We start from the raw sequence: 57,671 nt of genomic DNA, 5'->3' as shown, positions 1-57,671 counted from the left end.
AGGCTTTCAGAGAATCTGAAAGCCTTTTTTGTTTTGCTGTTTATCAGTTAATTGCTCCCAAAACACTAACAAAAGTTGTAGATTAACTTCCTAATAGGAAATAAAGAACCTCTTTTGTAACTTAAACAATCTCTTCAACATAGTAATACCTAATGTTTTCAATGCAACAGATCATACTATTTCTAGTATGGATAGTTCCTTTCCTTACCGAAGCGTTAAGACAACCACCGAATAATACCAGTTGTCTACTAAACATTCAGGTAGCAAATGCTAGTTTAGCAGATAGGGCTATAGAGAAGGTGTACATGCTTCCGGAGGTGAAGGCCAAGGAGAAGTACATTCAAAAAATAACACATGGAAAACAGGGTGTGACACTTTTAATCCAGAGCCAACCTACTGCAACGAAACCTTTTTATATTATCCAGGTAGAATATAATGGATCAGATAGGCTACTGGTATACTATAATTTTTATGTGCACTCAGAAACTATGGATATTAAAGTATTAGATGTTGTTAGTGGGAAGATTATTACGCTCTCAGAATGGAGAGCAAGAGGTGCATCATAAATTGTTAAGCCTGGATTGCTCTAATTTATCAGCAAAGCTGTATCTAAGAGTTGTAAAGTAATCCCTTCTTTTGTAGAAATAGATAGAACAGGTTCTGATCAGCTTTTATATATTTTTTTTATAAAATGAGTGGAAGGGTATTGCGTTGTAAAATTATTTATCTACTTTTGCACCACGTTAAGCGAAACGCAAGACGAAAAAAGAAAAACGGTGCGGTAGTTCAGTTGGTTAGAATACCGCCCTGTCACGGCGGGGGTCGCGGGTTCGAGTCCCGTCCGCACCGCAAGAAGGCTTTCAGAATTCTCTGAAAGCCTTTTTTGTTTATGGCCTATTTGTTTTGTCAGTTGTAATTACAATAGAAGCTGTTAATCCAATCAGAGGATGATGGGTTTACTCACTTTATTGAAGGAATGGTTTCTGTGAAGAAGACGAGGATGAATAAATCGTGAGAAAGCCATAAAAGACCTCTTTTATAGCTTTCTTATCCTAATGTATTTTGATGGGATTAAATCCTGTATTTCAAAAAAGCATTAAGAGACTACATTTTTATATGTCTCAATGCATAATCAATAGTATCTGCAGACAGGAATTGTGCTGTAATTTCTTCTTCTTTTTCTGCAAAATCAGAATCACCTACTAGTTTTTCTGTCTCCATAATCTCATAGATCAGATATTGAGTAAAGTCCTGAAATATTTTTCCTTTCTGCAACGGGTCATGTGAAAATAAGTATATCTCACCACTTACTTTATCAAAACATACTGGATCGTTGCCCGGACTTTCTGAAAAAACGATCATTGAGCTGATTTCTGGTAATGTGAAATATAATTTTACAAAGCTCCAGTTTGTATCAGTAAGAAACATCCACTCATCGGGCTTCTTTAGGTTATACATAAAATCAGAACTTTGGATTCCTCCAAAATAGAGATAGTACTCCCACATAGCTTCAGGCATCTTTATTTCAAGTCTGGCTTCCGTTTCCTGAAGCACACCCGAGTCAAGACCTTCACACTCAATATCATAGTTCTCAAGATATGTGGTAAGTTTTTGTATCCAGTCCGGCTCTCCGATTTTTTGAACAGGTAGGTAAAAGTTTGTTGGCATAAAGTAGCTTTTAGAAAAAATGATAGATTCTATTTTGCTTCCTATCAATGGGAGTTATTGTACTGAGATAGTTCTTGAATGATTGGTATTTGCTTATCAAAAAAGTCTGTAGATAACAGAGCTGCTTTTGATTGTTCATTTTCTTGAAAATCTTGATAATTTTTTAATGTGTTTTCACCTTTTGAGTCTTTAATAAATTTAGCCAAGGCCTGTGCTTGCTGTTTTTCGATTTTTGTTTGCTCATTCACGAATGCCTTCCATGAATCCATATGCTGAGTAATGTGGTTTGATTGATTTTGCCTATCTATGAACACATTGCCTCGATGACTACTTTCTGATCAAAATATAAAGAAGGTTTTGTCAGATAGTAGTCAAGGTATTGATGCAAGTATTGTATACACTGATTGGTATTAAAGAAAGCAGAGTTAACGTATATATATGTCCCACACAACACACTTCACTTTTTATGAGATGAGTCCCGATGCATTCAATAAGGTATGTGTATCCTTTTACAGCTGCGAAGTAAGATCCTACCAGTCTAGTTCTCCAGTTAAAATCACCCAATAATAAAAGGCAGAGATCTGGTGTTATTTCATGTTTTATTGCCTTAACGGATTCGATCCAATCTACAGAGTAATAAGACACTATATCCATATAGTAAGGGTTTACCCACTTTTTATAGAAAGCAGCAGATAACTCCTGATTATTTCTATGAACTGGTAAATCCTTAAAAGGAGATATGTGTCTGACAGTAGCACCTGCCAAATGTAAGTTCGCCATCTCGTTCATATTCTCCATGGTAACTTTATTTTAACGTTCAAACTGATCAAATAGTAATTGATTTATTCTCTACTAAGCTATAAGTCTATTTATTTTCTGTCATTTTACCAAAATGCAATAATTCGAAAATCTGATAGATCTGGTATGTATATACTAGTTCTCATATAAAAATAAATCAATGTAACTGCTTGTTTTCCAGGTATTATTTTTGTTGTTTGTTTGTCAATTGCCTGAAAGTAATTCCATTAGTGGCATTGCCGTAAGGGCAATTATTTTTTACGTTATAGTACACTTTTGCTTGCTTCATTTGGGTACTATGGTACATTTTAATCAAACAGGCATATAATGCATTTGTCCAATGATATTATATGCCTGTTTTCTTTTACACTTCTGAAACAGAATATTACTCAGTACGGTTTGTACTGTGTTTTATATAGAGCTTGTGTGATATCTTAGTAGGAAATAGGTAAGGAGAAGAGAATAAGAAGATTGCCAGGATTAGCAACATTGCCTTTTCACGCGAAGATAGTACCCAGGTTGTAAAATTTCGCTACTATTTTCCTGTTAGCTTATTTTTTATTTTGGGAAGAATAGTTGTATGTGTTTTTTAGAAATGAGGTTATCAACTATAGTATTTATATAATTTGAAAAGAGAACCTTGCCTTGTAAGAAATGAGCTGTAAATCTTGTGGTTAGTTTCCGGCTGACTTGTAATTTTGAATCACTGATTAAATCACTTTATGTAAGTCAAAAGACTTGTTGAAAAGCCATAAGCATTGCTTATGGCTTTTTTCTTTTTAAGGTATATTGTGTTGAAAATTAGATTGTTAAGAGTTGGGTGTTCGCTGATATTTCAGTGCTACAATACCACATGGAAAAGCAGTGGACTGAATGAGACGGAAGTTGCTTTTATCCTTAAATATAGGTAACCCAGCCCCCAATGCTGACGGGTTGACAAGAAGGTGATATTCATCAATTAAATCATTTTCTATAAGGGATGATACAAAAGTAGCCCCTCCATAAGCAATGATATCTTTGCCTTCCTGACTTTTCAGCTTAGTGATTTCAGTTACCAGATCTTCTTGTGCCAGCCTGGTGTGGGGCCATTGGACTTCTTTGAGTGTATTAGAAAAGACTACTTTAGGTGTATCATTCATCTTATGGGCACCTGCATCTGCAGTGTCAGGATTTGAGGCCATTGACGCCCAGGCGTCAATAAATCCTTCTGCCAGTTTTCTTCCCAATAAAATCAGATCAACTGGTTCTGTTAGTTGAGTCACATATTGATTTAACTCATCATCCCAATTCCAGATCATCCAGTCCATTTCCCCATTTGGACCAGCAATATATCCATCTATAGATAGTTGTACCTGTAATTTTAGCTTTCTCATGTTAGCAAAGTGTTAATGATATAGATATGATGTATTATTCTGATTTACTTTCATGAAGGTAAAGATATAGAACTGTCTTTTGTAAATAGGAGGGAGAAAACGACATAATAAAGGCATGATTATGACAATTTTAAAAACATAATCACCTTAATTTTCCTTATAAACCTTCACTGTTTGCTGTTGTTTCGTAAACGGAGTTAAATACACAGGTTTTATGCGATGGAAAAAAGAGATTTCAGCTGGTTTGTAACATGTGAAAAAAGTAGTTTATATTTCGTGTATTATGTCGGTACAGAAACAAACCTATACAAATCAATGAAAAGTCTGATTAGAGTACTGTTATTACTTTGGAGTTTTTATACACATAGTCAATCTGCTCAGCTTACCTTTGAACAAGGGCAATGGCAACAAGTACTGGCAAAAGCACAACAAGCAGGCAAACCTATCTTTTTATATGCTTATACACCAGGTTGCCATTTTTGTAAACAGATGGAAAAAACTGTTTTTCCTGATACAATGGTAAGCAACTATTATCACCAGACATTTATTAATTATAAGGTCAATATTGAAGAGGGAGAAGGATTGACACTCGCTAAACAATATGATATATTATCCTTTCCACGTTATCTGTACTTTGATCAGCAGGGCAAACTTTTACATATTAGTGGGGGGGCTAAGCCAGCCAATGCTTTTGTGGAAGATGGAAAAAATGCTTTTAACCCTCACAAAGCTTATTTTCAACTTAAAGATCGATATGACCAAGGAGATCGTTCGTCTGAACTATTATATCTCTTCAGTTTGGCCTTATCGGAGTCAGGTCAACCCACAGATCTCTATAATAAAGTGTTATTGCAGTATTTCGAAACTCAATCAGTCGAATCTTTAACCTCTCAGAAGAACCTGAATTGGTTATTTCAGCAGTATGCGGACTTTGACTCTCCTGTCACCCAATTTTACTTAAAGCATCAAAATGAGTTTGTTACTTTGTTTGGACAGCTTGAAGTAGACCAGAAGACTCGTGGAATTGTTCGCGTAAAGGCTTATGATGTGGCAAGGAAGAAAGATACTTTATTGCTGAAACATATTCAGCAAACTCTCCTGTCCAGCTTAGGATCTGCTGCATCTCAATGGAATTTGCTGGCTGATGTCTATTATATGGGCGGAATACAAAACTGGCAGGCCTATGCTGATGCTACTTTGCAATACGGTCAGTTGTATGCTCATAAGGATGTTAAAACATTGTATGAAACAGTTACTTATCTGAAATATTTCACTACAGAAAAAAGGATTCTACAAAAAGGTATAAAAATAGTTGAGCAGGCATTAGCTGTTGATAAGAGTTATGCTAATCTTTTGCTGCAGGCTCAGTTATGGCAAAAACTGGAAGAATATACAAAAGCTAGAAAGACCGCAGAAGCTTCTGTTCAGCAAGCTAAAAAGGCAGGTGTAGACAGCAAAGAAGCTTCTGACATGATCAAAGAACTTGAAGAAAAGGGTAGCAAAGGACAGTAGCCTGATATTAATTAATCGATGCGACTAATTTTTGGATTTTCTTTTGCCGATCCGTCTGACTCAGATATTTTACCCTGTCAATTCGTGTATGTTTAACTGGCGAGATGCCACAAACTGTAGAATGGCGTTTCGTACAGTTCGTATATCACTGTTGTGGTATTCCCACCATATCCATAGCCAGGGAGCATCGCAGGTGGTAATGACATGGGCAGACCGTCCTCTCAGAAGCTTATCCCAAAAAGGGCCTTTGTCATGATATTTGAAAGCAAATCCGGGATATAATGTTCGATCTATGAATCCTTTGAAAAGGGCAGGTACAGATCCCCACCAAACTGGATAAAAGATTATCCAGTTGTCACACCATATAATATTTCTCTGCGCCTCTTGTAAGTCAGGTTCCAGTTTCTGTATTTCCTTATAGCCTTTCCATAGAATTGGATCAAAGGTTAGCTCTCCCAGATTTTGCCTGCGTACTTCATGCCCTTTACCTATTGCTGCCTGTTCGTAAGCATCTGCCAGCTGTCCATTAAAACTATCTGTATCTGGATGAGCAAGCAGGATATATAGTTTCATTTGACATGTCTGTTAATTGATTGCAAGGTATAAGTAAGCTGCTAACAGATATTGATGCAGATCATTCTGAGAACTGATTGTTTTCTGTTTGAGTATTTTTTACCAAGTCACAAATTTGGAAATTATTTTATCAACAGATAAACGAAGGAGAAATCCATTTGGTAAGAGACTAATAGGATTGAAAAAACAATTCTATACAATCTTAGATCACAAAACTGGATAACTAAGATTGTATAGGGGTTACATTTCTGATGGTTTGACAGATAGGCGTAATTATTTAGGCAGGATTTGGAACAAAGTTAATCTCCGAACCTTCTTTAAAAACAACATACAATCGTTTCCACGGTGCCTCATCAAGGATTTGCCATTTGTGGCCTGAACCAGTTGTATCCATAGCAATCAACACATCGCCTGGTTTCAGAATGAATGATTTGCCACTGTTCATAACAAATTCCAATGTACCACTTAATGTAACTACATACTGAGTAGTGGGGGCCGTGTGCCAGTCATAGGTAGAGTGACCTGGCGTTTCTTTAAACTGAAGTGCAACGGCTGTGGTAAGCACATTAGGAGAAACAGTACCTTCTGTAAAATGAGAGTGCCCATCCGGGCCGGTAAATAGTTTATATGCTTTTAACATGCACTTATTGTCTATAAAGTTTGCAGCTCTAAAGATAGTTGTATCTATGATTCCTGTTAGTATTCAAAGCTTCAATTTTTTAATAATTTGTAGTAGAATTGAAGACGCCTATTGTATTCCTGACAACCGATATCTCAGGTTGGTTTGATGGCTCACAGCTTTACTGGTTAATGTATAACTCAGACCTTAAATGTCTAACCAGCATTTCAATATGTCCACTTGACCTGGATTTTGCTCAGATACTTGTTGAGTATCTGCCATTTTTGGGTCAGTAACTAACATTAACCAACAAGATCATGAACACAAAAACAATTTATTGGATCGGCACTATACTTATATCCTTATGGTTTGGAGCAAGTGGTTTTTTTGAACTCACCAAAAATCCTATTGTCTGGGATATCACTGTGCAACTAGGCTATCCGGCACATTTCATTTACATTCTTGGAGTTGCCAAACTTTTGGGAATAGCAGTTCTCCTGATTCCTGGCAAGCTACTTAGACTAAAAGAATGGGTATTTGCCGGCATCTTTTTCGATATCATTTTTGCTTTCTTCTCCAAAATAAGTGTACTGGGTCTACCTGCTACAGTGGATGCTATGATTGCGTTTACGATTATAACTGTTACCTATGTCATGTTTAGGAGTCTGTATCCTGTAACCTATAGTAGTAACTCTGATTTGAGAAAGGATCCGATTTCTGCGTCAGTGTAAAGGTTTATCTTTCTATATATTTTCTTAAAAGCAAAGTACCTGTTAATCATTTACAGGTACTTTGCTTTTTGCTTTATGGAAGGAGAGAGGAGGTAAATAAGAGTTTATTATATGAGATAGAAGATCAAGAAAAAAGAACAGATGTGAGAATAAAAGTCTCTGGGCTCCGCGGGTTCGATCGTTTATTCGTGGTCAAATTGAAAACAGTATCCGCTCTGTGTAGTCAAGGTAAGAAAACCACTAACTACCTCACCTGTCCTTCTGGAAGAATCTCGTGGCAAGACCGGCGGCCGCTGGATTCTGAATGTATTTGTTTCTCTCAGAACCCAATCAAAGCTCTATTTGTCACAAGATTCTTTCAGAAGGACAATAAAGAAATATGAAAAAAAGAAATAAACTTCCTTAAGTGGACAGCATTGGGTGTCCGTTTAGTGCTGTCATGGTAAGTATTCCAGAAGATGAAATCTCTTTTTGTACCAGCGACTTCTCGTCCCCAGGTTGTATTTTATCACCAACCTGAACAGTGACAAACAACTTAAGAAAGTTTTTCTCTTTTATGCTTATTGATTTTTTGTCCTCCTGAAAATATCCTGTAACAGATAGAGTAATCTTTGTTTCATGTGCAGTTACCTCCAGATACAAAGGTTATTACAATCTCATTAATGTAACCAGGGAGAGATATGGGTGAGATGTTCCCTCTGACAAATAAGAGCTTGAAAATTCTAAATTCAATGAAATGAGTTAGATGGAGGTGTATTGGGAGGAATAAATCTCTACTATATAGTACCAGACTGTTTGGTGTTAAAAAATATACTCTACCTCATGAAAGGTAGAGTATGTACACAATGATTTAAATGATGGAGCAGTTGGTTAATTTCCAGCTGCGGCCATAATTACATTAGCTACTGCCTGGGCTTGAGATACAAATACAACGTGACTTCCTTTGAGTTCTGTAATTTTTGCATGAGCACGTTTGTACATGGTACGTTGTGTATTAGGATTAAGAGCTTTATCTTCTGTTGAGACAATTCCATAGCTGGGTTTGGTCTTCCAGGCTGCCTGTTCAACTACTTCTCCAAAACATTTGCCAATAATAGGTACCTGTGATGCACACATAAAATCACTTTGAGCTTTAGGTAGATCTCCTGCAAAACCACCATGAAATTTAGCGGGGTCAAAGTATACAAATCCAAACTGGTCAGGTTTGGTAAAGCCCGCTTCTGGAGAAGGCGGAGCTGCTGATACCCATTGAGCAGTTGATTCACCACTATCAGGTATGAATGCAGATACATACACTAAGCCTACTACTTTGGGGTTGATACCTGCCTGAGTAATCACTGTACCTCCCCAGGAATGACCAACCAGAATAACCGGACCCTCCTGTGCATTGATTACACTATTGGTAGCATTGACATCATCTGTCAGGGAGGTCAACGGATTTTGTACAATGCTGACATTGTATCCCTTTTTTGTGAGAATATCATACACTGCTTTCCAGCCAGAGCCATCGGCAAATGCTCCATGCACCAATATAATATTCTTTACTTGGGTAGTTTGTGCATTGACATTCCCTGAAGCTATATACAATAGATTTACTACTAATGTGATAATGAGAAATAGTTGGCGGCTAGTTACAAAACAGAATTTGGTTTTCATGGATTTATAAAATTGAATGTGAAAGAATACAGATGATACACGGTTGTAATTGCTTATAGAGGTGACAGTCTGCTCATTAGGTGCCTTTCATAGGCGGAGTCAGTATGGCACGAGTAGCTGCATGGATTACACCCGTTTTGGGATTTTGCAGCATCGCAATAATTTCCCAATCCTTTGTGTAAAAAGGAGCTGGAAGGTTGAGGGTGATAATACCTTCTTTCTCTGTTTTACGATCAAAATTGTAGAGGGCTCGCACAATCTGGACATGAGACAAGGTGCGCCCTTTATTTTCTCCCCTTTCTACTTTGCTCATACCCTGCTTCTGTACAAGTGCAACCACCAACTGACTGGTATTATCTTCTCCTGTGACCTGATAATTGAAGCGGGTATTGCCTGCATACTGTGTTTGAAAGGTCTGCGCCTGAAAGACTAAAGAGGTGGATGTTTGTATTTTAAGTGCACTCATTAACGCATCATTGATAGCAGATTCATCAGAGCCTACAAATTCTTTATTTCCATTAATAATCAGTTGAGGTGTATATACCTGACCTGCAAACTGGCGACTGTAAGTATACTGTCGTTTGGAATACTCAGGCTTACTGAATGAATCTTTCCAGCCAAGGCGATCCCAGTAATCAACATGATAGGCAAGTAAATAAATGGGTTTGTTACCTGCCTGTTTTTGAATGCGAGCCAGGAGTTCATCTGCAGGTGGACAACTGGAACATCCTTCTGAAGTAAAAAGCTCAAGTACTGCGAATCCATTGCCTGCAGCTTTAGAAGATAATAAAGTATGTTGATTGATCAGGGTTGTTGCAGATAGCAGAAGGACAAGTACAACACATACAGCAGATAATTTTACTAGTTTCATGGCGGATAATTTTAATTGATTTCGAGTCAAAATTATCCGCCATGGGCATCGTAGCTGAGTGGAAAAAAGCTCAGTTAGACACATTGGGCTGCCAGTCAGGAATTATGAGGTGTGAAGAAGACTTTCATTCTTATCAGATAAAATAATTTCACGTCTCCCATAACCTGCTTTCAGCAAGTAAGTCTTCTGTCGTTGATCAGAGATAGGAATCAATCTAGAGGCTCATCCCTCCATCTATAAGAAATTCGGAACCTGTAATAAATGATGCCTCTGTTTGGCTTAAGTGAGCAACTAGTTTGGCTACATCGTCGGCTTTACCCATGTGTCGTAAGGGTATCTGGTCAATGATCCAGGATTTTACACCGGCTAATTCCTCATCGCTATAGCCTGCTTTGCTAAGTATCTCGGTTTCAATAGGACCTGGACTGACTGCGTTTACCCGAATTTTGCGAGGGGCAAGTTCAACAGCTGCAATTTTCATAATAGCATTAAGTGCAGCTTTGCTGGATGAATAAATAGATGAATTCACGCCGTTCATACTAGCTGTATTGGACGAAAGAAATACTACAGAAGCGCCTTCCTGTAAAATAGGAATGAAGCGGCTTAGTGTAAAATATGCTCCTTTGAAATTGACATCCATCACATAATCAAATACCTCTTCAGTCGCGTTTTCAATTTCTGCTCCACCTAATACTCCTGCATTAATAAACAGAATATCAATCTTCCCAAATTTGTCTTTGACAGTTGTTGCCAGCTTCTCAATAGCAGACAGATTCCCTTGGTCTGCTACTAAACCTGTTACTCCCAGTTCCTGTGCTGCAACTTCTACGGCCTGCTGACGACGTCCGGTTATGATTACGTCTGCACCTTGTGCTTTGAATTCTTTAGCTGTTGCATAGCCAATGCCACTATTACCACCAGTAATCACTGCTATTTTTCCTTTTAGATTTTCCATTGTATTTGTATTTAAATTTCTTGCAAATCTATTTTAAATTGGTATAACTTTGTAACCAGTATAACAGAGTATACCAATATGGAAAATAAAAAGCGGTTTAAACGGGCAAAAGAAGTACTTTCTGATCCACGTAATCCCAAGGAGGAAGTACAGGCACTTCAGGATACTATATATGTCATTGGAGGCAAATGGAAATTGCCTATTATCAATTCTATATGTAATGGAAACAAACGCTTCCGCGAGATTGAACGCAGTATTCCAGGCATTACTACCCGTATGCTTTCCAGAGAACTGAGAGAGATGGAGGCCAATCTGATAATTAAAAGGACTGTAACAGATACCATTCCGGTTGTAGTTGAGTATTCACCTACAGAATACTGCTATACTTTTGGAGATATTATACTGGAGATGATTAAATGGGGCAAAGAACATCGGGAGCGGATCAAGGAAGATTTATCTTCTGAACTTTGATGGGATAGGATTTGAATATGTTTTGTCTGTTTCAGATAAGAAATGTCTAACTCAGCATTCATAGTGTCTAACTCGCAGTAATAATGGTATTTATAGTAAATAATCAGCTATACTTTTGATCTACCTGACTGACAAGTGTCAGTTGGAAAAATCAAACGTTTAACTGAAAAGAATATGAACACCCCTAAAAACATAAATCGTCGTCACTTTCTGAGTATGGCTTCCTTTGCTGTGACAATAGCAGAACTGAGCAGTATAAATCTGCTAAATGCAGAAAGTCACACACAGGCAGATAGATATAATCCTATTAGTACAAAACAGACATCTTTTGAACAGATCAAACAGATTAAAGCTGGTGTACTTGATGTTGGGTATACAGAGGCGGGACCATCACATGGGCAACCTGTAATTCTTCTGCATGGCTGGCCTTATGATATTCATAGTTATACAGAGGTTGCCTCATTACTTGCAGCAAAGGGATATAGGGTTATTGTACCCTACCTGCGTGGATATGGAACTACACATTTTCTATCTGCTCAAACACCTCGCAATGGACAGCAATCTGCTTTAGCAACAGATGTGATTGCACTAATGGATGCATTAAAGATCGAAAAAGCTATTATTGGTGGTTTTGACTGGGGGGCACGTACTGCAAATATTGTGGCAGCCTTATGTCCGGAAAGGTGCAAAGCTCTGGTAGCTGTAAGTGGTTATCTGATTGGTAGCCAGCAAGCAAATCAGACACCGCTGTCGCCTAAAGCAGAATTGTCCTGGTGGTACCAATTTTATTTTGCTACGGAACGTGGTCATATAGGTTACCAGGCCAACCGACGCGATTTTGCAAAGCTTATCTGGCAAACTGCTTCACCTAAATGGCAGTTTGATGAGCCTACCTTTGCACAGTCAGCAACGGCATTTGATAATCCTGACCATGTAGACATTGTAATTCATAATTATCGCTGGCGTTTGGGACTGGTGGCTGGTGAGAAACAATATGATGAGTTGGAGAAAAAGCTGGCTACAGGTCCTGTGATTACAGTACCTGCGGTTACACTGGAAGGTGATGCCAATGGTGCTCCGCATCCAGACCCTTCAGTGTATGCTGCTAAATTTAAAGGCAAATATGCTCACCATACACTTTTGGGAGGTATAGGACATAACCTTCCCCAAGAGGCTCCCCTTGCTTTTGTGGATGCAATCCTGGAAGCAGACAGCTTTACAAAATGATAGTCTGGAAAATAACATATATTTATCTGAGGTAGGAACTATACCTTCGCTATGGTGTCCAAAGCGATTACGTTTGTTTATGGCAAAACTCCAATTTAAAATATCTCAGGTAACCATCTGGATCAGTTCCATTTTTCTGGGACTGCTATCCTCTGTACCACAGATGGCCTCACATACCTTCAATCTGGCGGAGGCTGCTGTCAATGCGGCATTAACAGCTACTTTTGCTTTGCTGATGTGGTATTTTAATATTTTTATGTTGTCCCGTCAGCCTGAGAAATCTCGTCAGCAAAGTATATCCTATTCCAAACTAGTGAGTTCATTGCTAGTTGGGCTTGTATTGATGCTGGGACTTGCCTGGATACAGCAACTGATTCTGTCACATATTAATTTTGGCCCTACTATGCTGATGGTAGAAGTGCGGGGTATTCTGATCAACCTGGTATTTTATATGTTTCTGAACCTGCTTCAGCAAAACTATGAAAACCAGTATGTCAACATGGAGCTGGAGCGTATCAAGAATGATAATCTGGGAGCGCAGTATGAGTTATTGAAGCAACAGGTTAATCCACATTTTCTGTTCAACAGCCTGAATACCTTAAAAGCTATGGTGGAGAGTGGAGATGAAGAAGCGATTGACTTTATTATCAAGCTCTCTAACTTTTATCGCTATACATTGGAAAGTCGTAAGCTGGATCTGATTCATGTACATGAAGAAATGGAGATACTCAATGCTTATCTGTTTCTTCAGAAAGCGCGGTTTGATAACGGATTTACTTTTACCAATACTCTGGACAGTAATGTACTAACCACCCTTATTCCACCTTTTACCCTACAACTGCTTGTTGAGAATTGCCTCAAACACAACATCGTTTCACTACAGAAACCCTTGCATATCAAAGTATATCGGGATACAGATTATCTCGTTGTGGAAAATCAGATTCAATTGAAAAAAGGTGAGAATAATTCGCTTGGAGTTGGACTGAAAAACATTGATTTACGTTATAACCATCTGCTTGATAAACATGTAGAAATTAGTAATGACCAAAAAGTATTTAGAATAAAACTACCGCTTATCTATGAACATACTCATCATTGAAGATGAACTCCGGACCGCCAAGTCACTGGAGAATCTTATCTTGAAAAGTAAACCGGGTGCAAAAATAATTGGTCAGTATCAAAGTGTAGAAAGTTCGGTAGAAGCGTTGTCAGATGGTGTCCAGCCTGATCTTATTTTTATGGATGTTCAACTGGCTGATGGGCTTTGTTTTGAAATATTTAAATCTGTGCAGGTAACCTGTCCGGTAGTGTTTTGTACAGCGTATGATGAATATTCACTGGAAGCGTTTAAAAATAATGGCGTAGATTATGTGCTTAAGCCTTTTTCGAAAGACGATATTGCTGAAGCATTGAAGAAAGTTGACCAACTCAAAAATTTCTTTCAGCAGAAAACTGTACCCAATCTGGAAGAACTTCTAACAAAATTGAATCCTTCGAGTGGTAAAACAAGCTTTCTGGTATTCAAAAATCAGAAGTATACTACTGTACAAACAGATACAATTGCCTTCTTTTGTATCCGAAATGATTCTACTTATATAATATGCTTTGACAAACAGGAATTTGTGCTTACTCAATCACTTGACCAGATTACCAGTGCTGTATCTTCAAAACAATTTTTCCGTGTCAATAGACAGTATCTGGTTAACTTCAAAGCTATCAAGGAAGTAGAGCATTATTTTTTGCGAAAGCTGTATGTCAAACTGGTACTTGAAACTCCTGATAAGTTATTGATAAATAAGGAAAAATCGCATGCTTTTCTGACCTGGATGGAAGACCGATAATAAGTAGTTGTTGATTGAATATTCATTTGGTCTTGAGGTCTATTGCTGTTATGAATAGCCAGAGAGACATATTTGTGATAAAAGTAACCAAAATGTTTCTGCTAAAAAGACACATCTCACCCTATACGGGAACCGACTTGCTGCTCGGTATATTTCAGGAAATAGAAAAGGCCATCCAGGCAAGGATAGCCTATATAAATAAATGCAAGTCGGCGGATAAATGGGCAGAACAAGCCTACCATGAAGTAAATCTGGAAGAAGATGTGACCATTGAGGATATTTCAGTACTTGTCAAAACTGATATTCAGTCCTTTCTGAAAACAGTGTATGTAGTAAGCCTGGTGGAAGAAGGCTTTGGGCAAATTATAAAGAATATTGACAGCATATTTGATTCTGTAGAGGAAGCTGAACAGTATGTAGAAGAAAAAACGAATGCTGATCCTGAGTATGAACCAGGATGGTTTGAGTATGAAGTGATGGAGGTTGACAGGGTGTATTTTGAAAAGTAAGACCTGATTGAATTTATCTGCAGACTTAACATACTAAAATGAATACAATTTTAACCTCGTATGAAAATCATCTATCAAAACGAGTTTTGCTCTATCATCAATTATATATGTACTTGTACTGATTGTATTCTTTCTCAGTTTGAATATCAGGATACACTTTCTATATGCTTTCTACGAAAAGGAAATTTTGTGTTCCATATATTCCGGGATGAGCTTGATACCTATACCGGGAAGATACTGATTAATAAACCGGAGTATGAATATCGGGTTGCGCATGAACATACTGTTCCTGATGAGTGTACTATTGTTAGGTTTCAGGAAAGTGCCTATTCGTATCTGACCTCCTTTTATAAAAATAGTCTGAATGGCTTTCTTCACAAACCGGATCTTCAATCAATACTTATTCCATCTACAGTAGAAATAGATTATCTGCACAACCGCATTTTTACATTGACTACTTCCGGGAATAACACAAATATGGAAATAGATTGTCTGTTGGTTGAATTTATAGATCGGATATTTCATCTAAGCCTTACCGACGAAACTGGTAAAAGACTTTCTATACGACATAAAGAAAACTATTTGTCGAAAGTAGAACGGGCGAAAGATTATATACTTGCTCATTTTGCAGAGAAAATAACCTTATCAGATATCGCTTCCGTGTCTTGCATGAGTACTTTTCATTTTGTGCGTATTTTTCATTACATCACCCAACTGACGCCTTATCAGTACTTGCTGGATGCCAGACTTAAACATGCCGAACAACTCCTGAAAAAAACAGATACTGCTATAACTGATATTGGATATTTGTCAGGGTTTAATACACCGGATCATTTTTCAACTGCATTCAGAGCAAAATATAGTATGGCTCCGCTTTTTTTTCGACAAAGGAAAAGAGAGCAATAATTCCAAAGTGGGTAGAAGACATGAGTGTTAATTTTGAAATACATTCAAACTAACACTATATGAATAAACAGATAATTCTAAGCTTACTACAGCTCTTAATCCTGTTAAATCTATGTCTTACAATTAACACCCAAACCATGAACAATCAAGTCGTATCCGCACAACAACCAAAGGTTAATTCCAATGCTTTTATAGAAGCACTTATATTCAATCAACCTTCCGCTGAGTTAGGTGACGCTGCTTCTGTATCTGGATGGTTAGTTGGTAGCTGGCAGGTAGATGCTACTGACTATCTGCCCGATCATAGCCGAAAAACAATCAGAGGCGAATGGCATTTCGCCTGGGTATTAGAAGGACGGGCTATTCAGGATCTCTGGATCGCACCCAGGCGGTCAGAGAGGAGTTCTTCTCTCTCTCATGATCAGAATAGATATGGATCTACCATCCGGTTTTATGATCAGGCTGACAAAAGCTGGAAAATAAACTGGTTCAATCCTGTAAGTGGAAACCATACTCAACTGGTTGGTACTAAGCAGGGAAACGATATTGTGCAGAATGGTAAAAATGCAGAAGGTAATCTGATTCGCTGGGTGTTTACTGATATTAAACCAGATACATTCCGCTGGTATGGTGAAGTCTCTTATGATAAAGGAAAAACCTGGCAACTGGAAGTTGAGTTTTTGGCACAAAGACAAAAGACAGAAATACTTTCTAAATAGAAAAAGTACCTGTGAAGGGCAGTGATCTGAGTTCTGTCCTTCACTTTACCCCTAAAATTCAACTATATCAGAAATTTAAATTAATTATTCACTCATCTATTGCGTGACTATAATTTTTAATTTAACTTTGAAATGCAAAGTACTTTTGATGGTTTGGTTTAACTAAGCTGAAGTATGCTTCTGGAGGATATTTTACTTTTTCATTTCTGTTGATTGTAGTTTGGACAATAGTAAGGGAGAAGTGATTGTAAAACCAGTTTATTACAGCAACTGAGTAGGTGACAGGTACTTATCTGTTATAAGAAAGTGATAAGGATTATATATTCACAAAACAACTATTACTCCATTTCAATTTACTACACTGTGTTATGAAAAATGAAATTCTATCAAATCTGGACAATCCTGGAAAGCTTGAAAGGCTATACAGGGAAGACAAACTAACATTTAAGCGTGAATTTAGCGCTTTGTATCCTGAGCTTAAAGACAATCTCCTGATTACCTTCTGGAAGGAGCGACTAGCACCTGCCAGCGAAGAAATTTCCTGGGGAAGTTCCAAAGACTTGCTATTTGTCATTATAGTTTCTCTGGTGGCTGGTATAATTGCAAAAGTTCCTGCAATGTTTCAGATTGATGAGGAATGGTTTTATCCCCGAAATATTAGTTTTATTATTTTTCCAGCATTGTCAGCTTACTTTGCATGGAAAAATAACTTATCTGCTGGCAAAATTCTAGGTATAGTGGGGACAATGCTAGCTGGTTTGATCTTCATCAACTCTCTTCCGGGTATTGTGGATGAAAGCGATACCTTACTTTTATCCTGTATTCATTTAGGCTTATTTTTATGGTCGATTTTAGGCTTTGCCTTTGTTGGTCAAATACAAAATGATGATGAGAAGCGACTTCGTTATCTAAAGTACAATGGTGATCTGGTCGTTATTACAACGCTTATTGTGATTGCTGGTATTATTATGACTGGAGTCACTATCGGTCTTTTCTCACTGATTGGTCTAAAGATCGAAAAGTTTTATTTTGAGTATGTGGTAGTTTTTGGACTTCCGGCTGCACCTATTGTAGGTACCTACCTTATTCAGGCTAATCCGCAACTGGTAGGTAAAGTTTCTCCTGTAATCGCTAAGATATTCAGTCCTCTGGTATTGGTAATGCTGGTAATTTACCTGATTGCTATGATCTACTCGGGGAAAGATCCATACAATGATCGGGAGTTTTTGCTGGTTTTTAATGCGTTGTTAATTGGTGTTATGGCAATTATTTTCTTTTCTGTTGCAGAAACATCCAGAACTAAAAATCAGGTAGAAATATGGATTCTCCTATTATTATCTGTGGTGACTATAGTGGTTAATGGCATTGCATTGTCCGCCATTCTGTTTCGAATTTCAGAATGGGGAATTACTCCCAACAGAGCAGCAGTTCTGGGTGGTAATGTGCTGATCTTAGTAAATCTTCTGTTGGTAGCTGTGAATCTTTTTAAAGCTATGTCTAAGAAAGGGGATATAAACGTAAACGGAGTTGGAAAAGCCATTGCCTTCTACTTACCTGTTTACTGTATATGGACAGTCATTGTAACATTCATTTTCCCATTGGTATTTGGTTTTAAATAGAGGGGAGACCAAAAGAAATGGTCATTGAGATACTACTCTATGGCGATATAAATATCTTCTGGTTTTATTTAAGTATCTACTACAACTATAGCTCTCTGGTCTGGGTTTCGCTCAGACCTTTTTTGTTTTATTCTGGAACTAGTTTTTCGGTAAACCATAGCTTATTCTATGTTTCAACAGATACTTCTTCCATGATCATAACCAGAATCTGGAAGTTTTCATACTAGCCAAGCAACCCTAACCTTACTAACTGCATTTAGTAGGTGTTAGTTGCCAGCTTATTTTCATCTGTTATTTATCCCTTCCCGATTAATTTTCAGAAACATGATCAAATATGTTTTACCACTACTAGTTCTTCTGTTTATTATACCTCCAGTTACATCACAGGTTGTAGCCCCCCATTTTGTTCAGCAGAAGTTTGCCTCAGATACTGTAAAAAAAGCTATTACAGAACTAACTACCGAACTGGCATTAAAACATCCTGGTTTTTATCGGTACACATCCAAAGAATTGTTTGATGCCTATATTGACTCCACAAAATCGACTCTAACCGATTCTGTTTCTTTATTAGAGGCTTTTCTGAAAATGAAACAGATTGTCGCAAAAGTTAACTGTCTGCATACAGGAATTACATTATCTCACTACTATGTTGACTATCTAAACCAGCAACCCAACTTATTACCATTACAGGTATATTTTAGTGAAGGTAAGGCTTATGTAGTGAAAAATTATTCAGATCAATCTTCCATTGAAGTCGGTGATGAGATTGTTAGTATTAATGGAAGGGATATTCCATCCATAACCAGACAGCTGTTTGACTTGATCCCATCCGATGGATATAACCTGACTTTAAAATACAGATCTCTCTATTTTCAGTTTCCACTCTGGTATCGGTTACTGGAGGCTACTAACCAGTTTTCAGTTGTTGTCAGACAAAAGGGTATAATGAAAAGTTATCAGGTGTTTGGGAAGAAACGTGATGAGATAGCAGAAGATGGTTTTTTAAAGGAACCAGCCTACTCAAAGCCATTGGATTTTAAGGTTGTCAATGATATTGGTGTTTTGACCATACACACTTTTGCCAAAACAGATATCAAAAAAGCCGGTCAATCGTTTAAGCCATATATTGATAAAGTATTCAAGGAGATACAGGCTAAGGATATCCGGAATCTGGTAGTGGATCTGAGAGATAATACAGGAGGATCAGATCCGTATGCAGTTTACTTTACCCGCCATTTTTTTACAGAGCCTTTTCGGTATTGGGATCGAATAGAAGTGACTGAGTCCATTGCAAAGCAGATTAAAGGTGTTGGCCTAACCCTGTTTTATAGAAAGCCAGTACAGAACAATAAAGTTTGGCTCTGGAAAAAAGCCAGACATGTATCAGATTTTGATTTCTATGAAGAGCAAAAACCTGTTAAGGATAACTACACAGGAAACACGTATATTCTGGTGAATGGCTTTTCTATGTCCTCCTGTGCAGATGTAGCTGCTATCCTGTCATTTAACAAAAAAGCAATCGTAGTGGGGCAGGAAACAGGTGGAGGCTATCACGGAAATACAAGTGGCATGATGCCTGTCTCCATATTAGACCGATTTGGTTTCAGATTGAGTGTGCCTCTCCAGAAGTATGTAAACCATGTAGATTCATCAAGTCCTGTTGGTCGGGGCGTATTACCTGAGTATCCGATTGCAACTTCCATAGAAGAACTTTTGAAGAAAGAGGACACTGAATTAGCATTTGTGCTAAACCTGATAAAACAGCAGTCTGTAAGTCATTAAGTTTATGTATAATTCTCTATGAAACTGGTATAAAACAGGAGGGCTCATTGGTTAATAGGAAGAATTGTCAAACGTTCTGTGTTTATAATATGCATTTTATGAACACAAACTATAGCATACCTGTTACTATATCAGCTACCCTGATCCCGATTCCATTCTGTTTCATGTCCTCTTCGATGCTGGCAAAGTCACCTTTGGTTGCACTCTGTTGGATGGTACCACCTTTTAAGTAATGCAGGTAGTCGCAGGCGTCATTTAGAGTGGAAAAGATGTGTGAAGACATCAATACAATTTTATTCAGTTCTTTCAGCTTTAAGAGAATTTCCTGAATAATACTATTACTATGAATATCTACTCCATTAAAGGGTTCATCAAGAATAAATACCTCATTTTTTTGTAGTAACAGACCCGTTATCGCCAGTTTCTTTTTCATACCTGTTGAATACGTTTCTGCATAGTGATGAAGTGGGAGATCGAACAGATTGCCTTCTTTAATCCGATTGTTTTTTATTCCTCTGGCATTACATACTAGTTGCAGATATTCCATGCCTGTCATCTTGGAGAAAAAGAACAAGTCTGTAGGTAAATAACCTAGTTCATTTTTTAAGGTTCCCCTGTCATAGTGTATCTCTCCAGAGTAGAAAGTAAGCCCTGCTACACATTGAAAGAGTGTTGTTTTACCAGCACCATTTTCTCCTACAATCCCATGAATTTCACCCCGGTTAAAGATTAGAGAAATTTCGTGTAAAACCCGGTGGGTTCCATAGAACTTACTTAAAGATTGAATTGTGATCATTTTAAATAGGTGGTAAGGCGTGCCAGTGATTTAAAATAGAAATGAGGAATTAAGATAAGGATTAGGGGAGGCATAAAAATTCCAAGTGCCATCTTAATGATCTGTGGAAGATCTGCTTCTTTAGGATAAATGGCATATTTTCCCAGCACCCAGGTGACAGTATATAGTAGGCCTGTTACCAGAATAATAGCTACAATATATGCATTGACTGGATTAAGTATCATCAGGAGCAATGCAAGAGGTGATACAAGGATAAGACTATGTAAAATAGATTGTTTGATCTTCATCTGCAAAAACTGATGGGCATTGACCGAATGTATCCATACATAGAAAGGTGGTTCTGGAGTCGAATAATAATTCATAGTGAGCAAAAACAAACAGAATAAAGAAAACAATCCTAAATTATAATTCCCGACAACCATACCAATAACGCCAAGTGTATACAGCACAACTAGCAGCAGATAGGTTTTCCGAAATCCTATCGCAAACTCAAAAGGGTGTTTAGAAAAGGGTGTGGGTATAGAATAGGTTGGCAGAGAAACGGATTGGATAAAGATTCCTGATAAACTTCCTGCCACTGCCACCAGAACGGGTAAAAATTGTTGCATACAAACCAGAAAGACACAGAAAGGCAGGGCAATCAAACTATTTTCCAGCAGTCTGAGCTGCAGATATCTTTTGGGGGTAAATATATTCTTGAGAAAATTATTTCTGCTTTTATTTCCTAGGGCATATACGGCTGCCAGTGGCAATAGGGCATACAGATAAGGGGCATAGGAAGGCCATAGCTGCAGAAGTTTTGTATAGGATAATTTAGAAAATACAATAAAAAACGCTATAAGTAGTAGCAGACCGAGATATGGATTCAAGCCAAAGGCACTCAGGCTTCTGTTTAATCGCTTATACTGAAGTTCGAAATAGGTTATCATGGGTTGTCTTCTGCTAAGAATATATTCTAACCAGCAGAGGTATGCTAGAGTGTTTAGTTGGATCAGAGCAAGTAACGAAAATTTAGTGAAATTTCTGAATAGTAAACGAACGGGTGGTGAAAGAGTTACTTTTATGCCCTTTTTTGCATAAATGATAAAGTCATAATAGTATGAAAGAATACAAAATTGCTCTTGGCTGGAGAATTTTTACTTACATTTTTGCCCCGATTTTTTTTCTAATAGGTTGTTATATCTTGAGCATGCCTTTTCTTCCACATACTGAGGATATCCCTTTTTTCGGCTATTGGATTATAGGAATCTTTGCGTTGGTATTAATGGTTTCTTCTGTGATAGGCATACTTCAAGTTACAAATACTAAGCTGATTATTGACAATGAAAAAATTAGTAAACGAAGCATTCGCAGTACCAAGGAATTGTATTTTAATGAAATAAAAGGTTTCAGAAAGGAAGAAAAATTTATCCGGATCAAGTCAAATACACGGGAAAAGAAAGATCTGGAAGTTACTTATACGTTTGAGAAGAATAAAGAGATAGTAAATTGGTTGAGTAGCCGATTGCCAGATTTGCCAGGGACAAATGCGAAGGATGAAGAAGCCGCTATTCTGGAAGATACTACCTATGGACAAACTACACACGAAAGGGAAAGGACACTGAAAAATGCAAAGCGCATTTCTCTTATTGTAAATCTCCTAAGCCTTTTAGTTGCTATGTGGGTAATTATTATGCCTGAGCCTTATGTCATGCTGATTACATTGAGTATGCCTATTGTGGTTATAGGTGTAATTTTGTATTATAAAGGTATCATTCGTGTAACCTCCACAAAAGATTCTGGCTATCCGTTTATAGGATTAGGAGTGTTGTTCCCTGGTTTGGGATTAATAGTAAGATGCATGATGGATTTTACCATATTTTCTTATTCAAATGTATGGTTGTTGTCTTTCATCATAACAATACTGCTATTTGTGGTGGTATTAGTTGGGAGTATACTACGATATAGGCCAATTAATTATACAGATATAATTGCCTCATTCTTGTTTCTTTGTATCTATGGTTTTGGCGCAACACTCACATTAAACTGTTTGTATGATATTTCAACACCTGAAACCTATAAGGTACAAGTGTTAGATAAGAGTGTAACTGAGGGCAAAAATACTAGCTATTATCTGACTCTGGCTCCCTGGGAAAAACAACCAGAGATTGATTTTATAAGTGTTGATATAGCTATGTATAAACGGGTAAAAAAAGAAGATAAAGTGACTATTTACTATAAACAAGGTCTTTTAGGTATTCCCTGGCTGATTGTAACAGACACTCCTCAAGTGGAACATACAAAAGAATGATAGGATACCTGTTTTATGACTTCCTATTGTTGTCTGATACATTCTTTGATTGGTAATGAAGCAGATTCCGCAGTTTATTTCTCTGACGGAGTATGGTAAATTTTGCATAGTCAAAAGTCAGAATAATGATCAGAAACAATGCTGGAATCAGTAAGGCATGGATTCCTTTCAGGCTATAAACCAATCCACCCAACAGACCTCCTGTCAGGAAGAATGCAACAATCTGAACACGTAACTGCATACGGCCTCTAAGCTTTTTTCGTTGAGATAAATCTTTGGAAAAGAATGTTTGGGCCAATTCAATGCCTAGGTCTGTAAATAACCCGGTTAGGTGTGTTGTGCGCACCAATGCATTGGTTAACTGAGTCACTGTCGCATTCTGAAGACCCATAGCAAACAGTAGTACAAAGGTAATTAGTGTAGGAGAAAATATTTTTGGCAATAGAGGAGATAACCCGATTAGTCCCAGTAAGCATGATTCAAGAATTACAGGAACCAGGTAGATAGATCTTTCATTTTTATTACTGACAGTTTCGATCAATACTCCAGAGATAAATGCACCCAACCAGAAGAAGAAAATATAAAGGAATAGAATAAGTGCTCTTCCTGTATTATGATTAAAGAGTGCTTCTGCCAGAAAGGCTACATGTCCTGTGATATGTGTAGTGAGTGTATGAACTGAAAGAAATCCGGTTACATTGACCATACCTGCTACCATCGCAAAGCTTGAGGCTAATGTGAGATTATGCTTTCGGGTTCTGGTATGACTGGATTGACTGGACATGTAAACAGAGACAGTAGTTACAAAATACCTGGATTAGGAATAGTTGGTTCAAATCTGGAATTCAAATTGTATACATAGATACCACCTAAACGCATATGCGCTTTGAAATAATACAAAATAAAGTTTTTCCTGTTAAGAAAGTCAGGGAACCGTATAGAGATAAGACAGACTTAATTACTATTTTCGGTAAAGTTTGTGAAGTGATTGATTCACGACAGATTGCCAGCTTTCTTGTAACAACAGATGAAGGCGTAATTAGCACAGTACTTGATTTTAAATATGATTTTACTTCGGTTATGCCGGAACTGCTTGACTTGCTGATTTTTTTTGATAGAAAAGAAGAGAAGGAGTTTGTTTTATATATGTACGAGATTGATTTGAAAATTGCATTTCTCTTCGATAATGAGAATACTACAGATAGCAGAATTGTAATTAGAAAGTCGAATGGACAACTAATAAAAGAGTATTGGTGTAAAACTGATGACATACATAAAAGTGTTCAGGAAACTCTTGAGGCTTTTGAAAAGATCCTGAATTGCTTTTTTCCTGTTGCTTATAAGCTATTCAAAGAAGAGAATTATTTGCTGATCTAAATGGCCTTAAAAACTACTTCGGATGAAAGAAAACGAATCACAATATCTGTCTCTGAATATATGCTTGTGAGAAATAAAACATTCTTATACTGAGTACCAATGGAGAGAGCTGATTTATTTATAGAAAATATACAACTCTACTTTGATTTCTTGTCTGATTGGGAGGCTCAGAGGCAGGAATGGTTGTTTTTTAACAGCTCGTTCGAATTTACCTGGGATTCGCTTTATTATACTTTTGTAGATTGGTTATGTGGACATTTTATACTGGATAACAAATGGGATTGGGCTGAAAATATCTTTCTTTCTGATCTGCTAAAAAGTAAGCTGTACAGGTTTGCACAGGTTTATGATGCTTTCTTTATGAATGAAGACTATCCATTCCATTCACATTATCAGTATCATTATGCTATTCTGAATGATTCCCAATGGAAAGAGGTAATTCTGCTTGCCAATGAAGTAAAAATACTGTTGGAGACAAATATGTATATATGTACTTAGTCTTTAGAACCTGATAAAACTAATTAAAAGCCACTGAAAATATTTTCAGTGGCTTTTAATTATGGCAAAGAATCGGATCGTTATACTCTAGAAAGGAAGATCTGTCCATTAGAGAAGCCAAATAAATTTTGACAACTACATTTTGAATTTATTCAGATCGCAAAGACTTGACAGGATTGGCAATAGCTGCTTTGATGGCCTGATAGCTTACTGTTGCTAAAGCAATCAGGAAAGATAATATAGCCGCACCTGCAAATACCCACCAAGAAAGAGAGATATGATAGGCAAATTCCTGCAACCAGAGATTACTTGCCCACCAGGCAATAGGTGCAGCCAGTACATTGGCAATCAGAACCAGTTTAAGAAAGTCTCTGGACAACAAAGCTGTAAGATTCAACACATCTGCCCCTAATACTTTGCGAATGCCTATTTCCTTGATGCGTTGTTCTGCTGCATAGGTTGCGAGTCCAAATAATCCCAGACAGGCTATAAAAATGGTAGCCAGTGCTGCCCAGATCAGGAGGGTTTCGCGACGCTGGTCATCTGCATAAAAACGCGCCAACTGCTGATCCAGAAAATGATACTCAAACAGATGGTTTGGATCTATGTGAGTCAATGTGTTTTCCATTTGTTTGAGTGTGTTCTGTATATTCTTTCCTTCTATTCTCGCTGTGAAGTAATCGATATTTTGTACAGGATTTTGGCTATAGGCTAATACAAGAGGTGCAATTTTTTCACGCAGAGACTGAAAATGAAAATCCTTGACAATGCCAATGACACGCGCCTTAAAAGGTTTTTTGGATTCATTAACAGGAAAGTACTTGCCTCCAAACGCCATTTCAGGAATTTCGACCAACTGATAAGATGCTTCCTGAATATGCAGGACTCTGGCTGCTGTTTCATTTAGTATTACAGAAGATGAATCACGCAAACTGGTAAAGATTCTGCCTTTTAGTAATTGTACTTCAAATGTTTTAGCAAAGTTTTCATCAGCTCCAATTACATAGGCTACCTGAGGATTCTCTGCATTGCCTTCTGTTTTGACCTTAACTGTCGGAATTGACTTCCATTCACCCGGAACACGGGAAGTAACAGATACTTCGTTAACACCTGCAATTTTTCCAAATTCTGTTTTGATAGTCTCAGCTTCTTTACGTACCTGTCCACTATTAATATCAACTACCACCAGCAAGTCTTTATTAAAACCCAGGTTTTTATTGTTGGCATATTGTACCTGAAGAAAAAGCACCATAGTGGCAATCATCATCACAACCGAAACGGTAAACTGAAATACTACCAGACTCTTGCGTAAGGGCAATCCTGTCTTACTATGTAGCTTTACATTTTTAAGTAGGGCTACCGGCTTAAGGCGTGAAAGTAAAAGTGCCGGATAGCTACCTGAAACAATAGCTGTACTAAGTGTAGTCAATATAGCATACAACCAGATGCGATAGTCTGTCTGGAGGCTAAATGAGAGATGTTTACCTGTAAATGTATTAAAGGCAGGTAGAATGATATTGACCAGTAGAACAGACAATGCAAATGCCATCAGGGTAACCAGTAACGATTCAAACAGAAACTGCCTGATCAGGTGGCTGTCTGTGGCTCCGGTAGCTTTACGAACCCCAATTTCTTTGGAACGGTTAGAAGCTCTGGCCGTGGTAAGATTGATATAATTGATAGCGGCAATCGTAAGCATAAAAACGGCTACCAATGCAAAAATTTTGATATATAATAATGATCCATGTCCAGTAGCTGATACATTGGGATTTCTGGCACCATCTACTATATCTTCTGAATACAAATGCATATCTGCCAGTGGCTGCAACCTGAACCGGAGGGTGGTGCCAGCTTCCGGCTTTTGGTGCGAGAGTACAAAACGGGTGATTTTCTGGGATACAGACTGAGGATTAGCGTTCTCTTTCAATAAGGCGTAAACCATATAATTGTGAGAACTCCAGTCGTTTACCATGTTTTCAGAAAACTGTTTGTCGTGCAGAATTGTTGCTTCGGAGATCATAAGATTGAAATCAAAGCTGGAATTGGAAGGATGATTTTTCAGGACTGCTGTTATACGCAGAGGAGCTTCCAAAAAGTCAAATTTGAGCGTCTTACCTACCACATGAGTGGTATTAAACAGCTTACGGGCTAGTTCTTCCACTAGTACAATGGAGTTAGGTTCCTGTAAAGCTGTTTGGGCAGTGCCATCTATTGCTTCAAAATCAAATATTTCCATCAGACTTTGATTGGCAAAGCCGATAGTTTCCAGAAACTTTGTTTTGCTCTCAGGATTGGAAATGTTATCACGTCCTATAAGGGTGATACGTGAAGTATTTTCAATCTCTGCAATGTTCTTTTTAGATTCTTCCGCCATATTGTAGCTGGTAGCGGCAATAGTCAGTTCTTCCGATTTGTTTTTCTGGTATTCGATTACTCTGTAAATACGATCAGCCTTACTGTGTTGCTGATCAAAGGTTAACTCATCAAAGAGATAGATGCCTATCAGCAAAAAGCATGTAAGACCAAAAGTAAGTCCAGCTATGTTGAGACTGGTGTAAAGTTTGTTGCGAAACAGGGTTCGAATGGTAATTTTAAGGTAGTTGTATAACATAAAAAGAAAATTTCAGGAATACCGGACTTATACAGTATAAACAGATCTTTACCTGGATTATTTGATTATATATACTTGTAAAGAAATCACGATAAACGTTTACAGGTATATTACATACTATATATCTGTCCCAATTCCAGTGCCAAAGCTTTATATGAGCCCTCAACTGCTTTATAGCTGGTTTATTCATTTTGAAGTGTCCGTTATCGGACAAGCTTTGTTCATAGATGAACAAGAGATAGTATGATTCTGGTTTGTTCAGAAAGATAAAAGAAACAATAACCTGTTGTCTGAATAGGAAGCTTAAAAATGGTTATCTTGTAGACCGTTGTTATCGCTTGCTAACCCTTGCATCTGAATGTATGTATCTGCTCATAGCCTTCCCAATCATTGCTGTCATAACACTTTTATCTTTTTTGCTTGCCAGGATAAACGAGTCTGTAATGCAAAAGATAGCAGCTGGATTGCTTTTTTTACTCAAATCGTTTGTGGTACTAGGTCTGTTGTTGCTGGCGTTCCTGTTTGTTGTGTTGACTAATTGGGGATAGTATATAAGGAAGTTATTTTCGGTTGCTAAGCAGACCCTGTTTTCATATAAGCAACAGAATGAATAATCTGGAAGACGAAGTTTTTCCAGCATCCAACAAAGAGATACATCTGTTTGTTTAGTTTATTTTAAATAGATTGGAGTCTGCCAAGTTTCTGAGCCAGTTCTACATATTGAGGGCATTCTACAAGACCTGCAAGCTCGTAAACCATCCGTTTGGTTTTAGCTTCCTTCGAAATTCCTTTATTCATAAAGACGCTGGGATTAATGCCAATAGAAAAATGTCCAATATCATCCAGTGAGTTGGGTTTATCTAGTCCCACTGCATTTTTTAATGCCTGCAAAATGTCGAACTCCAGATGACTTCTTACTGGCACCAGTTTTTCATTCAGATAGATAGCACCAGTTAGTTTCATTGGATTTGTGCTGCCAGATACAAACTGATGAAAACGTAGTTGGAATTTTTGACCGTCTTCCAGGTTCGAACAGAACAGGATTTTAGTGCCTCCATCCATTTGCATAGCAAAGTCGTCAACTGAAACGTTCTCGGAAATTGATCTTTTGGCCTTTTCAAGCTCGGTATTTAGTTCTTTTTCGATGGCATATGTATCCACTAATAGAGATAATGCATCAAAGATATCACCTGTAAGGTATGTTTTTTCTGAAAGTAATCGGGTGAGACGTTCTCCCTTGTATTCATGTAAGGCAGGAATAATTGCTAAAAGTTGATTCTGATTTTTCTCCACTTCAGCAACGACCTGCTCTCTGATATCTTCATTAAAATAGAGGATTGTCAATAATGAAACCAATGAAGATAAACCTGCCTCTTTTATTTCTTCATCAGAAACACGTACTACTTTTATCTCATCCAGGTTGGGTACATAAAATTTTTTAAAGGGAGCCGTAGTTTTTTGATCTGAATTTTGTACCGGAACACGGGCTGTATTTCGTGAAGTCAATAACTTACGAATAATGAGACCAACCACACGTAGAATCATAGGAAATATTGAAGTATTAGTCTGAAATATGGTTAACATGCTTGGCAAGATACATAGTGTTAATCTATAAAATAGTGTATAAAACCTCGCAATCTTACTTGCTTGGATAGATTGATATATTGTCAGAAATAGCTTTGTCTGGCGTTGATAATAGTTTGTAAAAAAATATAAGAAAGCGTGTTTACTGTATTGTTAAAAGGTTATTAATAGGTGCTGTCTATTAAAGTGAACTTTTTTAACTTTTCCACTCTATCCAGAAAATGTAAATTCCTCTTCAGAGAATTAATTTTTTACTTTTTAGTGTAATTATCTATTCATTTTTTCAGACCAGTTATTTTTTATGAAACACATGTATCTGTTGCTGACTGTGATCAGTAACCTGTTTTTCTCTGTGTATGCCACAACCAGCTATGCCGCTAATGAACCAGTGCTCATTTCTCCACAGAATCAGTCGAATGTGGATCTATGTTCCTTTAACAACACCATTACTGTTAATGCCAATCATCCCAGTGCCCGTAAGGTGTATGTGAATGTGTTTCTCAATGACCCCAGGCAAACTGTTAGCCTGGATGCAAGAAACCTAACTGCTGCTGAAGCCACTCAGCCTATTACTTTTGTGTATTCGCAACCCGGAGGCCTCAACCTGCAACCAAACAAACAGTACCTGATCGAGGTTAAAACAGCTGATGCGGCTGGTACTATTCTTGGGCAGAGATACTTTACCATCTTTACAAAGCCCATGGCAGATCCGTTACCCACTTTTGTTGGATTGACCAATAATGCTACCAATGTATCACTGACTCCAACTATACAGGTACTGCCCTATACTGCCTGTGGCACACTGCAACAGATAACTTACTGGATAGATCGTGCTCCGGCAGACTGGCAGGGAAGTGATTTGCAAACAGCCACTTTTACAAATGCTACCTATTCCTGGACTGTGCCCCAGCCTTTATTGCCTGGTACAGAGTATGAGGCCCGTGTGCTTTTTACAACTAATTATCCATGGCGAGGTCCGTTAATGAATGGTTTCAAGTTTACTACCAAACAACAGGCATTACCTGTACTGATCAGCCCTGTTGAAAGCACAAGCTGGGTTTTGTGTGAAAACGAACGAAAGTTTGTTAACAATGGCATTACATTTAATGCGAATGATCCGAATGCCAAAAAGGCAACAGTTAAGATTACTAACAAAGAAACTGGAAAAGAAATCGGAACCACTCTATGGCCAGCTAGTATGCCCATTGTGGTATCTTTTGCCAATGCCGAGCAGGCAACAAGTGACCATCCGATAAGTATCAGTATTTTTGCAGACACTACGCACTTTGAATCATTGATTCAGATAAATACCTATGATTCAGTTAATACCCTGTTAGCTACCCGAAGTTACACCATTCCGACATACATCAAACGATTCTATCGGGTACTTACTCCAGAGTTTATCAGTCCGGCTAATGGTGCTACCAACGTATCACTAACGCCTGCCATTCAGGTTACACGCCCTGTAGAAACTGACCAGGCATGTAATAGGGAAGTCATTTTTTATTCATATGAGATTGATCGCTATCCAGCAGATTGGGGAGGTGAAGACTATCAAGTCCAATTAGTTGATAACACTGTCACCAGTTGGCAGCCTCCTGTAGCTTTGAAACCAGGGACTACTTATCAGGTACGTGTTAATTATAGGAATGCAAATACGCCTTTCTCACCTATGTCAATCACAGAGTCATTCACGACAGGCACGCCTGTAGTAACCAATCCGGATTCGACCAGACTCCTCTGGAGTGCATTTAATCTGGCAGGTCCGGCTACAGTCATTGATGGAAAACAATGGAGAGCAGGGTCTGATTACAATATTAGTGTGGCAGGAACGTATCATAGCTTTGAAAACCAGCAGGTGCCACTGTCACCTGCTACCGATTCCGCACGTGCTTCTATGATTCGGTCTTCTATATGGGGAAATAACTTTACCATACGGTCTTACTTTCCGGGCATCCCATATTATGTGTATCTGTATGTTTGGGAAGATAACAATCCACAAACGTATTCTATCACGGTAGATGGTACGGTAGTTGAATCCAGTTATAACAGCGGATCGGCTGGAACCTGGAAGAGATTGGGGCCTTATACCATACAGGGAAAATATGATGTTGCCAATGAGATTCGCTTTCAGGGAGGAGATGCTAATGTATCCGGTATTGAATTTTACTATGACCGTAAATATGAACAAGCTCCTCCTGCAGTAGTGACTAATCTGCAGGCTATAGCTCTTTCTTCCAGAAAAGTGCAGTTAACCTGGAACGACAACTCTTACAATGAAAGCGAGTTTTGGTTAGAACGAAAACGTATTTCAGATGGTGCTCATCGTATGTTTGTATTAAAAGAGAATACTACTTCATTTACAGATACAACAGCAGAACCCAATACCGAATATGAATACAAAGTACGGGCTTTCTCAAGGGTTATCTCTTCAAGTGGTACTATTTATACAAGTTTATCTGCTGGGGCAACGGTACAGACACCTGCTGAAAGCCTATCCAATGCTGCCCGAATTGGAGGTGAGGAAGGTCTCAGTACAGAACAACTGACTGCAGTACTCTATCCTAATCCATTGAGAGGAAATACTCTTTCTGTCCAACTTTCCGGTTTGACAGCTCAGCAGGAGATTGTATTTAACGTATTGTCGCTGGATGGAAGGAAAATCCGAACTGAAACATTGAAAAATACAAGTGGTGCTATAGTGTATGATCTAAAGGGACTTACACTCACTCCCGGATTTTATTTGCTTCAAATTCAGATGAAAGACAAGGTTCTATTTAAAAAAATAATAGCAGAGTAGTGCTACTACATAAGCTAAGTTTCAGGTCCGGACGTTAGTTCGGACCTTTTTTGTCTAGAGGGTAGATTATCCGAGTCTTATCTGGTTGTGCTATTTTGTGTGTAATGTCAGCATAGCTTGACTAGTAACTTATTTGGTAAGCAAACCCAGACAACTATAATAGAAACAAAGTTGTTTTGTAGTCAGACAACGCAGCCATAAATATGATATCTATACTGCATTGTTGATCAGTTGGTTCCGGTATTCAGAAATGTTAATACCCCGATAACTTTTGAAGAATTTATGGATATGGCTCATATCTGTAAATCCCAGCTCATCACTAATCTCTTTAATAGAGAAGGAAGAATAACGGAGGCGGTTTTCGATCAGATGGAGCTTGTATTCATTAACATAATCCCGAAGAGTACGACCAGTCTGTTCTTTAAAGAAAATACCCAGGTAGTGTCTGGAATAGCCAAATCGTTCTGCCAGATGTTTTACCTGTGTTTGATCAACAGAATAAATATGCTGATGTATGTAATGGATAATCTCCGTTATTTTAGCGCTGTGCTTGGATGCAGGTGGAGCTGGTGGGATCTGTATGTTTCGTTTAACAATGGATAGAAATGCCTGGATCAGAAAGAAAATCGTTTCATTCAGTTCATGCTGACTAGTCTTCCATTCTTTTACAATCAGTCGTAAGATGTTTTCCAATTGCTCGGCATCCTGCACATTTTTGATAACTGGCAAGGGCTGATGGCGGACATAAATCAGCAACTGATCCATGTGCTGATTCCATTGACTTTGCAGTAGCGTGTTCCCCATGCCGTGTAAATATACATTGGTAAATTTCAGAAAGGTAAATTCTGTTTCTTCCTGTACCTCAAAGTGGTGAAAATCGCAAGGGGCTAGTAGAAAAAGACTTTTGGATTGATAGATATATTTCATGCCAGAGAGACAATGAACTCCCTTGCCCTTATGCACAAATATAATCTCAAAGTGATTGTGGTTATGCACTGGATGCACCCATTCCTGCGTAGTAAAGCTGGATATTTTTAACAGTTCGTGCTGGATATATCTTTTCATCAAGTGTATTTACCAATTACCCATAGAAATATACAAGTAGTAGCCTGTCCCTGCTTTTTAACTTTGCAGCTATACAAAGGGTTCATTTGTATCCCTTCGCAATCATTATTTATAAACAAATTTTCTTGTGAATATGTCAGACGTACGAGTTGCAAAACAAACAAAAGTTGCGTTGGTAGTAGGATCTCAGGGTGTAATTGGTCGTAATCTGATAGATTATCTAGTTACACTACCTGATTGGGAGATTATAGGTTTGTCACGACGTGGAGGTGTATCAACAGACCGGATACAGTATATTGCGGTAGATTTGCTGAATGTCGAAGAGTGTAGGCAAAAACTGAGTCAACTTTCTCATGTAACGCATATTTTCTATGCGGCCTATCAGGACAAACCTACCTGGGCAGAACTTGTGCCTCCCAATCTGGCTATGTTGGTAAACGTAGTTACTCTTGTTGAAGAGATAGCGTCTCAATTACAACATATCAGTCTTATGCAAGGATATAAAGTATATGGAGCACATCTTGGACCATTTAAGACGCCTGCCCGGGAAACAGATGCCGGACATATGCCTCCTGAATTTAATGTAGATCAACAGCAGTTTCTTGAAAAACGACAGAAAGGGAAAAACTGGACATGGTCTGCTATTCGTCCTTCTGTGGTAGGAGGGTTTGCATTAGGCAATCCTATGAATCTGGCAATGGTGATTGCAGTATATGCTTCTATAAGCAAGGAATTGAATCTGCCTCTTCGTTTTCCGGGTAAGCCGGGAGCCTATGATAAACTGCTCGAGATGACTGATGCTGGCTTGCTGGCTAAGGCTACTGTATGGGCTGCTACCGAGCTCAGATGTGCCAACCAGGCATTTAATATCAACAATGGAGACCTGTTCCGATGGAACGAGATGTGGCCTGAGATTGCCCGTTACTTTCAATTGGAGATCGCCCCACCTTTGCCGATGTCTCTGTCCGTCATTATGGCCGATAAAGAATGTCTCTGGAATAAGATGGTAGAGAAATATGATCTGGAACCTCATCCCTATCAGGAGGTATCATCGTGGGGTTTTGGTGATTTCGTGTTTTCCTGGGACTACGATATGTTTGCAGATGGCGCCAAAGCACGTCGTTTCGGATTTCATGAGTATGTAGAAACAAAAGATATGTTTCTGTCCATTTTTGACGATCTACGTCAGCGTAAAGTTATTCCATAAGCTGCATATAGTTGTAAGAGTGTTATCTTGCGTATTCGTTTTTAATCAGGTCCTGATTAAAAACGAATACAACTAATACATCTACATTCCTTTAAAATAAGTAGTATGAAACTCTATGTAGTTATTACATTAACTGTTTTTTTGATTGGTTGTATGGCTAAGCCTGAGCAACCTCCATTAACTGAGTTAGAAAAAGCATATTTTGATAGAGTTGGAAGAAAATGTAACTGTCTTATTGAGAGAGAGGTAAACCCCGAAATATACAAAAAAAGTGATACTTTAAGAAAAAGAGGATGGTATGTGTTTGTTCTAGATAGTATTTCATGTGAAGCTGTGGAAAAAAAGGATAGCTTAGAGAAAACTGCTAATACTATTTCAAGACAGTTGCATAGAAAGATTTTAACTAAAGACTTTGTTTATGATTATGATCATATTTCGATTGTATTTAGTTGTAGATCGGGGGTGAATTCAAGAAATAATGCAGCGTTTACATATACATTAGAGGATTTAGATAAAATGCCCTAGAGTTTAGTGTTTTAGACTAACCCTCTATCCTTGCTGCTTCAATGGCCTTTAGAATATTTTGTAATCCCTTTTCCAGTTTTTCGGATTTGTCCCAACTATAACCAATACGCATATAACGGGCATCTTCTTCAAACCAGTGGCCTCTGCCTATATAGGTGGCATAGGTATTCAGTAAAATTTCATGAAAACGATTGGTATCTACTACTATATCTTTTTTGATTCGTGGAAAACAAACACAACCTCCTTTAGGCTCTACCCATTCCAATACTTGCTGATTTTCCATAAAGTGTTTCAGGATGCCAAAGTTCTTTTGTATGGTGGCCATATTGGGGGCAAATAACTCCTGTTTACGCTTCAGATACTGAAATGCTATTTCTTCATCAATTACTGAATTGGTGATACAAATTTGCTCTTTAGCAGCCAGAAACGTTTCCATCAGTTGTTGGTTCTTTGATACTATCCACCCGATACGGATACCTGGCAGACCAAACGACTTTGACATGGACGAGATACTGATTACCCGGTCTGATAAGGTAGCTGCTACAGGTAGTTTCTCTACAAAACACATTTCCCGATAGGTTTCATCCAGTAGCAGATAGGTTTGCTTTTCTTCAATAATCTGTATGACAGCTTTTAGCTTTTCTTTAGTAATCATTACTCCGGTTGGGTTGTGCGGATAGGTCAGGCTCACCAGTTTGGTTTGTGGAGTAATTAATCTTTCCAGCTCGGCCAGATCCAGATCAAAGTTGTTTTCAAACGTTAGGTTAAGAAAAGATATGTTAGCTCCAATGGCTCGTGGTGTTTCTATATTAGTTGCATAATTAGATTTAGCGACTACTAAATGGTCATCCTTGTCAAGCAGAGACGTAGCGACAATAAATAGGGCTGTGGCTGCTCCTGAAGTAATCAGCACATCCTCGATTGTAAAGCCGATATCACTGGCAAGTACCTCTCTCAGTTCTGGTTTTCCTTTGTGGTCACCATAGAGTAATATCAGATTCTCCAATGAGATACCCAGGTCGTTTAACTTCTGATCTGTGAAGGAACTTTCAGATAAGTTACAGTCAATATTTTCATAACCAAAGCCCTCCGGGGCTTCTATTTCAATAGGCATCCTTCTGTACTTCATATAGTTTGTTTACAGGATAATCGATGATTTTTTCATAAAATACTATAACTGATTCATATCTTCTGCATTTTTCTATCCATAAAAGTTGATAGGAAGCAGAAGATATGTTACAGACAGATCTGTTTCCGGAAATTATAAGAGAAAATAAAAAAGAGCATTTTTTTTAGAAACAAAATACCTCCTTTTTCGTGTTAGTCTTCTAAAGGACAGCAAGTTTATGCTATCTGCTATGGACAAATTCGTAAACAAACTATGAAGCGCTGGATTAAAAGACTTTCTATCACATTCATCATATTAACAGGTATCACATTTGGGTTGGATAAACTTGTACAATTCAGAGAATCTAACGATGACATCTATGAATATTTTAGTACCAAAAATCTGAAACCGAAGATTGGTCATTTCAAAGCAGAAGGACGTGATATTCGCTATATTTCTATTGGGGAAGATACCTCTGCCACTATTTTGTTTATACATGGAGCACCCAGCTCGTTAAGCTATTACAAAGATTATCTTTCTGATAGTACCTTATTACACAGAGCGCATATGTATGCTGTAGATCGTCCGGGTTATGGGTATTCCGGTTTTGGCGATCCCTTGACTTCCATAGAGAAGCAAGCCAAAATCATGGCTACTATTCTCGATAGCCTGCGTAGACCCAATCATCCGGTTGTGGTAGTAGGTACTTCCTATGGTACGTCTGTTGCCAGTCGGCTAACAATGGACTACCCGAATCTGGTAGATGGACTGGTATTGGTTGGGCCTTCACTGGCACCAGGAGAAGAGAAGATCTATGATATTTCTTATCCTATGGAAATACCGCCATTGAAATGGATGGTGCCTCGTACACTGGTTTCTGCCAATGCGGAAAAACTGTCACATTATCAGGAACTAAAGAAAATGTTGCCTTTATGGTCAAACATCAAAATACCAGTAGCTTATATTCAGGGAGCAGATGATGATTTGATTTATACTTCTAATGCCAAGTTTGCCCGCAAGAAACTAGTGAACGTACCATCACTGGATATCACACTTATTGCCAATCGGGGCCATCTGATTACGTTTACAGAAAAAGAGTTTATTCAGAAGACCATTGTGAAGATGTTAGATAAGGTACAGCAAAAGCCCTGGGATCTAGCTAAGAACTAAGAGGTATGACTACAAAAACTTTTATTATAGGGAATTGAGAAATATTTTTCACCTTTTGTTGTATAAAAATCTGTAAAGGTGAATCGTTCACTATCTTTAAAGTTTTATCTGGGAATAGTATTCCTTTGTTTTATATGCTATTTCTGGATTGATCCTTTGGTTGCTCATCAGGTGGGTGAACGAACTCACTCTTCTATATGGGAGAAAATATCTTTGCTGGGTAGCTTTGAGGTCTCCTATCAGATTCTGGTCAGTTATCTGGTCCTGTTTTTTATCCTTCGGTATTTTTTTGCATTCACCCTACCACCTGCTCTTGTGTTGATGATACTCTATAGTTATCTGACAACAGTAGTCAGTATTCAGTTTCTGAAAACTACCTTGCCACGATATAGACCTGTATTATTACAGAAAGGCTTCTATGGATTTGACCTGCATAGCTCTTTAGCTGAAAGTATGGATTCATTTCCATCTTTGCATACAGGCATTTTTGTTGCGTTGTGTATTCCTCTTGTATTCAAATTCAATTGCTTAGGGTATATACTTATTCCATTGATATTGCTGGTTGGTCTAAGCCGGATATTTCTCAATGTCCATTATTTGAGCGATGTCGTATTTTCTATAGGCCTGTCAACAGGAATAAATACTATCCTTTACCATTTTATGAAAAAAGATCTTTAGCTTAAAAAAGTAAGCAGTTGAGGCTTGATGAATCCTGGGAAAATTGTCTGGATGGCAGAGGTGTGTAAACGTTTCATACAGATCTCGCTGAGAATAGTCCGATAGTCAGTGGTTACAGCGAGGTCTACCCGATTATCAAGCTGTTCGGTAGCCAGACCTGGCCACTTTCCATACATAGTTCCTCCTTTTACATTTCCTCCCAATACCAGCATGGCATTGCCATAGCCATGATCTGTACCATTGCTTTTGTTAGACCTGAGTCTACGGCCAAACTCACTCATGACAGCAATGGTAACTCGTTTATGATACAAATGAATATCATTGTAAAAAGCTGTGAGAGCCTGACTGAAACCTTCCAGAAGTAATGGGAAAAGCCAGGTTTGACCTTCATGCATATCCCATCCACCAAAATCAATCGTTGCAACCTGTAGCCCTACATCCATTTTGATGAGCTGTGCCAATGTTTTAAATGATTGAGTTAGCTCTTGTACCTGCCATTGGCTGGGGTAATGTGCTAGATTATCCGGAACATAATCAGTGAGGGTTCCATTTTTACGGGGAAGTTTACTTTGTATGTATTGAATGGTTTGTAGTGTTTGCTGAGCGGTTCGTGCCAGGGCTGAATCTCCCTGATATAGATTCTTTAGAATACCTGTGAATCGGGGATCTGCATTCAGTGTGAATCCTTTGGGATCATACAAAGAAGTAGCTGTATTACTTCCTAACAGAGATACTGGCAATTGGGGTGTAGCACTTATAGCAGGCAGATGTCCTGTATGCGGGATAGTTTCGAGCAAACGTGTAAGCCAGCCTGTGGAAGGAGCGGAGTTTGTATCAGATACACCTTTGTCGATCAGATCCATGGCGTCAAAGTGACTGCGTGTGCCATTGGTAAGGCCACAGGCATGGATAATGGCTAGTTGTTTGCTGTCATAAAGCTCTTTAAATGGTAGCGCTTTGGCGTGCAGATAGAAATCCTGTCCTGAAAGGGTATTAATCAGAGGTAAGCCTTTCTGTGTACCACTTTCTGTAATACGTAAACCTATTTCTCTGGAGTCAATGTAATTCTTATCACTAACCGGAGCAACAAGGTGTAGTCCATCCATTCCACCTCTGAGAAAAACGAGGATAAATATTTCCGGATTGTTGTCCGCTGTAGAGAATGTCATACTATGCAACTGACTACCAGCCATTGCGGCTATTGCTGCACTACAACCTGACAAGAATGTACGTCTGTTCATGGATGATATTTTGTAATGTAGTACTAACGAATCTGAAATTCCGGTAGCATTCCTATAAGACTTAGGGTATTCTTTAGTCGGGACTGAATCTCTTCTGTGTTACCTATAGGAGGCTCGTCTATGCTGCCTCCTACAGCCAGAAAGTTAGCAACTACTTCCTGTGTTTTAGCTGAGATAGATCGACCTGTGATCTGTTTCAGGTATTGCTCCGCCATTTGCCGGGCAGTAAGGTTCGTTACAGGTGGCAATTGCTGCCAGTTGATTTTACAGGATTTAAACCAATCCTGAAACATCACTTCCATGATACGCCACCGGGCCAGCATCATCTGGCTATTTAGCCAATAGGTGCCTGTATCCGGATGTCCATTAGGAGTAGGCCATTCAAACAGGTGATAACCTATCTGCGAGGTAAGCCATAAAAAGCCGGAATCAGGCATAAAGTCTGTTTGGGTTGCACGCAGAAACGAAGCAACTAATTCGTTAGGACGTTTTATTTTCTTTCCCCAGCTTTTGGCAAATTCTTCAGAAAGAAGAATACTTCTGACTACTCTGCGAATCTGATCTGGTTGTTGCTGACTATCATTCCATACCTTAACTGCTTGCTGGATAGTGGCTGTGGCAGGTTGATCGGCTATCAACCGTTGACAAAGTTTAGTACAGATATGTAAGGCTGTAGCAGGATGCGAAGCCACCAGATCCAGTACTTTCTGACCATCGGCCAAAGGTGGTTGATTGGGGGGAAGTTCGGTTCCTAAAATGCGTTTCTGGTAATGGTCATGCCAGCCCTCATAGTACAGAAAGGTTCCTGTATCCGGGAATCGTTCTCCCTTGCCGTTGTCTGAACCATTGGCAACTGTCCATCCTGTAAAAGCTCTGGCTGCTTCATAAACATCTTCATCAATATATCCTACTGGATTGCCTGTAACAGCACCTGGCACTTCTTTCCAGCGGTTATACAAGTGATTGTAGTAATGAGAAGCTCCCAATGTATGTAGTTCAAAAAGTTCACGGGCATAGTTCTCATTCGCAGGACTCGCTTTACTGCTTACATTGTCGAGGTAATATTGCATGGCAGTACTTTTGGCAACATCTTCCAGAAAGACCCTGAAGTTCCCCAGACAATTTTTGCGAATAACATCCCGGTCGTAAACCGGAAACGTAGCCGCTATTCGTTCTTCTTTGGCGGCATTTACATTGAAATGATTATGCCAGAAGTCAGTGAGTACTTCCCGTAATTGCCATTTGCTGTAAACGGCCCGTAACCAGGTTGCAGCACGTACCTCCTGCAAGGGCCGGATTTTTTCTTCATAAGAGAGTTTATCTCCACTTTGTATGAGTTTCCAGAGTTGAGGTATAGATGATTGCAGATAGTGTAATGGGCGATCTTCAGCTACCTTGTTCCCTCTGTGTGTATATTCTATACGCAGACGGGCAGAAGACAACTTTTGAGTTACTATCGGGTCCTGATTATCATTTGGATAGAGTTGTTCTTCTACATAGTTTTTAAAGCCCAACTGCTGGACTCTCTTCATTTCTTCCGGAGTGTGTCCATATCCCATTCGGTTCAGAGCAATTACTTCTATTGAGGGAGACGGTTCGTTCCAGTAAATAGTATCTGACATGGAGAAACATATGTTAGGGTTGCATATAAGACCTGGCTATCCTATCCGGATTTTGGCTTTCTCTATAATCTTCCAGAAGTTTCCGCTACGTTCCAGTTTACCTGTTTGCAACGTGTATATTTTTTGATTTAATACAGGCTCTACCTCTGCCAGTACACAGGCTGGATGCAGATAGAAACGTTTGTTCTTTAACGCTACATCCTGAGCCACTGTGTTATCTGCAATACGGAAGGTGGCTGTATTTGCAGTAGTGATATGAATCTCATATAGAGAATCTTCCTGTAAGAATGTTGTTAGCTTATCTGCTTCAAAAGCTTCAAATAGTCCCACTGCTCGTGCATAGAGAGTAGTATTGGTAATTGTTGAGAAGCCAGAGTCTACAGGTGGTGGTATGGATACACCTTTCTCTTCCTGTTGTGATACTGTAACAGGAGGAGTGATAGGTTGTGCGGGTGTTACAGATTCACTGGATGCTGTTTTTTGTTGGGAATGAGAAGTTGCTGTATACACAGGAAATGTACCACTGGTCTTTATTGCATATTTGGTAGATACCGGGATATTTGACAACTCAAATATCCGGTCAATAGTAGCTGCCGAAATATATACCAGAGATCCTTGTACCAGTAAACTGCGTTTTTTGAATGCGGTTAACTCACCACTTGCTTTAATCTCTTCATACAGTTCAATAAAGTCATTGAGTTCTGGTTCGAGCTTTTCAATATCTATACCTGCGGCTTCTGCCTGTTTCTGAATAAGTTTAAGTGTCAGTTTGGATAACCGCTGACCTGTAGGCAATGCTTCTGTTGCCCATTCATTAAGAAATACCTTAAAACTTTCCAGAGAAGCATTTTGTGTACTGCTGACAGATTCTTCAACAGAAGCGTTCTTTACTGTAACAGGTTCCTGTGGAATGATACGTTTGTTTACTGCATCTATAATTTCCTGTACAGAAGAATACCGTTGTTTCGGATCTGTCTGGGTACATTTTTGAATAATGGCTGCATAGACTGGGTCTGCGATTTTAGAAAGGTCTATTGTATGAGGTTGTTCCCGGCTAAGCATGGCATACAACACACAACCTATGGCATAGATATCTGCCAGCATGGTTACATCTTTCTGATCCCCATGTTGTTCTGGAGCCATATAGCCTACCGTACCCATATCAAACACATCAATATCCGGATAGGAGGGATGTTTGGCAAAGCCAAAATCAATAATCTTAGGTAGCCAGATCTGGGTATCTATCAGGATATTCATGGGCTTCAGGTCCCGATGTACCATCCAATGAGCATGAATATGCCGTATACCTTCCAGAATGCCCAGAAATATATCTTTCAGTCTTTCGGGAAGTAGTTGGTTGCTATCAATCAGGTGTTGTAATGAATGCCCATTGATTCGTTCCATGACATAGTATGGGCCAAATTCATTTTCATCTGAGTATAAAATTGTAATGATGTTTCTATGGTAAGGAAGTACCGTTCCCAGGTTAATTTCCCGCATAAAGTATTCCCGGGTTTTGGCATCTGCACGACGTTCAGGCTTGAGTCGCTTAATCACCACATCGCGACCACTGATAGCTTGTGTGGCAAAAAACAGTTCTCCCATAGCACCCTGTTGAGGCACAGGTCGCATTTTGACAAACTTATCAAACCCTCTGCCATACAAGCTCTGATTTTGTGCCTGTTCACTGGTCAGATGTTCGACAGACGAGTAGGACTGCGCAACAGGAGGAGGTGGCGTTTCATTGGTTGTAAAGGACGAACCACTGCTGCCTGACCCTGAAAAAGGATCTTTGGAAATAGAAGTAATAGGTACAGGTTCGGATGGTGAGGTAGAAAACCCGGATTGTTGAGTGGTTGTGTCAGATGGCTCTGGATTTACTTGAGTAAAACCAGATTGAAATGAGTGCTGCTGGGTTTGGGATTGATCTGTTTTGGGCACTAGTGAGAGCCACTCTGCAATATTTTCGTTCTTTTCCCCTATAAGTGCCAGAGGTGCTTCTGGTTGAACTTCTGATCCTGCCTTAGCGAAGATATGTAGTAATGTACCTGGTAAATAAGCTTTCACTGGATAATCGGTATTACCTGACCGGATTTCTACCAGAAGATCTCCAAACAGCACCTCTTGTCCTGTTTCTTTTTCCCACCAGGTAACGATTCCTCCTGTAAAAGGTAATTCAGGTGCTTTTACTAAAATGGCCATGCTAAGTTGAGTTACTTTCTCATAAAGAATCAGTGCAAATAAATTATAAAGAAGCGAAAAGGTTGATTTTGTAGTGAGCCGAGTTATTTACCTATTAGCCAATCGCAACATAGCAAACGCTATGGACCGAAAAATAAGTGAAGGCACAGCACAAAATTTGCCTTTGCAGCCTTTACTAATTTGTTTAAACTGATTCATAATAAAAAACGAATCTGAAAATAAGTTTCAAATTCGTTAAAATAAACGTCAGTATCTAAAAAATATTGACAACCCTATGATTATTCAAAATGAGGATGTGCTATTAATTACCTGCTATATAAAATATTTTTAGGTCTTTATCGAATTTAATAACCGTTTTAGCTCTTACCATCTTCATGGTAGAAGAGGTGCGTCGCCGAAAATGGTAATTCATATAGAAACTCACTTTGACATATTCATCATCTGTATTTACTTCATGTTTGAATGTGCTCCAGTCTATTACGTTCATGTCCTCAGGTGTTTTTTCCCAGAAGTTGGTCAGTATAGGTTGTAGTTCTTCTACCTTGACATCATTCCTATTGAAGTACTTTTCTATAGTAGGAGCAAAATATGTTTCAACAGCTGTAAAGTTGTGTTGTTCCAGATCATGGTAATAATCCTCAATAACACTCTTTAAGTTGCTTTCGTTGGTAAGTCGGCTTTCTATCGCGTCTTTTTCTTTTTGTTGTTGTTTATAGTAAAAATAAATCCCACCTGCCAGCACTCCTAGCAGAATCACTTTCCAACCAATATTCAGTCGTTGCCACCATCGGATTACCCCTACAAAGAGAAGTATAATAATACCAAAGGAAATTAGTGAAAGGATGACTTTTAGAAAACGGTCTTCTTGTTCCTGTGCGGCATAACTTACTCCTGCCAGAGCTGCCAGACCTACAATCCACCATACCCATCCATAATTTGTTTGTTTGGGTGGAACAGGGTTTATATATACAGGAGTGGATACCTGTTGTGGTTTGCTTTGTTGTTTTATCTTTTGTTCTCGCTGCTGCAGCTCTTGTTCTTTACGACGTAGTTCCTCTTCTTTTTTTTGAAGTGCATTGGATTCAATAATCTCTTTCGAAACTAATTTATCTTCAGTCGGGGCTTTAAACAGCTGACTCGTATTTGCTTCTATCAAGTCCAGTACTTCATCTGCATTATGATACCGTTGTTCGGGTTCCAGTTGAGTACATTTCTGAATAATTGTTCTCCATAGGTTATGTTTTACTACGCTTATTTTGTCTCTGGATGGAATTCCTGTAAACATTTCCAGCAGTATAATACCAAAAGCATACAGGTCTGCTCTTCCGTCTACACTACTTCCTGTAAGTGTTTGTTCGGGAGCTGCATAAGTTTTAGTTCCGATAAAAGTAGCATTCTTAATATCATCAAATGTGTCCGCAGCAGCCAGGCCAAAATCGATAATCTTAACGTTGTCACCCCGATTGGTAATCAGGATGTTGTCCGGTTTCAGATCACGATGATATACCTGCTTTTTATGAGCATAACTCAATGCCTGGAGCATTTCTGTTGCAACTTTGCGTACAAATCGTTCGTCAGAAATACCACCTTCTGGAATACGATGAGATAAAGGTTGTCCATCTACATACTCCATATAGAAGAATGGTCCTTCCTGATCTTCTCCTCGTCCATAAATATTGACGATGTGCTCATGTTGTAAATCACGACCATTGAAATACTCCTTAAAGAATAATTCGATATAGGTAGGATTGGTCCGATGTTCAGGTAGTAATCGTTTTACTACCACCCATCTGCCATCCAGACGTGCCTTTTGTGTCAGGCTCATTGCCCCTTGTTGTGCAAGAGGCATGATATCTGTAAATGTAGAAGTAAATCGTATACCCGACCAGTTTGCATTTGTTGAGTTTGGAGCTGTTGTTTGTGAGGCTTTATCAGAAGACTCACTACTTATAAATGTTGAGGCATTATCATCAGCAGGTGGTGTAGTGAATGTACCCGAATCTGATTCGTTAACTGGATTATCAGATATAATAAAACCTGAACCATCATCTGATTTTGAGTTTGTTTCAGATGGTGGAGTGGAATTATCACTGGTAACAAATTGAGATTGTTCTTTTGGTGAATCGTCGTTGGTATGTTCGTTGATCCCGGCCATAATATGTGTTTTACCCTAATGAATGTACAAGTTAGAATAGTATCTCTGTAAAACCAAGATGAAATAGATATTCTCACCTTGTCGTGCTATAAAAGAAAGAGCCTTACAGGTTATCTGTAAGGCTCTTTTCATATATGTGAAAATATCTTATACAGCTTTAGGCTTGAAAACAAAGTGTTTACAGAAGAAGTAGTTAAATACTGCAGAAACTCCTGTACTTACGATAAAGGCAGGAAGCTTTGAGAAAAGTCCCAGTCCCATTTCTGGTGGGAATGAATCTATATGCAGTCTTTTCATTGTCGTATAGGTAAGAAGGTTCATTCCCATTCCCATCGCATAAGATGCTATAAACTTGGTGTAACTTCTTCCAACAACAGCTAGTTTTTCTGAAAAGGTAATTTCTTCGTGAAAGTCATTATGGTATCCATTGTCCTTAAATACCAGTCGGGAGTTCATAAAGAATGCAGATGTAACCCCTACAAACATAGCAATAGCTCTTGCCCAGGTATCTGTTTCTATAAAAAATACTTTGTATCCTGTACCAAATAGTGATAGCAACAAAAAGTAAATAGCACCATCAAGAATTGTGTTAAATACACCTACAAGTCCGAATCGTATAAAGCGAAATCGAAGGAAAAACTGAATGAAAGGATGTCTGATAATACGCTTCATGCTGTAAGTGATTAACAATTTTGCAAAACAAAGGTATAAAATAAATAATAGTTTTTTGTAAGATTTTCCCAATAATAATTCTACTTGAAAAGGAAAAAGAGTATAAAAACTAAATTGTTGAGTATTTATCTGACAACTATTGTTAGTATTTATACTAAAGCACTAAACATTTTTAGTATACCATTTGCTTAAGAGTTGCATTACTCTATAACTTCATTTTACAACAAAAAGTTTTATCATATGACTTAACACCATAGAAGTTTGTGTAATGTTTTATATAAAATGTTGATTCTTACAATAAACTGTTCAAAAAGAGTATGGCTGTGTCGCCAAATTTTTATACTCAATTATTTGTTCCGAATTGACTCAATAATCGTTTATTATTGCTTGGTGTATCTCAATACCACTGTTAACAGATCATACTTTCTTCAGAACGTTTAATGTACCACTAGGAGTATAATCTCCCAGAGATTTTCCGCTACGCATTATATTTCTAAAGACAGGCTTTTGTCCGAATAATAGTGTGTCGATACTAAATTGATCTCCGGTAATGATTTGCGAATTGTAGTGTTTTACTACCACGAATAAACTGTTGCCAAGATGCAAAGCTCTGATCATTCGGTCATTCCAGCCTATTTCGAGCTGTTGTCCTATGCTTAGTTGTGTAGTGACTACAACTGTTTCAAATTGGAGTGATGGTGGCGGTACATGAGATGAAGGTATATTTTGCTCTACTGGTTGTGGAGCTGTCTGTGGTTTCTCCTGGTATTGTTTCCGCAAAAAGACACCATTCAAAATTCCTTTTTCGTCTGTCTCATTGCATAGCAAAAGTTTTTGGGCTCCAAATCGGCCAAATTCCAGTTTAAGTTCCTGACTATTACATAAACTTTCTCCAACCAGAATAATTTTATCAATGTCTTCTGTTCGATGATTGTTATTGGTCAGAAACTGGTCAAATGTTTGTCCAAGACTGCGTACATGGTAGGTGACCTGTTGCTCAATCTCATCTTTTTTCAGAACAACTTTGTTTTCAGCTGCTTTTTCTATCGCGAAATTAGACTTAACATCAATAAATGGGCGAACATCGGAATCCATTTGTCGGATCCATTCCTTAGCCATTCGGAAATGGCGTTTGATCTCTTTGTCTATCTCTTCTTTACTGGATAAAAGCCGTCTTTGGTTGTTGATATAGTTTACAGCATAGGAGGCTACTACATTGATTCGGCTATCTACACCCATTAGTGGATAGGTATGTGTAGCTATCCGTTCTACAGCAGAGGCATTATAACATTGTACCAGGGAATAGTTCAGATTTTCGTTGAAAGCCTCTACTATCACTATTTTCTTTTGGAGTAGGTGGCTCAGTTTTCCGTTCTCAAATAGGCTTAGTGCAAGTGCTTCTGCCGGGATAAAAGTTGTTTGATCAACCTCATATCCTATACGTTGCAGATACTCAGTAAAAACTTTCTGAGAAGGAACTGATACATTATCTGAAAAAAGCAGTGAAACAGGTATGGTTGCTGTCGGGTCAAGCGAACTGGTTAGTTCGCCTAAAATACTCAGGTACTGACGACGAAGATCATCCATGATTACTTTTAACAGCTCTACTACTGGCACCATATATTGAAATGCCTGATAGTGTAGCTTATCATCTAAGATACTCTGAAGAAAATTGCCGTATGTGTTGGGCTGACCATCTTCGTATTCCTGACGGTAGCGCTCTCCATAGAATATTTTACTGCTTGAAGGATCAACAAAGAAGAAAAGAGGTATCCTAAAAATGTCCCGAACTACAATAGGAATAAAAGTATCAAAAGGCTTTACACCAGCCATTAAGAAATCAGTGTCTACATAAATTACTAGTCGGCGATTCATTCGTGTATTCTTGGACTCAGAAATTATACAAAGTTGAAGAGCAAAAATAGTATCTTTTTAGTAAACAAATTGTTTTATAATGCATTTTGGTCTGGAGTTCTATAAAGTAAGGGATGAATAACAATTTCTCTTACAGATTTGGTTAATGAAAATTATCTCTTCATTTCTCAGTGATTAAAGTTGGTACTAAATGCACCATTGTTGCCTGAATAAAAGAAAGTAATCAATGCTGAGTTTTGTTAATATATTGTATCCTGCTGGTATATGGTATTAAAATATCTTTCTGTATGAGTAATAGCTATTTTGCCTTTTCATACAATGATACTAAGGCTAGAAAGAAAGTAGTTTATATGTTTCTATCCCCATAGTTTGTCTGCTATACTAACAATTGGTCTATATACTATGATTTTTGCTTTGTGTAACTACTATTAATAGTAAATTATTTGGAGACAAAGAGATATATAAACATAAAGAATTGAGTCTAGCTTTTATATGTGACAGCCTTTTTTCTTATTAAATATCAGATTCTCAATTGATGTTTCTCTGTTTTATCCTATATAAGGTAATAATTATATAGATTTGTTTGAAAGAGTATTTTTTGAATGTATATTTATTTATGTTTTTAGTGAATAAAGTTGGGTATTTTGTGTGATGGGTTAATTTGTAATTGTCTGTTTTGTTTCTGTTACTATTTGATCAGTAGGTAAGCTGGTAAAGGTAACTTTTTAAAATTAGCTGAATTTTGAAGACTATGAAAAGAATTTTTTTGTCAATTACTGTTGTGATAGTTATGGTTTTTACCGGACAAGCACAGATGAGGATTACACCTAAAGCAGGTTATGTTGCTTCTACATGGAGTATGTCTTCTTTAGTAAAAGAACAATATTTTGAGGTGGAGAAAGTAAAATTTATTTCAGGGTTTGCGGTAGGAGCAGCATTTGAAATTAGTTTGACTGATATATTTTCGCTTCAACCTGAAGTGCTATATTCTCAAAAAGGTTTTAAAGGTACAGGACTATATGATGATGGAGAGAGAACAGGTACTTATTCAAAAACTTTTCAATTGAACTATGTAGAAGTTCCTGTATTATTTAAGGCATCTTTTGGAAAAGAAGATGGTCTTCGTTTCTTTGGATATTTTGGATCATATTTAGGTTATACTTTTAATGGAAAACAAAAATATGAGATAAGTAGCGGCAATATAAAGTTTAGTCAAACTGTAAAAATAAAATTTGAAGATAGGGAAAGTTCTTTGGAAGAAATATATTATAGTAATGATGAGGTAAATCGCTTGGATCTGGGAGTCTATGCAGGTGCAGGAGTAAGCTTACCTGTTGGGATTGGAGCTATCTCTCTGGAAACACGCTTTGGCTACGGGCTTGGTGATTTTTACAGAGATACTTCTCCCTTTTATGGGAATGAAAATCTGAAATCACAAACCAGAACCATCAGTGCATTTATCGGATACTCACTCCCTCTTAAGGGAAAATAATTTAAACTAACGAGTTTAATGGAAAGTACTTTTTTTGATGTCAGAGTTTTTTTTAGATAAGCGAACCTGCTGAAATTAGATAATAAGCTTTATATAGTTGGCTGGATATGTGGTTGTTAAAGCATAAATTTATGAGTACCACCTTATTTGAACTATTATGTGACATCTATTTTTACTTGTTGTTAGTATAGTCTTTATTTTTAATGTCACTCAAGCACAAATTAATAGTACAAGTCATGACTCTATAAAATGCAATATCAATAATGATGTATTCTTTTAGTAAGTAATCCGTACAATAGCCACATCATCTAATGGTTGCAGATGCCATATATTTGCCAGCAAATTAAATCGGGAAAGTAAGGTCTCTTTTTCCTGAGCAGGATTTGTCATCAACCATTCGATTGGGTTTATCTTCGGATCTAGAGTGGATGGATAATTGGATAGAAATGTCTCAATCCCATCTGTCGCTATAGCAAGATTTTGAATTTGGGTTGTGTAAATCTTCTGGGTTTGGCTGCCATACCATGTCTCAAAGTCTTCACTCAGATGATAGGCAAAATAATCAGGTGTGTTCTCCTGATCAAAAATATATACCTCACCATTAACTGTCACAACTCCATCACCCAGTACCAGGATCAACGCTTCCTGTGAGTTGCGGTCTACCAGAGCCAGAATGAGGGTAGTGAGCAAATCGTGTGTTTCCAGCAACAAAAAGTTTCTGATTTGTTTTATCTCTGCAAATAGATGTTGGAGCAGGTACTTTGCATTTTCTTCCAGAGATAGTGCAGATTTGTTTAAAGTATAAAAGTCTTTGTAAGCCTTTTCCCGAAGAATCTTGTGTAGAAGTTTGCCTGTTAGTGTCGAAGCAAAATAACTTTCGTTCCCCATGGTACACCCATCCATGACAGCACAGACAAGTATATCTTTCAGGGATTCATCTACTAGCAGGTAATCTTCACAATGATTGGTATGGGATGCGCCTATGTGTAGGACAGACTCTATTTTCATACCTCAATACTAGCATTTTTATCTATTGCTTTAACCAGCAGGCTGTAATATTATCTGTACTTCCGGCAGCCAGGGCTTGTTCTACCAGGGTTTGGGCTAATGGCTTGGCATTGGAAGATATGATTTGGGAAATTTGTGTATCTGTCAGGAAGTCGTGGACTCCATCAGAGAAGGATAGAAGCATTTCGCTTTCTGTCAGTGTATAGGGACCTGTAATGTCAATTTTAATGGTGTCCATTGCCTGACCAATGGCCGATGTCATAGTGGTGCGGTAGGGATGATTGGCTGCTTCAGACTCTGTCAATGTACCTGCATCAATCATCTGCTGAACAATCGAGTGATCTTTGGTCAGTCTGCGCAATCCTTTAGAAGGATGCCAGGCATACGTGCGGCTATCACCAATATTAATAACATAATAATGTTTTTCCTGAATCAGAAATCCGGTAAGTGTGGTGCCACAATTTTTATATGCCGGATCTTCAGTATGTTTTTGAAGCACTTTCTGGGCCACCTTCAATGCATGTTCATGCAGAAAGGTTTTGGGATCGTTAAGGTTTTCTATTCTATTAAACGCCTCCTGAAAATGCTGCACACAGATTTGACTCGCCCAGTCTCCATGTCCATGTCCACCTACTCCGTCTGCAACTAATAGCAGGCAGGCGTCTTTTTTTACTTCAATCAGATAGCTATCCTCGTTCACAGGCTTTTTGCCTGCTATGGTGTAGCCATCTGTCGTATAAAGGGGTTTGTTTTGTAAGGCAGAAAACAGTTTCTGAAACACAGCTGTAAGGATTGATGGGTATTGTTTTTCTTTTAACGGCTCTTGAGCTAATCAGGTTTTCCTTGTAAGGAAAACGCTTTCAGTCTCATAGTCCGAAAAGATAACCATTTCGATTAATTGTACAAAAAAATATTTTCTGGTTGGGTTACCCTTTTATTTTTGCTGTATAAAGCAATGAATTTGCAAGTTCCTCCGGCGATTTAGTTCGTGACAGTGCACAGTTGCAACCGATCTGCCCAGAGTCTTTTCCTGAGTAAAACAGTTATTATACATCTTTATTCTTTTTGATGCTTACAGCTGACTCTTGTCAGTTATTGAAATTGTTTTGTCCTGATCTTACTACTTTGTTACTATAATCTATGAAACGTTCTTTTTTCAAAGTTCGCATGGCTATTGCTATGTTGTGTGTTACACTAGTATCTGCTTGCCATTCTGGCCGTCATGAGTCAACAGAATTATATGATATGACTACAGATGCACTGGAAGTACCAGCACCTGAGGCGATGAATACTGAATCGTATGCACATATCAAAGAAAATGGCTTTCAGGATGCTACTCGCACTCCGTTGTCTACTTTCTCTGTTGATGTAGATGCGGCCAGCTATGCCAATGTGCGTCGGTTTATTACCAGTGGACAGAAACCGCCTGTAGATGCTGTCCGCATCGAAGAACTGGTCAACTATTTTGATTATGACTATCCTCAGCCTACAGCTAATCAGCCATTTTCGGTTACAACAGAAGTTGGTATCTGCCCCTGGAATCCCGAACATTATCTGGTACATATAGGTCTGCAAGGAAAAAAGCTGTCTACAGATGATCTGCCTGCTAGTAACCTGGTGTTTCTGATCGATGTATCAGGATCTATGAGTGATCCGGACAAGCTGCCTCTTTTACAGAATGCATTTGAGCTTCTGACTGATAATCTGAGACCCAAAGATAAGGTAGCTATTGTAGTATATGCTGGTGCAGCCGGCTTGGTATTACCTTCTACTTCCGGATCTGATAAAGAAAAAATTCAGAGTGCTATCGAAAATCTTCAGGCTGGTGGTTCTACTGCTGGTGGTGAAGGTATTCGGTTGGCCTATCAGGTTGCAGAGGACAACTTTATCAAAGGAGGTAATAACCGGATCATACTGGCTACAGATGGAGATTTTAATGTGGGTGTTTCATCAGACTCCGAGATGATTCGGCTGGTAGAAGAAAAACGTAAATCAGGTGTGTTTTTGACTGTAATCGGTTTTGGAACTGGAAATATCAAAGACTCCAAAATGGAAGGGATTGCTGATCATGGCAATGGCAATTACTATTACATTGATTCGGAGATGGAAGCCAAAAAAGTACTGGTAACTGAAATGGGCGGGACTTTATTTACGATTGCCAAAGATGTAAAAATCCAGGTTGAGTTTAATCCTGTGGCTGTGAAGTCTTATCGTTTGCTGGGATATGAAAACAGATTGCTGGAGGACAAAGATTTTACAGACGATACAAAAGATGCAGGCGAAATAGGAGCAGGCCATACCGTAACTGCATTATATGAAATAGAGTTGACAGACAAAAAACAACATACCTCACCTACATTAAAATATCAGAATCAGACACCGAATGAAGTAGCCCATACTTCAGGTGAACTAGTTACACTGAAGCTTCGCTACAAAAAGCCTGATGCAGATGTAAGTAAAGAGATGGTGCAGGTGATAACCAAAGACCAGATTCGTACAGAAACATCCGATAATTTCCGTTTCTCTGCAGCTATAGCTGCCTATGGTATGCTACTACGAAATTCTGACTACAAAGCCGATGCTACTTATGATAAGGTGATTAAATGGGCGTACGGTGCAAAAGGTGTTGATCTGTCAGGAGATCGTAATGACTTTATCCGGATGGTAGAATCTACTCAGAATTTGGGTGAGGTGACAGTAGCAGAAAACGAATAATAAATAAGGAAGTCCGGTGTAGATGACCGGACTTCCTTATTTATTATTCACTTTTTATTTACAAAAGTATTCCAAACCCAATATTAGCATTCCATTGATACGTTTTTTGCAGGTGTTGTTTGGCCTGCTCCCAGGCAGCTTCCTCGCGTGTGTCCAGTACAGTTTGATTATCAAAAAGATAAGGAAATGCGAGGTTAAAGCCAAAATTAAAGGTAAATCTATCGGCAATAATTATTCTTTTGCCAATACCAAACCCTGCCACCACTCCAGAAATAGGACCATTTTTTTCTGAAACGGTATATGTGGTTTGTCCTTCTTCCTGTGAATGATAAGAAGACTGAATGTTTCCTGTCAGATAATTGCAATGAAACTGTAAATAACTGCCGATAGGGGCCAGTGCATTTTTGAGATATCGTCGGTAACTTATACCGAGGCTCTGTGTTTGTAAGTTAAACTGTATCTTATCTCCTGAATTATAATCATAGATACTCTCATTAAAATCTGTCACAAGCCTGCTCTTGGAGTAAGAAACAATATCGAAGTCTATTCCGAGTGTCTGCGTTTTATTGAGGGTATATTCAGTATGTAGATTCCATTTGTAGCGAAATTTTACAGTTGAACTTCCCTCCAGTATCAGATCTGTAATTACTGGAGCCATGGACTGAAAATTCGCATCTATGGCTATTCGTTTACCCATATATCCGGAGGTTTGTGCCGATGTATTGAGTATGGTAAGAAAACTTAAAAGGATAAATATATATTTCATTTGAAAGATTGCTTATAGAAATTGGTTCGGACTGTCTTTTACTTCTTTCTTTTGTGTTTTACCTGATTGAATGTATTGTAAATGTTAGCATTGAGTACATACCCGGCATCTTTGGTGCTTAGAATCCGGTACTCTGCCAAATAGACCTTTTCATCTTCAACATTAAAGACTGTCGCAAAATATAAGACTTCCGGATGAGGAGCGAAGGCTTCCCAGGCTATGCCAGGCAACAAATAAGGTGCTCCCAATGCCCAGAACATTTTTGGCCAGGGTGGACTGTCTCTTAAACTAAATACACCCGTCCAGCATACATAAGGAGTGCCATATTTGGCAACAAATTTTTCTTTTTGCTCTTTTGTGAGGAGTGGCACATCAATGTTATCATGGATAGACATTTTGCTGATCCAGTCTTTGATAAGAGCATAATCGTTAAACTTATCTGCATCCGATGCATTCAGGGTTCTGGGTTCAATCCATTGTGTCTGTAGTCCCAACTGTGTCGTGATGGTTTTAATCCGATCATTAAAGGCCTGGTTCTTTTGTTCGGACTCCAATAGACGAAGCTTTTGTTTCTTTTTCCGATCATCAATCTGATAGTACTCTGTATTTACAATAACCACCTTGTCAATACCCAGAGAAGCTCCTCTCTTTTTCAGGTATTTCCGGTAAGCAGCCAGATCTCTTCTGCGACGGTCTGCATTTTTATCTTTTTCTTTTTTCTCGTCTACATATTTGTTAAACAAATCTGTAAATTCCTTTTCTTTCAGATACTCTGCAAAGGCATATTTTTCGTAGGTACGTTCAGACTCCAGTTTTTTGATTAGCTCTATCTTGGATTTCTGTGGTGCTTGTGCTGTATCTGCTTCAGGATCATATATATTGCTATCTGTTGTGAATTTGCCTAATGAAGACGTTCCACCAAACGCAAGTTCCTGAAGGGCAATTTCTCCCAATTCTTTAATTTGTACATCCTGAGGAAACTTATTCCGGATTTTCCAGGTGTAGGATACGGCCAGAATCGTCATTTCTTCATTTGACAGCTTTGAGAAAAGATAATAGAGTCTTTGAGATGCGCCTTCTACGTCTTCATATTTATAAGATGTGGGGGTGTCATCGCTGGATTTTCGATAGCTGTATCGTGTATTTTTAGAAGAGTTAGTTCCATAGTTGGCATATTTGGCCATTTGAATCAGGGAAGAGCTGATCACTTTATGGAGATACGTAGAGTTAGGATATTCCTGTAACAGAATATAACAGCTATAGATAGCATTGACATAATCCAGACTTCTCAGATACAGGTCACATACCTCAAAGCGGGCAATCTGACGAACTTTCTGAAATGCTTTTTCAGAGACAAGATAGACTTTTCCTCCTTCTCTGATGTTGGTTCTCAACTTGTCAACAATCGCTTCTTTTCGTTTATCAGTATTGGGATGGCTGCTCTCTGTATCATCTTCTTCTTTTTTAAGACTGATAGGTTTTACACTCGCCAGACGATATGATTGAGGAAATCGATAATCTTTGGTTTCAAGAAAGGCTAGTTTACACTCGATATCTTCAAATGGAAGATCAGAATACTTCAACACTTCAAAAACATCTGTCAGGTTTTGAGTAGTGTAATCTGACTTCAGATAAAGAGACAGTCCTTCACTATCTGCTTCTGTCTCCATATCTTTGGAATACTTCATCTTGGCCAGAAATTTATCGTCAACTGATAGTCCGCGATAATCTCCTCTACCACTATAAATCTTCTGACTTTCGAGATAGCCTGTAATACTGTGCTTCTTTGTATAGTGACTGATCTCATGGGACAGAATGAAGGCTAACTGGGCTTCATTGTCCAACTGAGCCAGTAAGCCCAGATTAACAAAGACAATTCCGGCATCCGTTGCAAAGGCATTGGCTACTTTAGACTTTACTGTATAAAATCTCAGCTTCTTTCTGAGGTCAGGTTGTTTCTGCAATAATTTATCCGCTACCTGATTCACATAGAGGGTAACCGAATCATTGAATAGAACCCGTCCGCTAAGCAGTAATTCATCCAGAATAAAACTACTGGTCAGGTAGAAATCTTTTTTGTATTTTTTTTCTTTCCGGGTGCTGCCAGTCTCTGTATCAGTTTGTTGGAGGGAGTTCTGATATTTTGTGGAAGATAATGTCAGAAAATCAGATGGAATGGGGTTTACAGATTTAATAGATTGGTAATTATCAAAGTTTTGTGCACTGAGTAAGGTAGATGTTAATAAACAAATAACATAGCAATAGAAATGCTTCATAAAATAACGTGATGGTTTCGTAAATATTCTAATCTGTGGTAAAGCTACTGCTAGTCAAAGAGATAATGTAATTAAATTTAAAATCTTTTAGTCAATGTAATAATTGTCAATACTATTTAGTGAGACTTCTTTGTTGAAATCTTATTAGAAATTAGAAATAAGAGTGTTTTTTATAGATGTTTCTATCTTGAAAATAGTTGAACAGATATCTGAGAATTATTCTTCTCCTGAAATAGGTTACATTACATGTAAGGAGTGTATTAAAACGCAAGAAAATATAACCGATTTGTATTCATGAACGTAACACGGCAGGGTTTACGAAAAATAGCTATCTATCTGAGTCGCACACTAGGTATACTGATATGTTTGTTAATTCTATACTTGATTTTGGCTGGTCTGGGAATGATGATTCCTGTCAACAAAGATTATCAGATGGCTTCAGAAGGGATTCCGGTTTTTGTTACTACCAATGGATTTCATACAGATGTTATTTTGCCTGTGAAAAATCGCAGAGACAAATGTTTTAGAGTACTGCAACAGCCTGACTTATCAGCCAACTATGCCAATTATCCTTATGTGTCGTTTGGCTGGGGTGACAGGAATTTCTATATGGAGTCTTACAATAACAATTTTCCGTCAGTAACGACTATCCTGAGTACGTTGTTTATACCTGGAAAAACCTTAATGCATATTGATTTCTATAAAGGAACACCAAGAATAGGAAAACAGGTAAAAAAACTGATACTGACACCGGAACAATATGAACGACTGGTAGATTTTGTTAATGCCTCTTTCTTCAGTGAGAATGAATCGTTTGTTAAGCTTCCTCAGGCTGGTTATTATGAAACGGATTATTTCTTTGAGGCACAAAAGCGATACCATCTCTTTAATACCTGTAATGTATGGACAGGAGAAGCTTTGGCTGCAGCAGGTATAAAGGTATCTTACTGGACCCCACTCGAAAGTGCCGTGTTTTACTATCTGTAATCACCTAATCAACTGCCAGATTTGTTTAAAAGGCGAAATGTGGTTTGATCAAAAGACAGTATTGCATAGTGTGTGGGTAGTTCACAGGCCTGAATGCTAGACAAAATGAATAAAAGCGAAGCAGTAGTAGTTATCAATGTGTGAAAAAGAAGAAAAACTACCCCCATCGCTTTTGAACAAATTTAAGAAGGATTGCCCCAAAGCCAACAAATCCTGATTCATACGTTGTGTGTAATCATCAGTGGTATTATCATAAAAGAGACAGTCAATCTCAACAAAATCAAAATTCAGATAGGCACTATTACAGACAAAGCTCAAACTCAGGTCAATTCCCATTATCGGAGATTAACGCCTTTTTTCAATCATCTTTTTTGTTGGTATGTGTTATGGAAATGCATACTGCATCTGGTAATAAAAGAAGTAATTGGCCAGTTATACAAACGGAAACTCTCCCTGTATTTTGTTGGATGGCACTTGTTGGGAGTTTGATAAAACAAGATTTTATTTTATAACCTTAAGTATTGTATATCAAAACATTGGCTTACCTGTTTTCTTTATAAATCTAGCCAATAAAGGAAGTTCCAACTAAGGGGAACGAAAACGGTTTTACAAATGGCTAATAAACTTTATTCCTTACAGGGAATGATTTTATTGGCAGCCGCGAATATGTAGAAAGGGACTGGTTTAGGGATTTGATTAAGGTATTGGGATTGAATTTTATTATTCGCTTTCCGAATCAGATTACAAAACCGATCTGCAAGAACAAGATATTTCCTATGCCAGTATGTGCAAACGAGACCGAAAAGGGGAAATGTCCTTACAAACCAACAAGTAAAAAACGGTATCAATCGCTTTTCAGGAAAAGATATAGTCTACTGTGTATACACTCTCAGAAAATAGTACTTTTACTCCAATGGCTATTTTTAAATCGAGGCCATACAACTAAGCCTAAACCTGCCTTACTAAATATTAGTCCAGCATTAAGACATAAAACCTGACTGCTGGACAAATATTAATCAGGTAGGTTTAGGTTTAGTTGTGATGCCTACATTTAAAAATAGCCATTGCAGCAAAAGTACTACTTTCTGAGAGTGTATACACAGTAGACTATATCCTTTCCT

Annotated in this window: 50 protein-coding genes, 1 tRNA gene and 1 pseudogene; 25 read left to right on the top strand and 27 right to left on the bottom strand. The window is 38.2% G+C overall.

Annotation, left to right across the window (positions count from 1 at the left end; genetic code table 11):
- The first annotated feature begins 161 nt into the window (after window positions 1-161).
- Both QNI15_RS07480 and QNI15_RS07475 read left to right on the top strand, forming a co-directional pair.
- The gene (locus QNI15_RS07480; RefSeq protein WP_314031201.1) at window positions 162-566 is read left to right on the top strand and encodes a hypothetical protein; all 405 of its coding nucleotides are present in this window, start codon (window positions 162-164) and stop codon (window positions 564-566) included.
- 209 nt (window positions 567-775) lie between these two features.
- Window positions 776-849: transfer RNA gene (locus tag QNI15_RS07475), tRNA-Asp, on the top strand.
- A gap of 255 nt (window positions 850-1,104) precedes the next feature.
- Here QNI15_RS07475 and QNI15_RS07470 read toward each other — a convergent pair.
- From QNI15_RS07470 to QNI15_RS07460, 4 genes and pseudogenes are all read right to left on the bottom strand, one after another.
- On the bottom strand, window positions 1,105-1,668 hold the full coding sequence (locus QNI15_RS07470; protein WP_314031200.1) for an SMI1/KNR4 family protein: 564 nt from the start codon (window positions 1,666-1,668) through the stop codon (window positions 1,105-1,107).
- Between the two features lie 44 nt (window positions 1,669-1,712).
- Window positions 1,713-1,937: a hypothetical protein gene (locus tag QNI15_RS07465; RefSeq protein WP_314031199.1), complete on the bottom strand. Its 225-nt coding sequence runs from the start codon at window positions 1,935-1,937 to the stop codon at window positions 1,713-1,715.
- Between the two features lie 35 nt (window positions 1,938-1,972).
- Window positions 1,973-2,448: pseudogene (locus QNI15_RS38970) on the bottom strand (DUF6000 family protein).
- 827 nt (window positions 2,449-3,275) lie between these two features.
- Window positions 3,276-3,839, bottom strand: a complete 564-nt coding sequence (locus QNI15_RS07460) for a dihydrofolate reductase family protein (RefSeq protein WP_314031198.1) — start codon at window positions 3,837-3,839, stop codon at window positions 3,276-3,278.
- 315 nt (window positions 3,840-4,154) lie between these two features.
- Here QNI15_RS07460 and QNI15_RS07455 point away from each other — a divergent pair, with 315 nt between their 5' ends.
- Complete coding sequence (locus QNI15_RS07455; RefSeq protein ID WP_314031197.1) at window positions 4,155-5,351, top strand: thioredoxin family protein; 1,197 nt, start codon at window positions 4,155-4,157, stop codon at window positions 5,349-5,351.
- A 69-nt stretch (window positions 5,352-5,420) separates the two neighbouring features.
- Here the strand turns inward: QNI15_RS07455 and QNI15_RS07450 are convergent, their stop codons facing one another.
- Both QNI15_RS07450 and QNI15_RS07445 read right to left on the bottom strand, forming a co-directional pair.
- Window positions 5,421-5,924: an NAD(P)H-dependent oxidoreductase gene (locus tag QNI15_RS07450; protein WP_314031196.1), complete on the bottom strand. Its 504-nt coding sequence runs from the start codon at window positions 5,922-5,924 to the stop codon at window positions 5,421-5,423.
- Between the two features lie 277 nt (window positions 5,925-6,201).
- Window positions 6,202-6,564 carry a hypothetical protein gene (locus QNI15_RS07445; protein ID WP_313996303.1) on the bottom strand — a complete coding sequence of 121 codons (363 nt, stop codon included), beginning with the start codon at window positions 6,562-6,564 and terminating at the stop codon, window positions 6,202-6,204.
- A 296-nt stretch (window positions 6,565-6,860) separates the two neighbouring features.
- Here QNI15_RS07445 and QNI15_RS07440 point away from each other — a divergent pair, with 296 nt between their 5' ends.
- Entirely contained in the window at window positions 6,861-7,274 is a 414-nt protein-coding gene (locus QNI15_RS07440; RefSeq protein WP_314031195.1) for a DoxX family protein, read from the top strand.
- 402 nt (window positions 7,275-7,676) lie between these two features.
- On the opposite strand, the gene QNI15_RS07435 is transcribed toward QNI15_RS07440, so the two are convergent.
- The 4 genes from QNI15_RS07435 to QNI15_RS07420 all read right to left on the bottom strand — a co-directional run bounded on the left by QNI15_RS07435 (window position 7,677) and on the right by QNI15_RS07420 (window position 10,756).
- Window positions 7,677-7,916 carry a hypothetical protein gene (locus tag QNI15_RS07435; RefSeq protein ID WP_314031194.1) on the bottom strand — a complete coding sequence of 80 codons (240 nt, stop codon included), beginning with the start codon at window positions 7,914-7,916 and terminating at the stop codon, window positions 7,677-7,679.
- 228 nt (window positions 7,917-8,144) lie between these two features.
- Complete coding sequence (locus QNI15_RS07430; protein WP_314031193.1) at window positions 8,145-8,930, bottom strand: alpha/beta hydrolase; 786 nt, start codon at window positions 8,928-8,930, stop codon at window positions 8,145-8,147.
- A gap of 76 nt (window positions 8,931-9,006) precedes the next feature.
- Window positions 9,007-9,801, bottom strand: a complete 795-nt coding sequence (locus QNI15_RS07425) for a DUF1223 domain-containing protein (RefSeq protein ID WP_314031192.1) — start codon at window positions 9,799-9,801, stop codon at window positions 9,007-9,009.
- A 214-nt stretch (window positions 9,802-10,015) separates the two neighbouring features.
- Window positions 10,016-10,756, bottom strand: coding sequence for an SDR family oxidoreductase (locus QNI15_RS07420; RefSeq protein WP_314031191.1), 741 nt, complete (start codon window positions 10,754-10,756; stop codon window positions 10,016-10,018).
- Window positions 10,757-10,834: 78 nt separating this feature from the next.
- Between QNI15_RS07420 and QNI15_RS07415 the strand changes: the two genes are divergently transcribed.
- The 9 genes from QNI15_RS07415 to QNI15_RS07375 all read left to right on the top strand — a co-directional run bounded on the left by QNI15_RS07415 (window position 10,835) and on the right by QNI15_RS07375 (window position 19,830).
- Entirely contained in the window at window positions 10,835-11,227 is a 393-nt protein-coding gene (locus QNI15_RS07415; RefSeq protein ID WP_313996287.1) for a winged helix-turn-helix transcriptional regulator, read from the top strand.
- 174 nt (window positions 11,228-11,401) lie between these two features.
- A complete protein-coding gene (locus QNI15_RS07410; protein WP_314031190.1) occupies window positions 11,402-12,454 on the top strand; it encodes an alpha/beta fold hydrolase in 1,053 nt (350 codons plus the stop codon).
- A 79-nt stretch (window positions 12,455-12,533) separates the two neighbouring features.
- Entirely contained in the window at window positions 12,534-13,553 is a 1,020-nt protein-coding gene (locus tag QNI15_RS07405; protein WP_314031189.1) for a sensor histidine kinase, read from the top strand.
- Window positions 13,534-14,295, top strand: coding sequence for a LytR/AlgR family response regulator transcription factor (locus tag QNI15_RS07400; RefSeq protein WP_313996280.1), 762 nt, complete (start codon window positions 13,534-13,536; stop codon window positions 14,293-14,295). The genes QNI15_RS07405 and QNI15_RS07400 overlap by 20 nt, the downstream gene beginning before the upstream one ends.
- Window positions 14,296-14,387: 92 nt before the next feature.
- Window positions 14,388-14,804: a hypothetical protein gene (locus QNI15_RS07395; RefSeq protein ID WP_314031188.1), complete on the top strand. Its 417-nt coding sequence runs from the start codon at window positions 14,388-14,390 to the stop codon at window positions 14,802-14,804.
- 60 nt (window positions 14,805-14,864) lie between these two features.
- Entirely contained in the window at window positions 14,865-15,710 is an 846-nt protein-coding gene (locus QNI15_RS07390; RefSeq protein WP_313996274.1) for an AraC family transcriptional regulator, read from the top strand.
- 137 nt (window positions 15,711-15,847) lie between these two features.
- On the top strand, window positions 15,848-16,429 hold the full coding sequence (locus tag QNI15_RS07385; RefSeq protein WP_314031187.1) for a hypothetical protein: 582 nt from the start codon (window positions 15,848-15,850) through the stop codon (window positions 16,427-16,429).
- 368 nt (window positions 16,430-16,797) lie between these two features.
- On the top strand, window positions 16,798-18,048 hold the full coding sequence (locus QNI15_RS07380; RefSeq protein WP_313996268.1) for a hypothetical protein: 1,251 nt from the start codon (window positions 16,798-16,800) through the stop codon (window positions 18,046-18,048).
- A gap of 324 nt (window positions 18,049-18,372) precedes the next feature.
- On the top strand, window positions 18,373-19,830 hold the full coding sequence (locus QNI15_RS07375; protein ID WP_313996265.1) for a S41 family peptidase: 1,458 nt from the start codon (window positions 18,373-18,375) through the stop codon (window positions 19,828-19,830).
- Window positions 19,831-19,939: 109 nt separating this feature from the next.
- On the opposite strand, the gene QNI15_RS07370 is transcribed toward QNI15_RS07375, so the two are convergent.
- Both QNI15_RS07370 and QNI15_RS07365 read right to left on the bottom strand, forming a co-directional pair.
- The gene (locus QNI15_RS07370; protein WP_313996262.1) at window positions 19,940-20,626 is read right to left on the bottom strand and encodes an ABC transporter ATP-binding protein; all 687 of its coding nucleotides are present in this window, start codon (window positions 20,624-20,626) and stop codon (window positions 19,940-19,942) included.
- Complete coding sequence (locus QNI15_RS07365) at window positions 20,623-21,555, bottom strand: hypothetical protein (protein WP_313996259.1); 933 nt, start codon at window positions 21,553-21,555, stop codon at window positions 20,623-20,625. The genes QNI15_RS07370 and QNI15_RS07365 overlap by 4 nt, the downstream gene beginning before the upstream one ends.
- A gap of 260 nt (window positions 21,556-21,815) precedes the next feature.
- Between QNI15_RS07365 and QNI15_RS07360 the strand changes: the two genes are divergently transcribed.
- Complete coding sequence (locus QNI15_RS07360; protein WP_313996257.1) at window positions 21,816-22,916, top strand: hypothetical protein; 1,101 nt, start codon at window positions 21,816-21,818, stop codon at window positions 22,914-22,916.
- Between the two features lie 13 nt (window positions 22,917-22,929).
- On the opposite strand, the gene QNI15_RS07355 is transcribed toward QNI15_RS07360, so the two are convergent.
- Window positions 22,930-23,700 carry a YoaK family protein gene (locus QNI15_RS07355; protein WP_313996254.1) on the bottom strand — a complete coding sequence of 257 codons (771 nt, stop codon included), beginning with the start codon at window positions 23,698-23,700 and terminating at the stop codon, window positions 22,930-22,932.
- Window positions 23,701-23,795: 95 nt separating this feature from the next.
- Between QNI15_RS07355 and QNI15_RS07350 the strand changes: the two genes are divergently transcribed.
- Together QNI15_RS07350 and QNI15_RS07345 are read left to right on the top strand one after the other, a co-directional pair.
- Entirely contained in the window at window positions 23,796-24,293 is a 498-nt protein-coding gene (locus QNI15_RS07350; protein ID WP_313996252.1) for a hypothetical protein, read from the top strand.
- Between the two features lie 99 nt (window positions 24,294-24,392).
- Window positions 24,393-24,791 (top strand): hypothetical protein, encoded by a 399-nt coding sequence (locus QNI15_RS07345; protein WP_314031186.1) that lies wholly within the window; start codon window positions 24,393-24,395, stop codon window positions 24,789-24,791.
- A 148-nt stretch (window positions 24,792-24,939) separates the two neighbouring features.
- On the opposite strand, the gene QNI15_RS07340 is transcribed toward QNI15_RS07345, so the two are convergent.
- Complete coding sequence (locus QNI15_RS07340) at window positions 24,940-27,402, bottom strand: ABC transporter permease (protein WP_314031185.1); 2,463 nt, start codon at window positions 27,400-27,402, stop codon at window positions 24,940-24,942.
- A 362-nt stretch (window positions 27,403-27,764) separates the two neighbouring features.
- Between QNI15_RS07340 and QNI15_RS07335 the strand changes: the two genes are divergently transcribed.
- Entirely contained in the window at window positions 27,765-27,950 is a 186-nt protein-coding gene (locus QNI15_RS07335; protein ID WP_313998073.1) for a hypothetical protein, read from the top strand.
- 127 nt (window positions 27,951-28,077) lie between these two features.
- Here the strand turns inward: QNI15_RS07335 and QNI15_RS07330 are convergent, their stop codons facing one another.
- Entirely contained in the window at window positions 28,078-28,986 is a 909-nt protein-coding gene (locus tag QNI15_RS07330) for a hypothetical protein (protein ID WP_314031184.1), read from the bottom strand.
- Between the two features lie 301 nt (window positions 28,987-29,287).
- Here QNI15_RS07330 and QNI15_RS07325 point away from each other — a divergent pair, with 301 nt between their 5' ends.
- Window positions 29,288-31,786 (top strand): T9SS type A sorting domain-containing protein, encoded by a 2,499-nt coding sequence (locus QNI15_RS07325; protein WP_314031183.1) that lies wholly within the window; start codon window positions 29,288-29,290, stop codon window positions 31,784-31,786.
- Window positions 31,787-31,996: 210 nt separating this feature from the next.
- On the opposite strand, the gene QNI15_RS07320 is transcribed toward QNI15_RS07325, so the two are convergent.
- Window positions 31,997-32,851, bottom strand: a complete 855-nt coding sequence (locus QNI15_RS07320) for a helix-turn-helix domain-containing protein (protein ID WP_313998080.1) — start codon at window positions 32,849-32,851, stop codon at window positions 31,997-31,999.
- Between the two features lie 133 nt (window positions 32,852-32,984).
- On the opposite strand from QNI15_RS07320, the gene QNI15_RS07315 reads away from it, so the two are divergent.
- Together QNI15_RS07315 and QNI15_RS07310 are read left to right on the top strand one after the other, a co-directional pair.
- Window positions 32,985-34,058 (top strand): SDR family oxidoreductase, encoded by a 1,074-nt coding sequence (locus QNI15_RS07315; protein ID WP_314031182.1) that lies wholly within the window; start codon window positions 32,985-32,987, stop codon window positions 34,056-34,058.
- A 105-nt stretch (window positions 34,059-34,163) separates the two neighbouring features.
- Window positions 34,164-34,583: a hypothetical protein gene (locus tag QNI15_RS07310; RefSeq protein WP_313976400.1), complete on the top strand. Its 420-nt coding sequence runs from the start codon at window positions 34,164-34,166 to the stop codon at window positions 34,581-34,583.
- Between the two features lie 16 nt (window positions 34,584-34,599).
- Here QNI15_RS07310 and QNI15_RS07305 read toward each other — a convergent pair whose 3' ends face one another.
- On the bottom strand, window positions 34,600-35,712 hold the full coding sequence (locus QNI15_RS07305; RefSeq protein ID WP_314031181.1) for a pyridoxal phosphate-dependent aminotransferase: 1,113 nt from the start codon (window positions 35,710-35,712) through the stop codon (window positions 34,600-34,602).
- Window positions 35,713-35,964: 252 nt separating this feature from the next.
- Between QNI15_RS07305 and QNI15_RS07300 the strand changes: the two genes are divergently transcribed.
- Window positions 35,965-36,861, top strand: a complete 897-nt coding sequence (locus tag QNI15_RS07300) for an alpha/beta fold hydrolase (protein ID WP_313998089.1) — start codon at window positions 35,965-35,967, stop codon at window positions 36,859-36,861.
- Window positions 36,862-36,939: 78 nt separating this feature from the next.
- Window positions 36,940-37,539: a phosphatase PAP2 family protein gene (locus QNI15_RS07295; RefSeq protein ID WP_313998091.1), complete on the top strand. Its 600-nt coding sequence runs from the start codon at window positions 36,940-36,942 to the stop codon at window positions 37,537-37,539.
- Here QNI15_RS07295 and QNI15_RS07290 read toward each other — a convergent pair.
- The 6 genes from QNI15_RS07290 to QNI15_RS07265 form a co-directional block, all read right to left on the bottom strand.
- Window positions 37,536-38,780, bottom strand: a complete 1,245-nt coding sequence (locus QNI15_RS07290; protein ID WP_313998093.1) for a DUF1501 domain-containing protein — start codon at window positions 38,778-38,780, stop codon at window positions 37,536-37,538. The two genes, QNI15_RS07295 and QNI15_RS07290, sit on opposite strands and share 4 nt — an antisense overlap.
- Window positions 38,781-38,803: 23 nt before the next feature.
- Window positions 38,804-40,402, bottom strand: coding sequence for a DUF1800 domain-containing protein (locus tag QNI15_RS07285; RefSeq protein WP_314031180.1), 1,599 nt, complete (start codon window positions 40,400-40,402; stop codon window positions 38,804-38,806).
- A gap of 36 nt (window positions 40,403-40,438) precedes the next feature.
- On the bottom strand, window positions 40,439-42,604 hold the full coding sequence (locus QNI15_RS07280; protein WP_314031179.1) for a protein kinase domain-containing protein: 2,166 nt from the start codon (window positions 42,602-42,604) through the stop codon (window positions 40,439-40,441).
- 301 nt (window positions 42,605-42,905) lie between these two features.
- Window positions 42,906-44,759 (bottom strand): serine/threonine protein kinase, encoded by a 1,854-nt coding sequence (locus QNI15_RS07275; RefSeq protein ID WP_313998099.1) that lies wholly within the window; start codon window positions 44,757-44,759, stop codon window positions 42,906-42,908.
- Between the two features lie 147 nt (window positions 44,760-44,906).
- Complete coding sequence (locus QNI15_RS07270; protein ID WP_313998101.1) at window positions 44,907-45,431, bottom strand: GtrA family protein; 525 nt, start codon at window positions 45,429-45,431, stop codon at window positions 44,907-44,909.
- Between the two features lie 417 nt (window positions 45,432-45,848).
- Complete coding sequence (locus QNI15_RS07265) at window positions 45,849-47,306, bottom strand: hypothetical protein (RefSeq protein WP_313998103.1); 1,458 nt, start codon at window positions 47,304-47,306, stop codon at window positions 45,849-45,851.
- 751 nt (window positions 47,307-48,057) lie between these two features.
- Here QNI15_RS07265 and QNI15_RS07260 point away from each other — a divergent pair.
- On the top strand, window positions 48,058-48,798 hold the full coding sequence (locus QNI15_RS07260) for a porin family protein (RefSeq protein WP_313998105.1): 741 nt from the start codon (window positions 48,058-48,060) through the stop codon (window positions 48,796-48,798).
- A 276-nt stretch (window positions 48,799-49,074) separates the two neighbouring features.
- Here QNI15_RS07260 and QNI15_RS07255 read toward each other — a convergent pair whose 3' ends face one another.
- Window positions 49,075-49,806: a protein phosphatase 2C domain-containing protein gene (locus QNI15_RS07255; RefSeq protein WP_313998107.1), complete on the bottom strand. Its 732-nt coding sequence runs from the start codon at window positions 49,804-49,806 to the stop codon at window positions 49,075-49,077.
- Between the two features lie 22 nt (window positions 49,807-49,828).
- Window positions 49,829-50,587 carry a PP2C family protein-serine/threonine phosphatase gene (locus tag QNI15_RS07250; RefSeq protein WP_313998109.1) on the bottom strand — a complete coding sequence of 253 codons (759 nt, stop codon included), beginning with the start codon at window positions 50,585-50,587 and terminating at the stop codon, window positions 49,829-49,831.
- A gap of 359 nt (window positions 50,588-50,946) precedes the next feature.
- Between QNI15_RS07250 and QNI15_RS07245 the strand changes: the two genes are divergently transcribed.
- Window positions 50,947-52,521, top strand: a complete 1,575-nt coding sequence (locus QNI15_RS07245; RefSeq protein WP_313998110.1) for a vWA domain-containing protein — start codon at window positions 50,947-50,949, stop codon at window positions 52,519-52,521.
- Window positions 52,522-52,579: 58 nt separating this feature from the next.
- Here the strand turns inward: QNI15_RS07245 and QNI15_RS07240 are convergent, their stop codons facing one another.
- Window positions 52,580-53,287: a hypothetical protein gene (locus QNI15_RS07240; RefSeq protein WP_313998112.1), complete on the bottom strand. Its 708-nt coding sequence runs from the start codon at window positions 53,285-53,287 to the stop codon at window positions 52,580-52,582.
- Between the two features lie 38 nt (window positions 53,288-53,325).
- Complete coding sequence (locus QNI15_RS07235) at window positions 53,326-55,563, bottom strand: M48 family metallopeptidase (RefSeq protein WP_313998114.1); 2,238 nt, start codon at window positions 55,561-55,563, stop codon at window positions 53,326-53,328.
- A 294-nt stretch (window positions 55,564-55,857) separates the two neighbouring features.
- Between QNI15_RS07235 and QNI15_RS07230 the strand changes: the two genes are divergently transcribed.
- A complete protein-coding gene (locus tag QNI15_RS07230; protein WP_313998116.1) occupies window positions 55,858-56,550 on the top strand; it encodes a TIGR02117 family protein in 693 nt (230 codons plus the stop codon).
- Window positions 56,551-57,671: the final 1,121 nt, after the last annotated feature.

The sequence above is a fragment of the Xanthocytophaga flava genome (assembly GCF_030068545.1).
Taxonomy (GTDB): Bacteria; Bacteroidota; Bacteroidia; order Cytophagales; family 172606-1; genus Xanthocytophaga; species Xanthocytophaga flava.
Note: the sequence above shows the minus strand (reverse complement) of the source record. Positions and strands in the feature narration are given on the sequence as shown.

Bases quoted from the DNA above. Each gene is read 5' to 3' on its own strand.
- QNI15_RS07470 (WP_314031200.1), bottom strand. From the start codon at position 1,668: ATGCCAACAAACTTTTACCTACCTGTTCAAAAAATCGGAGAGCCGGAC.
- QNI15_RS07325 (WP_314031183.1), top strand. From the start codon at position 29,288: ATGAAACACATGTATCTGTTGCTGACTGTGATCAGTAACCTGTTTTTC.
- QNI15_RS07345 (WP_314031186.1), top strand. From the start codon at position 24,393: ATGGAGAGAGCTGATTTATTTATAGAAAATATACAACTCTACTTTGAT.
- QNI15_RS07315 (WP_314031182.1), top strand. From the start codon at position 32,985: ATGTCAGACGTACGAGTTGCAAAACAAACAAAAGTTGCGTTGGTAGTA.
- QNI15_RS07280 (WP_314031179.1), bottom strand. From the start codon at position 42,604: ATGGCCATTTTAGTAAAAGCACCTGAATTACCTTTTACAGGAGGAATC.
- QNI15_RS07430 (WP_314031193.1), bottom strand. From the start codon at position 8,930: ATGAAAACCAAATTCTGTTTTGTAACTAGCCGCCAACTATTTCTCATT.
- QNI15_RS07420 (WP_314031191.1), bottom strand. From the start codon at position 10,756: ATGGAAAATCTAAAAGGAAAAATAGCAGTGATTACTGGTGGTAATAGT.
- QNI15_RS07415 (WP_313996287.1), top strand. From the start codon at position 10,835: ATGGAAAATAAAAAGCGGTTTAAACGGGCAAAAGAAGTACTTTCTGAT.
- QNI15_RS07285 (WP_314031180.1), bottom strand. From the start codon at position 40,402: ATGTCAGATACTATTTACTGGAACGAACCGTCTCCCTCAATAGAAGTA.
- QNI15_RS07320 (WP_313998080.1), bottom strand. From the start codon at position 32,851: ATGAAAAGATATATCCAGCACGAACTGTTAAAAATATCCAGCTTTACT.
- QNI15_RS07400 (WP_313996280.1), top strand. From the start codon at position 13,534: ATGAACATACTCATCATTGAAGATGAACTCCGGACCGCCAAGTCACTG.
- QNI15_RS07245 (WP_313998110.1), top strand. From the start codon at position 50,947: ATGAAACGTTCTTTTTTCAAAGTTCGCATGGCTATTGCTATGTTGTGT.
- QNI15_RS07425 (WP_314031192.1), bottom strand. From the start codon at position 9,801: ATGAAACTAGTAAAATTATCTGCTGTATGTGTTGTACTTGTCCTTCTG.
- QNI15_RS07290 (WP_313998093.1), bottom strand. From the start codon at position 38,780: ATGAACAGACGTACATTCTTGTCAGGTTGTAGTGCAGCAATAGCCGCA.
- QNI15_RS07355 (WP_313996254.1), bottom strand. From the start codon at position 23,700: ATGTCCAGTCAATCCAGTCATACCAGAACCCGAAAGCATAATCTCACA.
- QNI15_RS07275 (WP_313998099.1), bottom strand. From the start codon at position 44,759: ATGGCCGGGATCAACGAACATACCAACGACGATTCACCAAAAGAACAA.
- QNI15_RS07305 (WP_314031181.1), bottom strand. From the start codon at position 35,712: ATGAAGTACAGAAGGATGCCTATTGAAATAGAAGCCCCGGAGGGCTTT.
- QNI15_RS07380 (WP_313996268.1), top strand. From the start codon at position 16,798: ATGAAAAATGAAATTCTATCAAATCTGGACAATCCTGGAAAGCTTGAA.
- QNI15_RS07230 (WP_313998116.1), top strand. From the start codon at position 55,858: ATGAACGTAACACGGCAGGGTTTACGAAAAATAGCTATCTATCTGAGT.
- QNI15_RS07455 (WP_314031197.1), top strand. From the start codon at position 4,155: ATGAAAAGTCTGATTAGAGTACTGTTATTACTTTGGAGTTTTTATACA.
- QNI15_RS07240 (WP_313998112.1), bottom strand. From the start codon at position 53,287: ATGAAATATATATTTATCCTTTTAAGTTTTCTTACCATACTCAATACA.
- QNI15_RS07350 (WP_313996252.1), top strand. From the start codon at position 23,796: ATGCGCTTTGAAATAATACAAAATAAAGTTTTTCCTGTTAAGAAAGTC.
- QNI15_RS07360 (WP_313996257.1), top strand. From the start codon at position 21,816: ATGCCTTTTCTTCCACATACTGAGGATATCCCTTTTTTCGGCTATTGG.
- QNI15_RS07365 (WP_313996259.1), bottom strand. From the start codon at position 21,555: ATGATAACCTATTTCGAACTTCAGTATAAGCGATTAAACAGAAGCCTG.
- QNI15_RS07460 (WP_314031198.1), bottom strand. From the start codon at position 3,839: ATGAGAAAGCTAAAATTACAGGTACAACTATCTATAGATGGATATATT.
- QNI15_RS07385 (WP_314031187.1), top strand. From the start codon at position 15,848: ATGAACAATCAAGTCGTATCCGCACAACAACCAAAGGTTAATTCCAAT.
- QNI15_RS07265 (WP_313998103.1), bottom strand. From the start codon at position 47,306: ATGAATCGCCGACTAGTAATTTATGTAGACACTGATTTCTTAATGGCT.
- QNI15_RS07335 (WP_313998073.1), top strand. From the start codon at position 27,765: ATGTATCTGCTCATAGCCTTCCCAATCATTGCTGTCATAACACTTTTA.
- QNI15_RS07465 (WP_314031199.1), bottom strand. From the start codon at position 1,937: ATGGATTCATGGAAGGCATTCGTGAATGAGCAAACAAAAATCGAAAAA.
- QNI15_RS07450 (WP_314031196.1), bottom strand. From the start codon at position 5,924: ATGAAACTATATATCCTGCTTGCTCATCCAGATACAGATAGTTTTAAT.
- QNI15_RS07410 (WP_314031190.1), top strand. From the start codon at position 11,402: ATGAACACCCCTAAAAACATAAATCGTCGTCACTTTCTGAGTATGGCT.
- QNI15_RS07330 (WP_314031184.1), bottom strand. From the start codon at position 28,986: ATGTTAACCATATTTCAGACTAATACTTCAATATTTCCTATGATTCTA.
- QNI15_RS07375 (WP_313996265.1), top strand. From the start codon at position 18,373: ATGATCAAATATGTTTTACCACTACTAGTTCTTCTGTTTATTATACCT.
- QNI15_RS07395 (WP_314031188.1), top strand. From the start codon at position 14,388: ATGTTTCTGCTAAAAAGACACATCTCACCCTATACGGGAACCGACTTG.
- QNI15_RS07260 (WP_313998105.1), top strand. From the start codon at position 48,058: ATGAAAAGAATTTTTTTGTCAATTACTGTTGTGATAGTTATGGTTTTT.
- QNI15_RS07340 (WP_314031185.1), bottom strand. From the start codon at position 27,402: ATGTTATACAACTACCTTAAAATTACCATTCGAACCCTGTTTCGCAAC.
- QNI15_RS07235 (WP_313998114.1), bottom strand. From the start codon at position 55,563: ATGAAGCATTTCTATTGCTATGTTATTTGTTTATTAACATCTACCTTA.
- QNI15_RS07480 (WP_314031201.1), top strand. From the start codon at position 162: ATGCAACAGATCATACTATTTCTAGTATGGATAGTTCCTTTCCTTACC.
- QNI15_RS07310 (WP_313976400.1), top strand. From the start codon at position 34,164: ATGAAACTCTATGTAGTTATTACATTAACTGTTTTTTTGATTGGTTGT.
- QNI15_RS07300 (WP_313998089.1), top strand. From the start codon at position 35,965: ATGAAGCGCTGGATTAAAAGACTTTCTATCACATTCATCATATTAACA.
- QNI15_RS07445 (WP_313996303.1), bottom strand. From the start codon at position 6,564: ATGTTAAAAGCATATAAACTATTTACCGGCCCGGATGGGCACTCTCAT.
- QNI15_RS07255 (WP_313998107.1), bottom strand. From the start codon at position 49,806: ATGAAAATAGAGTCTGTCCTACACATAGGCGCATCCCATACCAATCAT.
- QNI15_RS07405 (WP_314031189.1), top strand. From the start codon at position 12,534: ATGGCAAAACTCCAATTTAAAATATCTCAGGTAACCATCTGGATCAGT.
- QNI15_RS07390 (WP_313996274.1), top strand. From the start codon at position 14,865: ATGAAAATCATCTATCAAAACGAGTTTTGCTCTATCATCAATTATATA.
- QNI15_RS07270 (WP_313998101.1), bottom strand. From the start codon at position 45,431: ATGAAGCGTATTATCAGACATCCTTTCATTCAGTTTTTCCTTCGATTT.
- QNI15_RS07370 (WP_313996262.1), bottom strand. From the start codon at position 20,626: ATGATCACAATTCAATCTTTAAGTAAGTTCTATGGAACCCACCGGGTT.
- QNI15_RS07440 (WP_314031195.1), top strand. From the start codon at position 6,861: ATGAACACAAAAACAATTTATTGGATCGGCACTATACTTATATCCTTA.